We start from the raw sequence: 55,672 nt of genomic DNA on the forward strand, positions 1-55,672 counted from the left end.
TCATCATCCAGCCCGCGATGAGGTCCTTGGTCTCGGCGAACGGGCCGTCGACGACCGGCGGTCGTCCCTCGCCGTCGAAGCGCACCCAGGCGCCGCCCATCGCGAGCCCTTCGGACGAGACGAGCTCGCCCGAGTCGAGCAGCCGGCGCTCCATGTCCTGCATGTACTGCACGTGGGCGGCCCACTCGTCCTTGGTGAGCTCGTTCATGGGAACGGCGTTCAGCGACGGGCGCCCCCCGCGGTAGTGCTTGAGCATCAGATACTTGGCCATGACAGCCTCCCGTTCGGTGCGGCCCATTCTGGCCGCTTCACAGGGGAGACGGAACCGGCCGCGCGTTCTCGACATCGGCGGCGCGAGAAGTCCGGGATTCGGGATGCCGCGGCCCCCGGCATCCCGGATCGTCACTCCTCGTCGGGAAGCAGCGTGCCGGCGGCGTGGGCGTAGAACAGCTTGGCGGCGCTGTCGGGGTCGCCGCCGTCGAGCGCCTCGACCAGGCTCTTGTGCCAGTCGGCGGCGACATGCCAGTCGCCGGGATAATCGGGGTCGGCGAGCACGTGGAAGGAGCGGAGGCTCGGCTCGATGATGTCCCACATGCGGGGGAGGTACACGTTGCCGCTCGCCTCGACGACCGAGCGGTGGAACGCGAAGTCGAGTTCGCGGAAGGCGCCCAGGTCCTTCTCGTCTGCGGCCTCGTGCATCTGCGCGATGAGCTCGTCCAGCCGCGACCGCGTGTCGGCCGACAGCGTGCCGCACGTGAGACGGCCGACGATCGACTCCAGCTCGGCGCGCGCCTGGCGGGCCTGCGCGACCTCTTCGTCGGTGTAGCTGGTGACGAAACTGCCCTGGTGGCGGACGTGCGTGACCAGACCCTCGTGCACGAGCTGCTTGAGCGCGTCGCGCACCGGCGCCTGGCTGACCTGCAGGCGGCGGGCCAGCTGCGACTCGACGAGCTGCTCGCCGGGTTCGAGCGAGCCGTCCTTGATCATCGTCTTGACGAGCTCGTAGATCTGGTCCGACAGCAGACCGCGCTTGAGCTCGGTGACGGATTCGAGGGCATCGGTCATGCGGAGCCCACCTTCTGGGCGTCGGCGGTCGCCGCGTATGCGGCAAGCCAGGCGTCGGCGATGATCTCGGAACCCCGCGGTGTCGGGTGCACGCCGTCGGGAACGATCGCCGCCGCGCCGTGCTCCGCGGCCGCGGCGGTGACGGCGTCGTGCAGCTCGACCAGTGTCGCGTCGAAGCGCTCGGCCAGGCGCCGCACGGCGTCGCGCTTGGGGTTCAGGTCGTCGAGCCACGCGACCTGGTCGTCGCGCACCGGCACGAAGTACGGCTCGATGAGGTAGATGCGCTCGACGCCGGCGGCTCGGGATGCCTCCAGCAGGCCCGCCACGGTCGCCTCGAAGTCCTCGGACGACGTGGGGTCGTCGCTGTCGAAGCGGCGCCACATGTCGTTGACGCCGATGTACACGGTGAGCACGTCGGGGCCGGCGGCGAGGATGTCATCCCAGCGGGCTTCGAGATCGACGGCGCGGTTGCCCGAGATGCCCTTGTTGACGACGGTCTCGCCGCCTTCCGCCACCGCACGCGCGATCAGGCTGACGTACCCGTCCCCCAGCGAGGCGACGTCGTCGCGGTCGCGCCCGGAGTCTGTGATCGAGTCGCCGGCGAAGACGAGAGTGGTCGTGCGAGGCATCCGTTCGGTCCCATCGTTGGAGCGTGTTCGGCCAGCATAATCGATAATCGCTTGCACGGCCCCATGATCCCGCAGCACTGCGGCTGCCGCGAACATATCGTCTCGCACGCCGTCGACGCGACATTCGGCCGGCGTCGGGCGGCCGAGGAGCGACTACTCGCCGATGATCCGGCGCATGACGTCGAGCGTGATCTCTTCGCGCTCGCCGTCGGCCCATTCATGCACGACGAACGGCACGCCCAGACCCTCGAGGTACGCGACGGTCTTCTCCAGACGCGGCACGACATGGATGTGGTCGCTGCCGAACAGCTCCGCCGTGTACACCGGCTCGCCGGCCAGGATCGCGGTGCGCAGCTCGACGGTCGATCGGCCCGTGATGCGGTACAGCGCCTTCAGCACCTCGCTGCCGAAGTCCGGCGTCCCGACGAGGGTCAGCGAGAGGGCGGTCTCGGCGGTCGGGTGCGGCATCCGTTCGGTCCCCTCGTCAGCGCGTGCGCGCGCGACCCTCATCGTCGCACACATGAGAGGAGCAGAATCGATGCCATGACCGACGGCGCGCATGACCCCGACGACCTCGACGCGCTGCGCGCGGCATCCGACGTCCTCGGCATCGACGCGCTGGTGAGCCCGGCCGAGCGCGAGACCCGCGACACGGTGCGGGCGTTCGTCGACGCCGAGATCCGCCCCCACATCGCGGGCTGGTTCGACCGCGGTGTCTTCCCCGCCGAGCTGGCCCCCGCGCTGGGACGCCTGGGCGTGCTCGGCATGACGCTCGAGGGCTATGGATGCCGTCGCGCCGGTGCGGTCGAGTACGGTCTGGCCGCGCTGGAGCTCGAGGCCGGCGACTCGGGCATCCGCACCTTCGTGTCGGTGCAGGGCTCCCTCGCGATGGGCTCCATCCACCGCTGGGGCTCGGAGGAGCAGAAGCAGGAATGGCTGCCGCGCATGGCCGCCGGCGAGGCCATCGGCAGCTTCGCGCTCACCGAGCCGGGCGCAGGGTCGGACCCGGCGAGCATGACGACCTTCGCGCGGCGCGACGGGTCGGACTGGATCATCGAGGGCGCCAAGCGCTGGATCGGTCTCGCGTCGATCGCGCACGTCGTGGTGGTGTGGGCGCAGACCGACGAGGGCGTGCGCGGCTTCCTCGTGCCGACCGGCACTCCGGGTCTCGACATCGCGGTGCTCGGGCCGAAGGGCTCGATGCGGGCGTCGGTGCAGACCCACCTGACCTTCGATCGGGTGCGGGTGGCGGCATCCGCTCTTCTTCCGGGCGCGCGCGGACTGCGCGGGCCCTTCTCGGCGCTGAACGAGGCGCGCTACGGCATCGTGTGGGGCGCGCTGGGCGCCGCGCGCGACAGCTACGAGGCGGCCCTGCGGCACGCGCTGCGGCGTGAGCAGTTCGGGCGGCCCATCGCCGGGTTCCAGCTGACGCAGCGCAAGCTCGTCGACATGGTGGTCGAGCTGCAGAAGGGCGCGCTGCTCGCGCTGCAGATCGGAAGAGCGAAGGATGCCGGAACCCTGACCCCGGCGATGGTCTCGCTCGGCAAGCTCAACAATGTGCGCCAGGCCATCGCGATCGCCCGCGAGGCCCGCACGATCCTCGGCGGCGAGGGCGTGCTGCTGGAGAACTCCCCGATCCGCCACGCCGCCAACCTGGAGTCGGTGCGCACGTACGAGGGCACCGACGAGGTCCACACCCTGATCCTCGGCCAGCACCTGACGGGCCTGAACGCCTTCCGCTAGCCAGCGCCTGCCGTGCGGTCGGCGCGTTTCGTCGCGGAGGGCGCTCTGGCGCCCGCAGACGAAACGGGGTGTGGCACGAGGTCGCCCGTGCGGTCGGGGCGTTTCGTCTCGCTCGTTCCTCGCTCGCTCAACGACCGGTGGTCGGGGCGGGGGCGTCTGGTCTCGCTCGCTCAACGGCCGGTGGTCCCGGTCGTTGAGCGGAGGGCGCTCTGGCGCCCGCAGACGAAACGCGGTCCTGGCACGACGTCGTCCGTGCGATCGGGGCGTTTCGTCTCGCTCGTTCCTCGCTCGCTCAACGACCGTTTGGTCTCGCTCGCTCAACGGCCGGTGGTCCCGGTTGTTGAGCGGAGGGCGCTCTGGCGCCCGCAGACGAAACGCCCGCGTGTCCTCCCCAGACCGGGGGGAGCAACGCCCGCTCACAGATGCCGGTCGAACGCACCTCGGCGCCGCCAATGGCAGACAGCATCGAGAAATGGGCTACGTCTATATCCTTCGCTGTGCCGACGGCACGTACTACGTCGGCAGCACGATCGACCTCGACCGGCGTCTGGATCAGCACAACGCCGGCGAAGGCGCCGCGTACACCCGGCGTCGGCGGCCCGTCGAGCTCGTATGGACGAATGAGTTCGCGCGCATCGAGGAGGCGTTCGCGTGGGAGAAACGCATACAGGGCTGGAGCCACGCCAAGCGCGAGGCGTTCATCATAGGAGGCATAGACGCAGTGCGCGGATGGCACAAGCGAGGCGGACGCGGGCGATAGGCCCTTCGTGCGGTCGGGGCGTTTCGTCTCGCGAGTCGGTCGCTGAGCGAGCGCCAGCGAGACGAAGCGTCCTCGCTCGCTCTGCGACCCCGATTGGGCGCGGGTTGCGGCATCCGGTACCATAGGAGGGTTGTCCGTGTGAGTGCGCACCCGCGCGCCGATCGGACGACGTGCAAACACACCCTCCTGCTGCCGGGAAATGCCCGACAGCCGTTCTAGTCCGAAGGAGGTGGGTTAGTGACGCACCAGTACGAACTCATGGTCATCCTGAACCCTGAGATCGACGAGCGCCAGGTCGGCGCCAACCTCGACAAGTTCCTGAAGGTCATCACGACCGACGGCGGCACCATCGAGAACATCGACATCTGGGGCAAGCGCCGTCTTGCGTACGAGATCCAGAAGAAGACCGAGGGCATCTACGCCGTCGTCAACTTCACGGCCACCGCTGCGACCACGCAGGAGCTGGACCGTCAGCTGAACCTCGACGAGCGCATCATGCGCACCAAGGTGCTCCGCGCCGAGGAGGCGATCGCCATGATCGCGTCCGAGAAGCAGCGTGCCGACGAGCGTGCCGCCCGCAAGACCGCCAAGGCTGCGAAGGCGTAAGGCAGATGGCCGGCGAGACGATCATCACCGTCGTGGGCAACCTCACGGCTGATCCCGAACTGCGGTACACGCAGAACGGCCTCCCCGTCGCGAACTTCACGATCGCGTCGACCCCTCGCAACTTCGACCGTCAGAGCAACGAGTGGAAGGACGGCGAGGCGCTGTTCCTCCGCGCGAGCGTGTGGCGCGAGTTCGCCGAGCACGTGGCCGGCTCGCTGACCAAGGGCATGCGGGTCATCGCGACCGGCCGCCTCAAGCAGCGCAGCTACCAGGACCGCGAAGGCAACAACCGCACCGCGATCGAGCTCGAGGTCGACGAGATCGGCCCGTCGCTGCGCTACGCGACCGCTTCGGTCACCCGCGCCGCGGGCGGCTCCGGCGGTGGCGGAGGCAACTTCGGCGGCGGCGGTCAGTCGCGTCCGGCACAGGTCGCCGACGAGCCGTGGTCGACGCCCGGCTCCTCGAACAGCGGCGGCGGCGACGCGTGGGCGGCTCCGGGCGCCTACGGCGACGACACCCCGTTCTGATCTCAGATACAGATTCCGGATGCCTCCTGGCGAGGCATCCGATCGAAGAAAACTAAGGAAGCACCATGGCTGGAAAGGCAACCGGCGACCGCCGGAAGCCGCGGAAGGGCGCGAAGAACGCCGCCCCCGCGAAGGCGATCCGTGTCGGCGTCATCGACTACAAGGACGTCGCCACCCTCCGCAAGTTCATCTCGGAGCGCGGCAAGATCCGCGCCCGTCGTATCACCGGTGTCTCGGTGCAGGAGCAGCGTCTGATCGCCAAGGCGATCAAGAACGCGCGCGAAATGGCGCTCCTGCCTTACGCCGGCGCTGGCCGCTAAGGAGTACCCACATGGCAAAGCTCATTCTCACGAACGAGGTCGCCGGGCTCGGTAGCGCCGGTGATGTTGTCGAGGTCAAGAACGGGTACGCCCGCAACTACCTCATCCCCCAGGGCTTCGCGGTCGCGTGGACCCGCGGTGGCGAGAAGCAGGTGGCGTCGATCCGCGCCGCCCGCGAGGCGCGCGCGATCCACGACCACGAAGAGGCCGTGGCTCTCAAGAACAACCTCGAGACCAACAAGGTCCGCCTGGCCGTCAAGGCCGGCGCCGAGGGTCGTCTGTTCGGCGCGGTCAAGACCGTCGACGTGGCCGACGCCGTCAAGGCCGCCGGTCTCGGCGACCTCGACAAGCGCAAGATCCACATCACCTCCCCGATCAAGTCGGTGGGCGAGCACGAGGCGACCGTTCGCCTCCGCGACGACCTCACCGCCGTGATCACGCTGCAGGTGGTCGCCGCCAAGTAATCCTGGCGCACACGTACGGATGCCGCAGACCTTCGGGTCTGCGGCATCCGTCGTTCTCGGGCCGTCCTCGGCCGCTTCCGGGTCGGGCGCCGCCGTCAGAAGATCCAGTTCGCGCCCGCGGCCACGGGCCACGACCAGGCCGCGGACGCCTGACGCAGCGCCTCGGGGGTGCGTGCGGTGACCAGACCCGCCTGGGCGAGCGAAGACAGGGTGACCGAGCCGAGGTGCGCGGCGCCGAGCTCCCGGATGTCGAGCACGAGGTCGGGCTCGGCCTCGGTGCGCTCCACCGCGGCGTGGCCCCATGCCTCCGCGTGGACGCGCCACCGCCCGGCGTTGGCCGGGAGCATCGCGTCGGTCACCTCGATCACGACATCGACGTCGCCGGCGTACGCGCGCTGCGACAGCGCCGCGGGCAGGTCGACGATGCGGATCCAGCTGTTGTCCTGGTAGTCGGGCACAGCCGCGCGGATGTCGACCAGCAGCGACACGATCGGGTCGTCGACGGGAAGGTTCGCGATCTGCACCTTGCTGGTGAGGTCGAGGTCCAGCAGCACCGACCACATCCGGTGCGCGGCGGGAGCCGTCAGAGCGACCGCCTCGCGCACGTGCACGGTGCCCTCGGCGCCCGCGCGCCCCCACGAGCTCGACCGGCGGAAGGTCGCGTACGCCACCGGCGTGCCGTCGCCGGCGCGCACCAGCAGTACGCGCAGCGCCTCCTTGCCGCCCCGGTGGATCGGGGCGTCGGTCTCGCGCGCGGTGCGCTGCTCCGGCGTCTCGCGGGTCGCCCAGCCCGGACGGCCGAGACCCTCGGGCACGCGCGCGTAGTCCCGGTGGATGCTCGCGACGATCGGGCCGTGGGTGGCGGCATCCCATTCCTCCAGCGCGACCTCCAGCTCGGACGAACCCGGCACGGGCCGCAGGGCCGCACCCCGGGGAATCGTGAGGCTCACCTGCGTGGATGCCATGCCGTAGCCGAAGCGCCCGTAGATCGGGGTCTCGGCGGCCATGAGCCCAGAGATCGGCTCGCCGTGTGCGAGGCAGTCGGCGAAGTGGTGCTCGATCATGCCGCGAAGGATGCCGCGCCGCCGGTGCCCCGGATGCACACCCACCCACGTCAGCCATCCGCACGACACCTCGGCGCCGGGGACCGGATATGCCCGCAGGGGATAGGCGCCGTGGAAGCCCGCGAGCGGCTCTTCGTCGCTGCCGCGGACGACGCCGTAGGTGCGGTCCCAGCTGAGGGGGCTCGGGAGTTCGCGCAGGGCCTGGACGGTGTCGCTCGTCGGGAACGCCCACACGTCGAGCAGCAGCACGTCGTCGAGGCGCTCGGAGGGGACCGGGATCAGTCGGTAGGGCTCAGGGAAGGGCATCCCTCCACTCTGGCGAGCGCCTGCCTGCCGCGCAACGCGACGCGGGGAGACGGCCCGACGCGAGGTGGCCGGGTGCATGAAGAAGTGGATGCCGCGAGCCCCCCGGGTCGCGGCATCCACTTCATTCCCCTCGAGCCGCGGCGTCCGGTCCAGGCAGAGACGGACGCCGCGGTCGAGGCGTTGAGGCCCCCGACCCCGCCGGTCCAGGCGAGAACGTCGGCGAGGTCGGGGGCGGTTCGGGGGCGGGAGGACCGGCTGGATCGGTCCTCCCGCCTGCTCACGCGGAGTCGGGGCGAGGGCGTCTGGGGAACGTCGACTTGCCCCGTCGACTCACGCGGAGCGGCGCCGCGACGCGCGCGCGAACGCGCCCGCCACCAGGAGCATCAGTCCCAGCAGCAGGAACGGGAGTGCGCCCGCCCCTCCTGTCGCGGCGAGTGTGGAGGCAGCGCCGGCGTCAGCCGTCGAGCCCGTGATCCCGTCGCCGCCGTTCGAGCCGCCGTTCGAGCCGCCGTCACCGGGGTTGGTGGGGTCGGTCGGGTCCGTCGGGTCCGTCGGGTCCGTCGGGTCCGTCGGGTCCGTCGGGTCGGTCGGGTCGGTCGGGTCGGTCGGGTCCGTGGGATCCGTGGGATCCGTCGGGTCCGTCGGGTCCGTGTCGCCGAGCAGGTCGGTGAGCAGGTCATCGACCAGCCCGGTGTTGTCCACCGCGTCCGTCAGGTTGTCGCCCACGTTCTGCACCGTGTCGGAGACGGCCCCAAGGACGTCGCCGCCGCTGAGCAGCTCGTCGACGATGGTGCCGGCGTCGCCGACCGCGTCGTTGACGAGACCGTCGAGCACCTGGTCGGCGGTGTTGCCGGTCGCGTGGGTCACCGTGGTGCCGAGGTCCGAGCCGAGGTCGGAGACCGTCGTGCCCAGGTCTTCGACCACGCCGTCGACGTCGCCGTCCAGCAGGTCGCCGACGGTGTTGTCGAGATTGTCGACCGCGTTGCCCACGAGACCGCCCTCGACCAGGATGCCGTCGCCCACCACGTCGTTCAGACCGGAGTCCTCACCGAGCAGGCCGTCGAGCAGGTCGCTGCCGGCAGTGGTGTCGGTGAGACCGTCGAGCAGGTCGCCCACGGCGTCCGTGACGGGCTCGAGCGCGCCGTCCTCGCCCAGGATCGGATCGAGGATGCTGTCGCCGACGAGTCCGTCGACCAGGCCGTTGTCCTCGGTGAGACCGGTGAGCAGGCCGTCAGCGTCGTCCGTCGGGGTGTTCGGCGTCGCCGTCGGACCGCCCTCGAGCGTCTGCTGCAGCGCGTCCTGCGCGAGGCCGGACGTGTCGGTGGCGTCGGCGGTGTTGTCGCCGAGGTCCTGCACCAGGTTCTGCAGGCCGGCAGCCGGGTCGTCGCCGTTCAGGATGCCGCCCACATCGGTGAGCGCGTCGGCCACGATCCCGTCGATCACCTGGTCGTCGGTGTTCTGCGCGGCGGCCGTCACCGTCTGGCCGACGTCGGAGCCGAGGTCTTCGACCGTGGTGCCGAGGTTCGTGACAGCACCCTGCACGTCGCCCGCGGCGAGGTCGTTGAGCACGGCGTCGCCGTTCTCGGCGAGGTTGCCGACGGTGCCGCCCTCGACGAGCGCGCCGTCGCCCACGACGTCGTTGAGTGCGCTGTCGTCGCCGGTCAGCGCTTCGGTGACGACGGTTCCGGCGGTGGTGCCGGTCACACCGTCGACCACCGCGGCCACCGCGCCGGTGACGGGCGCGACCGCGCCGTCATCGCCCAGCAGCGGGTCGACGATGCCGTCGCCCACGAGAGCGTCGACCGGGCCGTTGTCCGCGACGACCGACGTCAGCAGATTCGGATCAGAGGGCGTCTCGGCCGCATTTGCGACCGTCGCGCCGAGCAGCGTGATGCCGCCCGCGATGAGCGTGCCCAAGAGGGCGCGCTTGTAGAAAGTACGCATGGTGTTCCCCTTTGTGTGTTGATCGGTTCGCAGCGGCGCGATGTGCGTCAGCGCTGCATGGCGCGTGAGGGCGCGCCGAAGCTCTGCCGTCATGGCCGGCTCGGATGAGCACAGGCGACGGCTGCGAGCCGATCAGTCGGGGGAGACGTCGGTGGAAGCGAGAGGCGCCGGCGGCGCGAGCTCGTCCTCGGGCCCTGCTCGACGCACCCAGGCACGGTCTGCATCGAGAGGATCGAGGGCGACGAACGCCCAGGCGCCGGGACCCGCACCGCCGGATCCCGCAGAAGAAGATGCGGGGAGGCAGAGCCCGCCCCCGCTGCTGGTGGCTCCGCCCCCGCTGGACGCGGGCCCGGAGGAAGAGACGACAGCCTCGGCGGTATCCGTGACAGCGGCCGCGGCAGCGGCGCTCCAGGTACCGCGGGCGACCGCGGCCGACGGGGACGTCGGGCCGGCGGCATCCGTCGGTCCCGCCAGGGCGGCGTCGACGACGCCGGCGTCCGTGGCGGGCACATCGGAGGGAACCGAGGGGTCGAACGACCCGGGAAGACCGGGAAGGCCCGGAAGCGTCGGCACGTCGATGCCGGGCGCGGGCTGGCCGATGGTCGTGCCGGTCTCGTCGACCGCGTCGACCACGCCGCCCACGACGCCGCCGAGCGTGTCGTCGACCGTTCCGCCGAGGTCGGTGACGGCGTCGTCCAGGCCGATGCCCGACACGATGCCGCCGACCACGGGAACCTGCGTCACGACGTCCACGACGGGCTGCGTCACGCCGCTGACCACGCCGCCCGACACCACCTGGGTGACGGGAGCGGTGACTGTGGTGACGGTGTTCGTGACGACGGAGCCGACCGACTGGACAACCTGGCTGACCGGGCGCTGCACCGGCGCCGGCGCGACCGAGACGACCGTGTTCACGACGCCGGTGACGGCGGTGGTGGTGGTCGAGACCGTGCCGGTGACGGTGCTCGTGAGCGTCGACGCGGTCGAATCGACCGCGGAGGTCACGGCGCCGAGGACACCCCCGAGCAGTCCGTCGTGGTCTCCGTCGTCGGCGTGCGCGTTCCCGAGGCCGAGGCCCAGGACGAGCGAGACGACGATCCAGGCGAACGCGGCACCCGTCCCGATCAGGGCCAGTCGCACGATCCTCGGCAGCTGCCGGACTGTGGTCTCCACGTTCACCTCCCACGACGAATAAGCCCGCACATCCGGATTCGGATCGTGGAACGGCCGAACGGATCGTGCGTGAGGGTGCCTGGACCTCCGAGAGTACCGCCTCGTCCGACGTGATGTCCAGAGCTTCTTCCCGTTCGGACCGACATCGCGCTCGCGCACGCGGGAAGAGCCCTGTGTTCCCGGGAATTGTGCACAGCCCACAGCGGCGCGCCCAACCTTCAACCTCTGCTTCAACCACGTATCCCTCCACAGGGTGTGGATTCGTGGATGCCCGGTCAGAGGCTGTTTCGGCGATATATCCCCCAGATATCCCGGTAGTTCTCCACAGAGGTTCTTCACAGGCGTGTCGGCGTTTCTCTCAGGCTTTCCACACAGTTATCCACAGGTCGTGTTGCGAGTGTCGGAGGCCGTCCTTAGCGTGGTCAACGGCCAACCGGGGGCGCGGCAATACGCGCGCGATCGGACGATGCAGCGAGCGAGAAGGGGACGCGCAGCCTATGTCGATCGCCGACATCTCCGAAGAGCGCATGGGGGGCCCTCGCGACGGCGGCCGCAGCGACTACGAGCGCACTCCCCCGCATGACCTCCTCGCCGAGCAGAGCGCGCTCGGCGGCATGCTGCTCTCGAAGGATGCGGTGGCCGACGTCATCGAGACGCTCCGGGGCACGGACTTCTACATCCCGAAGCACGAGCTGATCTTCGAGGCGATCCTCACCCTGTACTCGCACGGCGAGCCGACCGACGTCGTCGCCGTCACCGACGAGCTGATCAAGACCGGCGACCTGCAGCGCGCCGGCGGTGCGGACTATCTGCACACGCTCACCTCGATCGTCCCGACCGCCGCCAACGCCGGCTACTACGCGTCGATCGTGTCGGAGCGCGCACTGCTGCGCCGCCTCGTCGAGGCCGGCACGCGCATCGTGCAGATGGGCTACTCGGGCCAGGGTGAGGCGCTCGACCTCGTCAACAACGCGCAGGCCGAGATCTACTCCGTCACGGGCGCCGAGCAGGCCGAGGACTACGTGCCGCTGACGATCGCGGTGGATGCCGCGGTCGAAGAGATCGAGGCCGCTCGTGGCCGCGACGGTCAGATGACCGGCATCCCGACCGGCTTCTCGGGTCTCGACCAGCTCACCAACGGTCTGCACCCCGGCCAGATGATCATCATCGCGGCGCGACCCGCGATGGGTAAGTCGACGCTCGCGCTCGACTTCGCGCGGTCCGCCGCCGTCAAGCACGGCATGCCCACGATCTTCTTCTCACTCGAGATGGGGCGCAGCGAGATCGCCATGCGCCTGCTCAGCGCCGAAGGTGCGATCCCGCTGCAGTCGATGCGCAAGGGCACGCTCGACTCGCGCGACTGGACGACGGTCGCCGCCACCCGCGGACGCATCAACGACGCGCCGCTGTACATCGACGACAGCCCCAACATGACGCTCGTCGAGATCCGCGCGAAGTGCCGCCGGCTCAAGCAGCGCGCCGGCCTCAAGCTCGTCGTGATCGACTACCTGCAGCTCATGACCTCGGGCAAGCGAGTGGAGTCGCGTCAGCAGGAGGTCTCGGAGTTCTCGCGTGCCCTCAAGCTGCTGGCGAAGGAGCTCGGCGTTCCCGTGATCGCCCTGTCGCAGCTGAACCGAGGTGCCGAGCAGCGCGCCGACAAGAAGCCGGCGCTGAGCGACCTGCGTGAGTCGGGCTCGATCGAGCAGGACGCCGACATGGTGGTGCTGCTGCACCGCGAGGCGGCGTACGAGAAGGATTCACCGCGCGCCGGCGAGGCCGACCTCATTGTGGCGAAGCACCGCAACGGCCCGACCGACACCATCACGGTCGCGTTCCAGGGTCACTTCTCGCGCTTCACCGATATGGCGCCCGGCGACTTCGGGTGACGGGCGACTGTCGCGCGTTCCCCCGCAGGCGCGGGACAGCGATCAGGGCGCACGCTCAGTACGCAGGCTGAGCGAAGTTCAGGAGGAGCAGCTGCGGACGGCCGGAGATCGCGCGCGTCGCCTCGGGCACGTATGCCATCAGAGACCATGGCCACGCCGACCAGTCGCCGATCTCGGTGCTCGGCTCGGGCATCGGCGAGCCGTCCACGTGGAGGGCCGGCTCCTCGCAGCCGCGCAACTCGAGTCCCGCGCCGAGCGCGGCCCGAAGATAGTCGCCGAGGGGATGCCGGAATGCCGGGGCGAGGCGGCGCTCGCCGTCAGTTCCTACACCCTTGATGCCCGAGCCGATCGTCGTGAGCTCGCGATGCACGTCCGAGATGAGGAGCGCGCCGCCGGGGCGCAGCACGCGGGCGAACTCGGCGAACACCGGGCCGAGATCGCTCACGTGGACGAGCGCGAGCGCGCACACGACCACATCGACCGATCGGTCGGCGAGAGGCAGCCGATCGACTGAGCCCAGCTGGAACTGGCCCTGCGGAACGCGCTCTCGGGCGAGCTCGAGCATGTCCGGTGATCCGTCGACGCCGATCACGGTGTGGCCGAGGTCGGCGAGGATCCGCGCGAATCGCCCTGTGCCGCACGCGGCGTCCAGGGCGACGCCGACCGCGCGGTGCGCCAGCCATTCGGTGATGACCGGCTCGTCGATCGCGAAGAGGCCACCGCCCGCATTCGCGTCGTAGCCGGGCGCCTCCTGCTGATAGGCGACATCAGCGGTCACGCGCTCCGCGAGCACCCCGCGGTTCTGGAGCTTCTCGTCGGCGAGCAGCCGGCGGATCTCGGCGATCCGGTCTTCGACGAAGGCTCGATCGTGGTCACCGGCCCATGCGTCGAGCAGTGCGGACCCTTCGATGCCGAGCAGATACGCAAGAGGATCCTGGTAGATCACGATCGAGGAGCCTAGCCAGCGCCACGGGCGCACATCAAGGCACGACTGCCTCCTGCCGGCGGGCCTTCTCTCGCATGCGTCGCTGACGACCCGCGAACCTCCATAAGATGTGCGGATGGTCCTGGATGTCGACCGGGCGCGTGCTGACACTCCTGGGGTGCGCAACGTCGCTCATTTCAACAACGCCGGTTCCGCGTTGCCGCCTCGCCAGGTGACCGAGGCTGTCATCGATCATCTGCGGCTCGAGAGCGAACGCGGTGGGTACGAAGCGGCAGCGGCAGCCGAGGAGCGGATCGAGGCAACCTACGACAGTGTCGCTGCGCTGATCGGCGCGGACCGGGACGAGATCGCGATCGTCGAGAACGCGACACGCGCGTGGGACATGGTGTTCTACGCCTTGGCGGCTTCGTTCCGACCGGGGGATCGGATCCTGACGTCGCGCGCGGAGTACGCGAGCAACATGATCGCGTTCCTGCAGATCGCGGCGCGTTCCGGGGTGATCGTCGAAGCGGTCGACAACGATGCCTCCGGGCAGATCAGCGTCGACGACCTCCGCGATCGGCTCACTGCGCGAGGTGTCGGACCGGTGAGGCTGATCGCGCTCACGCACGTCCCCACCCAAGGCGGTCTTGTGAACCCGGCTGCCGACGTCGGGCGAGCAGCCCGCGAGTTCGGTGTGCCGTACCTCCTGGATGCCTGTCAGTCGATCGGGCAGATGCCGATCGATGTCTCCACGATCGGATGCGACTTCCTCACCGCCACCGGACGCAAGTTCCTCCGAGCGCCGCGAGGGACGGGGTTCGCCTACGTCCGCCGCGACCTGATCCGCTCCTTGGAGCCGCCCTTCCTGGACCTGCACGCCGCGACCTGGACCGCGGCAGATCGCTTCGAGATCAGGCCCGACGCGCGACGCTTCGAGAACTGGGAGACCAACGTCGCCGGCAAGATCGGGCTCGGCGTCGCTGCCTCCTATGCCCAGAGCTGGGGGTTGACCGAGATTCAGCAGCGGGTCCAATCACTCGCCGACACGCTCCGCCAGCGGCTCCGAGATCGCGCGGGCGTACGTGTGCACGACCAGGGCGAGCGCACGTGCGGGATCGTCACCTTCACCGTCGACGGAACTGCCCCGCACGAGGTTCAGCGCCGGCTCGCGGCGAACGGCATCAACACGAGCGTCTCGGTGGTGGACTACGCCCGACTCGACCTGGAGGCCCGGCACCTGACCGGGCTGGTCCGTGCGTCCGTGCATTACTACAACACCGACGAGGAGATCGACCGCCTCATCGCGGCGCTCCCATAGACCGCCTAGCCGAAGCCGGTTTCAGGAGCCGTCGGCTAGTCTTCCCGCCGCTCTGACACGTCCCCGCCGGTGCCCGCGCTCACGAGGACGCCGCGCCGCGCCGCTCCGTCAGCCGCGGCAGGTGCGAGCAGCCGCTCGTTGGCGGGAGACACCGGCAATGCGATTCGCGCGCGGTCGGTCTCGTCCAGCGGCCGATGCACTTCGACGTACTCCCCACCGGCAAGGCGGAGGATGCGCCCTGTCTCGTACCCGTGCTCCAGCAGCATCCGGTCCTTCTGCTGCAGGCCGAGAGCGACTCGGCGCGCCACGCTGAAGCCGACGAGCGGTCCGAGGACGAGCGCGGCCTGCAGGGTGAGGATGACGTGCTCGATGCTCACCGAGAACGTCGTTGCGATGATGTCGGCGCCGCCGGCAGCCCACAGCACTCCCACGAAGACGAGCCCCGCGACGCCGATGCCGGTCCGTGTCGGCGCGGTGCGCGGGCGATCGAGCAGGTCGTGGTCGCGCCGGTCGCCGGTGACGCGCTCCTCGATGTACGGGTACAGGACGAGCACCGCGAAGAACGCGCCGACGACGGCGAGCGGCGCGAGCACCGCGAGCGTCCAGGTGCGACCGAGCCATTCGATCTCCCACCCCGGCGGCACCAGACGCAGAGCGCCGTCGAGGAAGCCGGTGTACCAGTCCGGCTGGCTTCCAGCACCCGCGTTCCCGGGATCGGCAGGACCGTAGAGCCAGATGGGGCTCACCGTGACCGTCGCCGAGACGAGGAGCAGCACGGCGGTGACCACCGCGAACAGCCCGCCGGCGCGTACCGCGGCCGTCGGGACGAGCGGCTCGCCGACGATGTTGTGCGGCGTGCGACCCAGGCCGGGGAACTGTACGGGGCCGTGGCGCCATGCCGCGATGCCACGGAGCGTGAGGAACGCGATGAGGGCCAGCGGGAACACGACGACGTGGAGCGGGTACAGATTCTCGATGATGCGTCCGGGGAAGGAGCCTCCGAACAGCGCCGAGGCCAGCCACGTGCCGACGACGGGGATGCCGAGGAGGATGCCCTCGACGATGCGCAGCCCGGTGCTCGACAGCATGTCGTCGGGAAGCGCGTAGCCGCTCCACCCGGTGGCGACGGCCGCCAGGAACGCGAGCACCAGCAGGACCCACATCGCCCGGCGCGGTCGCCGATGGGCGCCGGTGAAGAAGGCGACCACGAGCTGCACCACGATCGAGGCCGGCAGCAGCAGCGCCGACCAGTGGTGCGCCTGGCGCAGGAGCCGGCCGCCGGGCACCTCGAAGCTGACACGCATCGTCGAGGCGAACGCCTTGGAGACGGCGGCATCGTGAAGGGGCGCATACGAACCCGCGTAGCTGATCGTGTCGCTCGAGGGCGTGTAGAAGAACATCAGGACGACGCCGGTCACCATGACGACCACGAGTGACGCGACGGTGACGACGCCGAACAGGTTCGTCCAATGCCGCGGCACTGCCCGCGCCCGCAGGCCCAGCCACACGTCCTCGATGCGCCGCCCGAGCACCCGCGTGTCGGCGAGCCGTACGCTCAGCCGATCGGTGAGCGTACGACCGCGGCGCTCCTCCTTCGCGCGAGAGTTCCCGGTCCCGTCGGCGATGCTGCGCACGTCCGCCCTCCTCGTTTGGCTTCACACATGAGACACCGCAGCGCTCCAGCGTGTGACAGGCCAGGACGCCTGAGCGTCAGGCCGGTCGTCGTCGGCGTCGGCGTCGTGCGCGGGAGAATGCACCCGTCATCGGGCCCACCGCGCCACATCGAGGATCGCCCAGGCGAAGGCGTCCGGCGCCTCCTGGGGGAGGTTGTGTCCGATGCCCCCGGCGACCACGCGGTGCTCGTAGCGACCGGCGAACTTCGGCGCGTAGGCCGCGGCATCCGGATGCGGTGCCCCGTTCGCGTCCCCCTCGAGCGTGATGGTCGGCACGTCGATCGACGGCGCGTGCGCGAGCAGCGCCTCGGTCTCATCGAGTCGCGGATCTCCCTCGGCGAGACCGAGGCGCCACCGATAGTTGTGGATCACGATGTCAACGTGGTCGGGGTTGTCCAGAGCGACGGCGCTCGCGCCGAACACGTCGTCGTCGAAGGCCCACTGCGGAGACGCGAGGCGCCAGATCAGCTTCGCGAAGTCGTGGCGGTACCGGTCGTAGCCCTCCCGCCCTCGCTCGGTCGCGAAGTAGTACTGGTACCACCACTGCAGCTCGGCCGCGGGCGGAAGCGGCGCCGCCCCGGCAGCCTGGCTGCCGATGAGGTAGCCGCTCACCGAGACCAGCCCGAGGGTGCGATCGGGGTGCAGGGTTGCCACGATGTCGGCGGTGCGGGCGCCCCAGTCGAAGCCCGCGACGATCGCACGATCGACGCCCAGCGCGTCCAACAGCGTGAGCGCATCGCCGGCCAGCGCCGACTGCTGCGCGTTGCGCAGCGTCTCGGCCGAGCGGAAGACGGTCTCGCCGTGGCCGCGCAGATACGGCACCAGCACCCGATAGCCGGCATCGACCAGTCGGGGAACGACCTCGCCGAAGCTGCGGATGTCGTAGGGCCAGCCGTGCAGCAGCAGGACGACCGTGCCGTCGCGTGGTCCTTCGTCCACGTACGCGACGTTCAGCTCGCCAGCGTCGATGTGGTTCAGCCTCGCGAACGGATCGGAGATCATGACGTCTTGGATGGGCATGGATGCTCCTTGTCTGTCATGAGCGAATGACCGCCGGGCCACCCGTTCTGTGACATCGAGCGTGATCGCCGCGACATGATTCGACGATCCCGCCGGAGGGATTCGCGTCACCGCGGCCGCCGGCATCCACTCGGTCTGATGTCGGGGGCGATTCTCATCGCGAGCGACGGTTTCGTACCCTTGTGCGATGCGCGAGTTCTTTCGAGGGGCGGGGATGCTGCTCCGAGGCTTCGCGTACTGGCGACGTCGCCCGGGACTGATGCTGCTCGGGCTGGTGCCGGCGGTCATCGTCGGACTGCTGCTGTTCGGCGGCCTGATCACGCTGGCGGCGTTCCTTCCCGGCCTCACCGAGGCGCTCACGCCGTTCGCCGACGGGTGGCCGTCGGTGTGGGCGGCTGTCATCCGCATCACGATCGGCACGGCGCTCGTCGGGGCGGCGCTCGTGCTGGTGGCGATCTCGTTCACCGCCCTGACGCTGCTGATCGGCGAGCCGTTCTACGAGCGCATCTGGCGGGCGGTCGAGGCCGATCACGGCGACGAGCGGTTCGATGCGTCTTACGGCTTCTGGCGGTCGGTCGGCGACGCGCTCTCACTCGTCGGTCGAGGAATCCTGATCGCCGTGCTCGCCCTCGCACTCGGGTTCATCCCGGTGGTCGGCGGTGTCGTGAGCGCGGTCGTCGGCGTGATCCTCACCGGGTGGGTCGTCGCCGACGAGCTCAGCTCGCGCGCCCTCAGCGCCCGTGGCCTCACCGCGGCGGAGCGCAAGCGGCTGCGCCGCGGCCACCGAGCCCGCGTGCTCGGCTTCGGCGTGGCGACGCAGCTGTGCTTCCTCGTCCCGCTCGGTGCCGTCGCGTCGATGCCCGCGGCGGTCGCCGGATCCACGCTGCTCGCGCGTTCCTTGCTCGACGAGCAGAACGGGCCCGGCCGCGCGTCAGCCTAACTGCGCTCGCAGCCACGTCCTCGCGCGCGCCTGCAGCGCGCGGGCCGGCTCGGTGTCGGGCGCCCAGGCCTCGAAGCCGTGGGCGGCGCCCGACACGACGTCGAGGGTCACCGGCACGCCGGCGGCCTCGAGCGCGCGGGCGTACGCGACGTCCTCGTCGAAGAACAGCTCCGCGTCCGATGTGTAGATCCACGTCGGGGGCAGACCGCTGAGGTCTTCGCGCCGCGTGGCGGCGGCATAGGCCGGAAGGGATTCGCCCCCGACCCGGTCGCCGAGGTACGAGCGCCAGCCCACGAGGTTCGCGCGGTTGTTCCACACGAAGTGGTCGACGTCGTCGCGCGATCGGTCGGCGGCTGTGCGGTCGTCCAGCATCGGGCAGAACAGCCACTGCGCGACCGGCGGGGTCTGCGCGTCGACGAGGCGCTGGACGAGCGCGGCGGCCAGGCCGCCTCCGGCGCTCTGGCCGCCGACGGCGATGCGGCCGGGGTCGACGCCGAGCTCGGCCGCGTGCGTGACGAACCACGCGAAGGCGGCGGCACTGTCGTCGATCGCGGCGGGAAAGGGATGCCGCGGTGCGAGGCGGTAGTCGACCGAGACCACGATGACCCCGGTGTCGCGGGCGACCTCGCTGCATGTGCGATCGTCCATCGCGGCGGCGCCGAGCACGAGTCCGCCGCCGTGGATCCACAGCAGCCCTGCCCCGCTCGTCTGAGCAGGCACGTAGACCCGCACGCGCACGGCGCCGTCGCGGACGACGCGCCGCTCGACGCCGTCGACCTTGGTGCCGGGCATGAAGCGCGACAGCGACGTGATCGTCCACAGCGTCACCGGATTCTCCAGGTTGATCCGCGGGGCCTTTCGGGTGACCTCGCGCAGCGCAGGGTCGATCTGTGTGATGTCCACGCGTGTGTCCTTCGTCCGGGGGGTGACTGACAACAGGATGTCGTGCTCACGCTACTGCCGGCACGCGGAGTCGGGCGCTCCCGGACGCGCACCGACGGGGACTGCCGGGCCGCCGGCATCCACGCATACTCTGTGGTCATGGCCCTCGCGCATCTGCCGATCCTGACGGTCACGCCCAATCCCGCACTCGACGTGTCGACGTCGACGCCGCGGGTGATGCCCGAGAGCAAGATGCGCTGCGGGCCGACGCGACTGGATCCGGGCGGCGGGGGTGTCAACGTGTCGCGGGTGGTCCGCAACCTCGGCGGGCATTCGCTGGCCGTGTACGCGGCCGGCGGGCCGACCGGGCAGGCCTACCGGCAGCTGCTCGACCGCGAGGGCATCGCCAGTCGCATGGTGGGGATCGCGGATGCCACACGCGAGAGCTTCACCGTCGACGAGACGTCGACGGGCGAGCAGTTCCGGTTCGTGCTCCAGGGCCCCGAGCTGTCGGAGCCGGAGTGGCGGGCGCTGCTGTCGGCGGTCGCGGACGACTTTCCCGTCGGCGGGTTCGTCGTGACCAGCGGCAGTCTGCCGCCGGGAGCGCCGGACGACCTGTACGCGCAGATCGCGCGCATCGCCCGCGAGCATGGCTCGCGCTGCGTCGTCGACACTTCCGGCGACGCGCTGGCCGCCGCGCTGGAGGAGGGCGTGTTCCTCATCAAACCCAGCAAGCGCGAGCTGCGCGAGCTGGTGGGAGCAGCCGAGACCGACGAGATCGGCCTGATCGAGGCGGCCCGGGAGCTCGTGGGGCGGGGCTCGTGCGAGGTCGTCGCACTCACGCTCGGCGGGTCGGGTGCGGTGCTCGTCACCGCCGACGAAGCCTTGCGCCTGCCCACGCCGCACGTCGAGGTGCAGAGCGCGGTGGGCGCGGGCGACAGCTTTCTCGGCGCCCTCGTGCTGCGCCTGGCGCAGGGTCGCTCGCTCGGCGAGGCGTTCCGCTCCGGTGTCGCGGCCGGGTCGGCCACGGCGGCGCTCCCCGCGACGGACCTGTGCCGCGCCGAGGACGTCGAGCGTCTGGAGCAGGGGCTCGAGCCGGTCACCGTCTGATGCCGGGAGGCCGACGGCGACGCCCCGGCCGGATCGCGGCCGGGGCGTCGCGGCGTCTCACTGAGCGGTCGCGCCCACGGTCTCGGAGCGGCTCTCGACGTACGCGCGACCCGCGGCGGCGATCGTCGCCACCACGGCGTCGGGCTGCGACACGCTGATCGCGTGCGAGGCGCCTGCCACCTCGGTGGTGCCGCGGGCTCCGGCGCGCTCGGCCCCGGCGCGGAACACCGCGACGGGGATGTTGTGGTCCTGGTCGCCGAACACGTGCCAGGACGGGATGTCCTTCCACGCGGGCTGATCGGTCGTCAGGCCGTCGGTCAGCGCCTTCTCGGTCACGGGGCGCTGCGTGGCGGCCATCAGTGCGGCCTGCGCGTCGGGCACATCCGCGGCGAACTGCTCGTGGAACGCGTCGACGCGGATGGCGAACTCGTTGCCGCCAGTGGCGACCGGGTACGCCGCGAGCGCTTCGCCGAGCGTGCTGCCGGGGGCCGTGGCCGACAGCGAGAACGCGCTCTCGCCGGTCTCGGGCGCGAACGCCGACGCGTACACGAGTCCGACGACCTGCTCGTTGCGCGAGGCCGCCTCGGTGATGACGAGGCCGCCGTACGAGTGCCCGACGAGCACGACCGGCCCGTCGATCGACGCGATGACGTTGCGCACGTACTGGGCGTCGCCGGCGAGGCTGCGCAGCGGGTTGGCGACGGCGACGGCGTTGACGCCCTTCGCCTGCAGGCGTTCGATGACGCCGTTCCACGAGGCGGACTCGGCGAAGGCGCCGTGGACGAGCACGATGGTGGGCTTGCGGATTTCCATTGTCTGCTTCTCTTTCTCTCTTGACTCGTTCGGGGTCGGTGGTGGATCAGCCCTGCGCGAAGGCCTTGCGCAGGACGTGGATGGCCTGCTCGACCGCGGCGGTGGTCGCCGCCGACGGACGGAGCGGGTTGAGCATCATGAAGTCGTGGATCGTGGCGTCGTAGCGCACCAGGGTGGTGCGCACGCCCGCCTGGATGAGGTGGCGCCCGTACTGCTCGCCCTCGTCGCGCAGCACGTCGTTCTCGTCGACGATCAGCAGCGTCTCGGGAAGACCTCGCAGTTCGTCGATCGGCGCGCGCAGCGGCGAGGCCGTCTGGTCGTGGCGCGCGGCGACATCGGGCAGGTAGTTGTCCCAGAACCAGGCCATGGCGTCGGCGCGCAGGTGGAACCCCTCCGCGAACTCGCGGTAGCTCTCGGTGTCCATCGCGGCATCGGTGACCGGGTAGTACAGCGACTGGTGGATGAACGACACGTCCCCGCGCTTGGTGGCCAGCAGCGCCACGACGGCCGCCATGTTGCCGCCGACCGAGTCGCCGGCGATCGCGAGGCGCGAGGCATCCAGCCCTCGCTTGTCACCCTCGTCCATGATCCAGCGGGCGGTCGCGTACGCCTGCTCGATGGCGACGGGATGCCGCGCCTCGGGCGATCGCGTGTACTCGACGAACACCACCGCGGCGTCCGCGCCGACGGCCAGCTCGCGTACCAGCCGGTCGTGGGTGCCGGCGTTGCCGAGCACCCAGCCCCCGCCGTGGATGTACAGAACGACGGGCAGCGTGCCGGACGCGCCGACGGGCCTGACGATGCGGACGGGCACGTCGCCGACGGCGGCGGAGACGGTGATCCACTCCTCGTCGACGTCGGGCTTGTCGACGGGCGCGGCCTGCACCTCGTCGAGGAGGGCGCGGGCGCCGTCGACCCCGCGCTCGACGAGCGTGGGCGGCTGAGCGGCGGCGTCGGCGAAGGCCTGCGCCTCGGGCTGGAGAGTGTGGTCGGTCATGGCGTTCCTTCCGTGAGCGGGCTGACGACCCGGTGTGCCAGCGAAGACCGGAGTGGTCGTCCGGCTGTGACCGATTCGGCGATCTCGGTCGTGATTCCGCGTCGGTGTCACATACCGAGTGGCTGTCTTGTCGAAGCTCGTGTAGACCGTCGAGGGTGGGTGCGTCGCGCGCGCGACGCGGACGGCAGCGAGCCGCGGCATCCCTTCGTCGCCCGGTGAAGAAAGGCGTGACATGACCGACCAGCGCATGGACTCGGCGACGGAGCAGTTCGAGCAATCCCGGCGGCGCCTGTTCGGCATCGCGTACCGGATGCTCGGCACGGTCTCGGACGCGGAGGACATCGTGCAGGACGTCTGGATCCGGTGGCAGCAGACCGACCGCGCCGACGTGCGCGAGCCGGCGGCGTTCCTCGCGACGATCACGACGCGGCTGTCGATCAACGCCATGCAGTCTGCACACGCGCGGCGTGAGACGTACATCGGGCCGTGGCTTCCCGAGCCGGTGAACACCGAGGACGACCCCTCGCTGGGCGCCGAGCGCGGCGAGGCGCTGGAGTACGCGGTGCTGCTCCTGCTCGAGAAGCTCACGCCCACCGAGCGCGCCGCGTACGTGCTGCGCGAGGCGCTGGACTACCCCTATGACCGCATCGCCGAGATCGTGCAGAGCTCCGAGGCGTCTGCGCGGCAGCTGGTGAGCCGTGCGCGCAAGCACCTCGCGTCCGAGAAGCGCGCGCAGGTCGCCGCGACCGAGCAGCGCCGGCTGCTGGAGGCGTTCCTCACGGCGGCGCAGCGGGGTGAGACCGAGCAGCTCGAGCGGCTGTTCACCGCCGACGTCGTCAGCTACACGGACGGCAACGGCGCCAAGCTGGCCGCGCGCATCCCGGTGCGCGGCCAGGCGCGCGTCGCGAAGTTCGTCGCGGCGTTCTCGAGCCACTTCTGGACCGGCAAGCAGGTCGACTGGGTCGAGATCAACGGGCGCCCGGGCATCGCGCTGTCGGAGGACGGCGTCGTCACGACCGCCCTCACCATCACCGCGACCGACGACGGGATCGACCACCTGCTGTGGATCATGAGCCCCGACAAGCTGGCCCACGTCACGATGGCGCCTGCCGCATGAGCGCATGGCGGTTCTCAGGAAAGCGCGCGGATGCCGCAGCCCTGCGCCTGGCGGTGCACCGCCGTCAGGCCGACGTCGTGCACGACGTCCGCACGGCCTGGCAGGCGCAGGACGCCGCAGCGCTCGCCGCGCTGCTCACACCGGACGTGCAGCTGCTGGTCGACAGCGGCGGCCGGACGCGCCTGTCGGTGCGTGACCTGGCGGGCGACGTACCGGTGGCGACCACGATGGCGTCGGTGCTGTCGACCTACCCCGATGTGGTGATCACCGACGCGGAGGTGAACGGGATGCCGGGCCTCAAGGTGTGCACCGAGGGCACCGTGCTGGGCGTCGTGAGCTTCCGCCTGCGCGGCCGCGCCGTCTCGGACGTCTGGGTGGTCGTCAACCCCGACAAGCTCCGCAGCTGGAGCGCGTGACCCTGTCACAACCGCCGGGCCGTCGCTGTCGTAGCTGGTGAGTGCGCCCCGCGCTCGCGAACCCAGAAAGGCACGAACATGGCAAAGATCGTCGTCATCGGCGGAACCGGGCTGATCGGCTCGAAGGTCGTCTCGAAGCTGCAGGCGCACGGGCACGAGGCGATCGCCGCGTCGCCCAACACGGGTGTGAACAGCGTCACCGGCGAGGGCGTCGCCGAGGCTCTCGCCGGCGCCGACGTCGTGGTCGACGTGTCGAACTCGCCGTCGTTCGCCGAGCAGGACGTGCTGGACTTCTTCACGGCCTCGACCACGAACCTCCTGGCCGCCGAGAAGGCCGCCGGCGTGGGTCACCACGTCGCGCTCACGATCGTCGGCACGAACCGCCCGCACGACATCCCCTACTTCCGCGCCAAGACCGCGCAGGAGAAGCTGATCCGCGAGTCGGGCGTGCCGTTCTCGCTCGTGCACGCGACGCAGTTCTTCGAGTTCGTGGGCAGCATCGCCGACATCTCGACCGACGGCGACACCGTCCGCCTGCCGGGTGCGCTCGTGCAGCCGATCGCCGCCGAGGACGTCTCGACCGCCGTCGCCCGCACGGCCGCCGGCACCCCGGTCAACGGCGACCTCGAGATCGCCGGCCCGGAGCAGTTCGGCCTGGACGAGTGGGTGCGCCGCGCGCTGGAGTTCCGCGGCGACGCGCGGACGGTCGTCCGCGACGACACCGCTCCGTACTACGGCGCCGTCGTCGAGGAGCGCACGCTCGTCCCCGTCGAGGGCGCGCTGCTGTTCGAGACCACCCTCGACGAGTGGCTTCCGGCGAACCCGCCGCGCGTGAACGCCTGACGCAGGGCGATGGATGCCGCCACCCCGGGCCTCACGAAGGCTCGGGGTGGCGGCATCCGCCACTCGAGCGGGTGCCGCCACCGGGGTTCCGCCCGTCCGGTCACCGGCCTAGGCTCGGGCACGAGGCGCTCATGCGGAGCGAGCGCCGGCGAGACGAAGCGCCGCTCGGCCGGTGTTCCTGCGCGAGAAGCCGGGAACCGCACGCGAAGGAGGCTCGGATGCAGACGCTGACGATCGACTTCATCATGTCGCTCGATGGCTACGGCGCGGCAGAGGGATGGCCGGGGTGGTGGGGGCTGGAAGGCCCCGAGTACCTGAAATGGCTCGAAGACCTGTCGGAGCAGGACCACCCGATCCTGATGGGCGCGGCCACGTACCGCGTCATGTCGGAGCTGACCGCGAGCGGCGAAGAGGGCACCGACGTGCTCAACGGTGTGCAGAAGTACGTCTTCTCATCGACACTCGACGAGCCCCTCACGTGGCAGAACTCCACGCTCGTGCGCGAGGACGCCGTCGAGTTCGTGCGGCGGCTCAAGGAGGAGTCCGACCGGCCGCTGCGCACCCTCGGCAGTGTGTCGCTGTGCCGCTCGCTGCTCATGGCCGGGCTCGTGGACCGCTATCGCGTCGTCGTGTTCCCCGTGATCACGGGGGCGACCGGGCAGGAGCGCATCTTCGACGGCTACCCCGACGTGCGGCTCGACCTGGTCGAGGCTCGTACGTTCGACCAGCGCAGCCAGCTGCTCGAGTACGTGCCGACGGTGCTCGACCGCCCGCCGCTCGGCTGATCCCTCAGGCACGGAGCGTAGGCTCGCCGCGTGCGTGCGATCGTCCATCACGAGTTCGGCGACCCGGCCCAGGTGCTCGGCGTCGAAGACCTGCCCCTGCCCGAGCCCGGCCCCCGCGAGGTGCGCCTGCGCGTCCTGCTCGCCCCCATCCACAACCACGACCTGTGGACGATCCGCGGCACCTACGGCTTCAAACCCGACCTGCCCGCGCGCGCCGGGACCGAGGCGGTCGGCATCGTCGACGCGATCGGCGACGAGGTCGAGGGCATCGCGGTGGGCCAGCGGGTCGCGACCGGCGGGACCTTCGGCGTGTGGTCGGAGTTCGCGCTCGCCAAGGCCGGCGCGGTCGTGCCGGTGCCGGACGCCATTCCCGACGAGGTCGCCGCGCAGCTGATCTCGATGCCGTTCAGCGCGATCTCACTCGTCGACTTCCTCGAGGTCGGCGAGGGCGACACGATCGTCCAGAACACCGCCAACGGCACGGTCGGCCGGCTGGTGGCGCAGATCGGCGCGAGTCGCGGCATCCACGTCATCGGCATCGTGCGAAGAGAAGCGGATGCCGCAGAGCTGGCCGCCGCCGGGATCCCCGATGTCGTCGCCACCGCCGACCCCGCGTGGCGGGAGCGGGTGCGCGAGCTCGCCGGCGGCCGGCCCATCCGCGCCGCGGTGGACTCGGTGGGCGGCTCGGCCTCCGGCGATCTGCTGCACCTGCTCGCCGACGGCGGCACGCTCGTGTCGTTCGGCGCGATGGCCTCGGATCGCATGGAGCTGTCGTCGGGCGACCTCATCTTCAAGCAGGTGGTCGTGAAGGGGTTCTGGGGCAGCAAGGTGTCGGCCGCGATGCCGTCCGAGACCCGGCGCGCGCTGTTCGGCGAGCTGTTCGGGCTGGTCGGCAGCGGGCGCCTCACGCTCCCGGTCGACAGCATCCACTCCTTCGACGACGTGCGCGCAGCCGTCGAGGCGAGCGGACGCCCCGGCCGCGTGGGCAAGGTGCTGCTGCGCCCCTGACGCGACCGGCGTCGGGCCGGCGGCATCCCCCATGCGTGTGACGGCTCACCCGTCGCCGTGACCGCCGCCGCCGCCCCCGCCGTTGCCGGGGCCTCCGCCGCCGCCGGGGCCTCCGTCGCCGCCGGGAACGGGGCCGGGGTCAGGGGTGGTGTCGTCGGGCGGGGGTGCCGGCGTGCTCGGCGGTGGCGTCGTCGGCGGAGGTGCGGACGGTCGGCCCACGAGCTCGCCCGGAGGGGCGGGGAACGGGCCGCCCGGGTAGAGCTGGTCGGCGGTGAGCTGGATGTCGCGCACGATCGGAAGCCGCAGCGACGAGAGCAGCCGCCCGTTGTACGAGGTGTGGAACAGGTCGCCGAAGCCGTCGGTGTTGCCGACCCAGGCCGTCGTGGTCACGCGGGTGTTCGACTGCACGAACCAGGTCTGGTACTGCTCGTGCGTGCCGGTCTTGCCGATCGTCGGCGTGCCGTCGTTCGGGTTGCCTCCTGAGCCGGTGCCACCGCTGCGGGTGACGCCCTGCAGCGCGAGGGCCGTCGCAGCCGCCACCTGCGGACTGACGGCCTGGGTGCAGCGGTCTCCAGGCACGGCGATGTCGGTGCCGTCGGCATCCGTCACGCGCTCGATCACGCGGGGCACGCAGTACACGCCGTCGTTGGCGATCGCCGCGTACGCCGAGGCGAGCGCGACGGGCGCGATGTTGTTGGTGCCGATGATCGCGGCGGCGCCGTCGATGTCGACCGGGCTCCCGTCGCCGCGCGTCACGCCCAGTCGCGCCGTCACCTCCTCGATGTCGCACAGGTCGAGCTGCTCGGCCATGCCGAGGTACCCGCTGTTCAGCGACTGCGCGGTGAACTGCAGGGGCGTGCCGGTGTAGCCGCGCACGCCGCCGAAGTTGCGGACGATGTGGTTCTCGCGGTTGATCCACGGGCCCTCGCACCGATCGGCCAGACGCGGGATCATCCGCAGATTGCCGTTGACGCTCTGGGTGAGCGTATGCCCTTTCTCGAGCCAGTCGACGAGCGTGAACAGCTTGAACGTCGAACCCGTCGGAAAGCCCTTCGAGGCGCCGTGCACGAGATCGCCCGCGTAGACGAGCGACGTGTACGCCGGGTCGGTCGCGGCGAGGTCGCGGTCCTCGGTGAAGACGTTGTTCTGGCTGATCGCGAGGATGCGCCCGGTCGCCGCCTCGATGCTCACGGTCGCCGCACCGAACGCCATGCCCGCCACGGCCCGTGGCGCGTACTGCTGCATCGCGGCCTGCGACGACAGCTGCAGCCGCCAGTCCAGCGTCGTGTAGATGTTCAGGCCGTCGCGCGTGAGCGAGCGCTGGCGGTCCTGCGGCGTCTCGCCGAACGCGCTCGCGTAGTCGGGGTCGGAGCGCACCGTGTTCACGACGTACTGGCAGAAGAACGGCGCGGCGGTCGCCGCGCATCCGGTCAGCGCGGGCTGCAGCACCGGCACGATGGGCTCGATCGCCGCGGCCACGAACTGCTGCTCGGTGATGCGCCCGTCCTCCCGCATCCGGTCGAGCACGTAGAGCTGGCGGCCCTTGGTCGCGCTGTACGCATCGCCCGCGGCGAGGTACTGCTCCGGCGTGATCGAGCCGTCGGCGAGGAGCGTGTCGAGAGCTGCCAGCGTGCCCGGGGTGACGTCGTCGACCGAACCGTCGGCTGCCTTGTTGAACGCCGCCCCGTCGGGGCCCGGGATCGAGCCCCCGGGCCGGTCGATGCGGAACGTGTTCGGGTTCTGCACGATGCCCGCGAGCGTCGCCGCCTGCCCGAGCGTGAGCTGCGCGGCCGTGGTGCTGAAGTAGTAGCGCGCCGCCGCCTCGATGCCGTACGTCGTACCGCCGAAGTTGGCGATGTTCAGGTAGCCGAGCAGGATGTCGTTCTTGGAGTACTCCTGCTCGACCGCGACGGCGTAGCGGATCTCCTGCAGCTTGCGCTGGTAGCCGTCGACACCGCTGGCGTCCGTCGCATCGAGCCAGCACGCGCGCAGCACCTGGTCGCGCGTCTCGGTGTCGGTGGCCGCGGCATCCCGTTCGCAGCGCTGCACGAGCACGTTCTTCACGTACTGCTGACTGATCGAGGAGCCGCCCTGCGTCACATTGCCCTGGACATTGCTGATGAGCGCACGCGTCGTGCCCAGGATGTCGATGCCGCCGTGCTCGTAGAACCGCGGGTCCTCGGACGCCAGGATCGCGTCGTACATGACGACCGCGACCTCGTCGAACGAGACCGGAACGCGGTTCTGGTCGTAGAACGACGTCAGCTCGGCATCCTCGCCCGTCTGAGGATCGCGCGCGTAGATGGTCGTCGGCAGCATGAGCCGGTCGATCTCGAGATAGCTCGGCATGCTGTCGAACAGCGAGACGGCAGTGCTCGCCGCGGTGCCCGAGATCGCGATCGCCGGAGCCAGCGGTGCCACGATCAGCACGCCCGCGATCGCGCTGAGCGCCAGCAGGCCGACGATGCCGCCGAGCACCCCGGCGACCGTGCGCCGGGTCCGCGGTATCGACGCGACCGGCGAAGGGACCTCTGTTGGTGGCTTCACGGCGGCTACCTACCTGCTGAGCCCAAGGATGACAGACACCGCGGCGAACCGCGAGGGGTTGCACGGTGGCGGCGAACGGGGCAGGCGTAGGTTGGAAGGCATGGCTCGCATCCTCGCCGTCACCGGCGGCTACGTCGTCCCTGTCAGCTCCGACCCCATCGAGAACGGCACCGTGATCGTCACCGATGGCCGGATCACCGCCGTCGGCGGATCCGACACCCCGGTGCCCGAGGGAGCCGAGGTGGTCGACGCGGCCGGAAGCTGGGTCGTGCCCGGCTTCGTCGAGTCGCATGGCCACGTCGGCGTGCATGAGGAGGGCGAGGGCTGGTCGGGCAACGACACGAACGAGATGACCGACCCGAACGGCTCCGCGTTCCGCGCGCTGGACGGCATCGACATCGAGGAGGAGGGCTTCCGCGACGCCCTCCGCGGCGGCGTCACGACCGCCGTCATCAAGCCCGGGTCGGGCAACCCCATCGGCGGCCGCACCGTGGCCATCAAGACGTGGGGCGGCCGCACCGTCGACGAGCAGATCCTCGCCGCCGACGTGTCGGTCAAGTCGGCGCTCGGCGAGAACCCGAAGCGCGTGTGGGGCGACAAGGGCAAGACGCCGCAGACGCGCCTGGGTGTGGCATCCGTTCTTCGCGAAGCGTTCGCTGCGGCACAGGCGTACGCCGAGAAGCGTGACGCCGCGGCCGAGAAGGGCGAGCCGTTCGAGCGTGACCTCGGCAAAGAGACGCTGGCGGCAGTGCTCGCCGGCGATCTGCTGTGGGACCAGCACTGCCACCGCCACGACGACATCGCGACCGCGATCCGCATCGCCGAGGAGTTCGGCTACACGCTCGTCGTGAACCACGGCACCGAGGCGCACAAGATCGCCGACGTGCTGGCCGAGAAGCAGATTCCGGTGATCTTCGGGCCGCTGCTGACCTCGCGCTCGAAGGTCGAGCTGCGCGACCGCGCCATCGGCAACCTGGCGCTCATCGCCGAGGCCGGCGTCAAGGTCGCCATCACGACGGATCACCCGGTCGTGCCGATCGACCAGATCCGCCTGCAGGCCATCCTCGCCGTGCGCGACGGGCTGCCCGCGACGACCGCCCTCGAGGCGCTCACCGCGAACCCGGCCGACATCCTCCGCCTGAACGAGCGCGTCGGCGCCCTCGAAGTCGGCCGCGACGGCGACGTCGTCGTGTGGTCGGGTGATCCGCTCGCCGTCGACTCGCGCGTGCAGCGCGTCTTCATCGAGGGCCGTTCCGTCTACGAGCCCGCCGCCGACGGCTCGGGTCCGCGCACGGTCGAGCGCTGGGAGCGCTTCGGACGCACCGCCTGGAACTGAGGCCCGTTCGGAACACCGCGGAGGGAGTGGATGCCGGGCGCCCGGCATCCACTCCCTCACTCGTGCGGGGTCACATGTCGCGCGCGTGATCCACGAACGTGTCGAGCGCGGCGCGCAGCGCGGGGGAATCGCCTTGTGACCGGCGGTGCACGGCGAGCACGTCGCGGGTCGAGGCCGGGCCGGCCGTCGGGATCGCGACCATGTCGGGCCCGAGCTCGCCGCGACCGAGGCGCGGCACGAGCGCGACGGCCAGTCCGGCGCGGGCGAGCTCGAGGTGGTTCTGGAACTCCATCGACTCGTGCACGACACGCGGCGCGTTGGGCACGCCGTCGAAGAGCCGCCGCAGCCACTGGCGGCAGATCGTGGCCTCGAAAGTGGCGACCCACCGTTCGCCCGCCAGTTCTTCCGGGTGCAGCTCGGTGCGATGGGCGAGCGGGTGGTCGCGCGGCAGGATGACGTCGGCGACGTCGGTGAACAGCGGGGTCGACACGAGGTCGTCGGGCATCGCGAGGGCGACGCCGCCCCAGCGATGCACGATGCCGAGGTCGCGCTGACCGGAGGCGACGAGGGCGATGGTCTCCCACGGCTCACTCTCACGCAGCGGCAGCGCGAGCTGCGGGTGGCGCTCGGCGAGGTCGCCCAGCACCGGGATGACGAGCCCGCGCACGACGGTCGAGAAGGCCGCCAGCCGGATCTCGCCGACCACCCGGTCGTCGGGGCCGCCGGCGAGCTGAAGGTCGGCGCGCAGGCGCTCGAGGTCGGCGAGGATCGGTGTCGAGGCGACGACGAGGCGTGTGCCGGCCTCGGTGAGGATGACGCCCCGGCCGGCTCGTTCGAGCAGCGCGACGCCGGTCTCGCGCTCGAGGCGCTTGACCTGCTGCGAGACGGCGGATGGCGTGTACCCGAGGCTCGTCGCGGCGGCGACGACGCTGCCCTGCGTCGCGACCGCGCGGAGCGACATCACGGCTTCGAGATCGATCATGAAGCAAAGCTACAAGATTTGATCACGAAAGGGTTGCTTGTGCTTCATCGATGGACGCGATGAAGTGGAGCCATGACTCGACGCGACATGGTGCTGGCGGCGATCGTCGCCTCGTTCTGGGGCTTCAACTTCGTCGTCATCGACTGGGGCATGGACGGGATCCCGCCGTTGCTGTTCGTGGCCATCCGCTTCGCGGTGGTGGCCCTGGCGGCGTTCGTCGTGCCGCGGCCGCGCACCTCGTGGCGCACGGTGGTCGGCGTGGGGCTGTTCATGAGCCTCGGGCAGTTCGGGCTGCTGTACACGTCGATGGCGCTCGGTCTGCAGCCGGGGCTTGCGGCGCTCGTGCTGCAGGCGCAGGCGGTCTTCACGATCCTCATCGCCGCGGCGGTGCTGCGCGAGCGGCCGACGGTGCCCCAGATCATCGGCGTCGGTCTCGGCATCATCGGGCTCGCGATCGTTGCGGCCGGTCGCGGCGGCGACGCCCCGGCGCTCGCCGTGGCGCTGGCACTCGCCGCGGCGTTCTCGTGGGGCATCGGCAACGTCATCTCGCGTCGTGCCGGCGCGGTGAGCGGTCGCGGACGCCTCGGCTCGCTGTCGCTCACCGTGTGGTCGGCGATCGTCGTGCCCGTCCCCGCCCTCGCGCTGTCGTTCGCTGTCGAGGGGCCGGAGGCGATCGTCGTCGGCCTTGCCGCGTTCGGGTGGCAGTCGGCGCTGTCGACGCTGTACACCGCGGGCCTGTGCACGATCGCCGGCTACTCGATCTGGAACGCGCTCCTGGCCCGCAACCCGTCGGCCGCCGTGGTGCCGTGGGTGCTGCTCGCCCCCGTCATCGCGATGGCGTCTGCGGCCCTGCTGCTCGGCCAGCTGCCGACGGCGGGCGAGGTCATCGGCGGAATGCTCCTCGTCGGGGGCGTGCTCGTCACCGGCTTCCGTCGCCGGAGGAGGTCGTCCGGCGAGCCGGGATTCGCCGGCGTTCCGGAACCCGTGACGGCGGTGGCCATCTCGACGCCGGCCGCCGTCGGCGAGGGTGTGCCCGCCGTTCCGCCGGCGCCGCCCCGGGGTTGACCGGCCCGGGGCAGCCCGCCGGGCCTCGCTCAGACCGCCGAACGTTCGGGGCGCGTGGGTGTCGGGCGCCCGGCATCCCCCTGCTCCACCGTGTCGGCGACGGGCGTGAGGTCGTTCCGCTCGCGCAGGAACAGCGAGCACACCAGCGCGGCGGCGATGACCGCCGCGATCACGACGAACACGGCGCGGGGGTCGACCGCGTCGGCGAGCACACCCAGCAGGGGGGTGAGCAGGCCGCCGAGCGCGGTCGCCATGCCGAGGGTGACTCCGCTCGCGGTGCCGAGGTGACGCGGCAGGTACGCGTGCGACAGCGTGACATGCAGGGCGAACGGCAGGAACAGCGCCCATCCGAGCACCCCGGCCAGCACGATCGCCGCGATCTCGTCGGCGACCAGGACGTACCCGATCGCCGCAGCCGTCGCGAGCGCGTAGCCCAGCACGATGACGCGCGTGCGGCCGAACCGGTCGGCGAAGAAGCCGCCCACGAGCGTGCCGAGCGCCGCGGCCAGCGAGAACACCGTGAGCGCGACGTTGCCGACGTCGGTCGAGGCGTCGAACCGGTCGATCACGTCCAAGGCGACGAACGAGCGCGCACCGACGTATGCGACTGACCACAGACTCACGATGAGCAGCAGCCACGCGAACCTCCCCCACAGATCGCGAGGGACTCGAGTGGATGCCGCTCCGGCGGCCTCGTCGGCGCCCGCGGCCGGAGCAGCCGCTGCCGGACGCAGGGCCGCACGCCGGTTCAGCACGAGGTACACGGCCGCGATCGCGATGGTGGGGATCAGCAGCAGCGGCGTCGCCTGCAGACCGAGGATGCCGACGGTCAGGCCGACGCCGATGGGCGCGATCGCGGCGCCGACGTTGCCGCCGACCGAGAAGATGCTCATGGCGCGGTTGGTGCCCCCGCCCGCCTCCTTCGCGGCGACGGTGGCGGCCGGGTGATACGCGGCGACGCCAAGGCCCGACAGTGAGAAGGCGATCCACGTGAGCCAGTAGTCCGCCGAGATCAGGCCTGCGACCGCGATGCCGAGCGCGGCGACGGCGAGACCCACCACGATGAGCGGGCGGAGCGCGAAGCGGTCGGTGAGCCAGCCGAACACGGGCTGGAAGATGCTCGACAGCGAGGTGGCGGCGAGAGTGAGCCCGGCGACCGCGGCGTAGTCATAGCGCTGTTCGAGCACGAAGTACGGAAGCAGCGCGGCGGCGGCGCCGGTCTGGAAGTCGTTCATCACATGGGTGCCGACGAGCGACCAGAACAGGGGTCGGCGCGACGGGGCGGAGAGAGCTTCTGAAGACATGGCGGCGAGCTTACTCCTCAGACAAGCTGATAAGTCAAGTCGTCGTTCGGCTCGCTCCGGGTAAGCTGTGCGAGGTCAGCCCTGCTGCCGTCCGACAACCGGAGGTCGTGAATGCCGTCGATCGTCCACCGTGCCCCGCTCGCCGCGCAGGCCGCCGAGATCCTGCTCGGCCGCATCCGCGCCGGCGAGTTCGCGCTCGGTCAGCGGCTGCCGGGCGAGACGACGCTCGCCGCGCAGCTCGGCGTCGGCCGCTCGACGATCCGCGAGGCCGTGCGCGAGCTCGCGGGGCGCGGCGTGCTCGACTCGCGCCAGGGCGCGGGTGTGTTCGTGACCGCGCTCGACGTCGCCGACGACTGGGACACCGTGCTGCGACGCGCCTCGATCACCACCGTCATCGAGGCGCGCATCGCGATCGAGGCCGAGGCCGCGGCCCTCGCGGCCGAGCGGCGCACGCCGGCCCAGCTGCGTGGACTGCGCGCGGCGCTCGCCGCCCGGGCGGCCGCCGATCCCGCACCCGAACCCCACGTCGACGTCGACATGGCGCTGCACCGGCTCATCGTGGTCGCATCGGGCAACGAGGTGCTCGTCGAGCTGTTCGACGGCTTCGTGCCGCGCGTGCGCTCCGCGATGGTCGACATGCTGAAGATCCGGCCCACGGCGTCGCACGAGGCCGACCAGGCCGCGCACGCCGTCGTCGTCGACGCCATCGCCGATCGTGACGCGCGCCGCGCGGCCGAACTCAGCCGCGCGCACCTGAACACGCTGAAGTTCGCTCTGTCGTGACGGCCGGCGAGGGCGAGTGGATGCCTCGGCCCGCGGCATCCACTCGCCCTTCGGTCTACGCGACCGTGAGCCGCTCGCCGCGCACCGGCATGCGCAGTCGGTCGGCGAGGCCGGCGTAGCCGAACGTCCGCTCGAGCCGCTCCAGGGTCTCGCTGAAGTGCGCCCAGCCTTCGCCGTGCACCGGGACGATGAGTGCGTCGCCGAGCGCCTCGGCGGCCTGCACGGCGGTGTGGGCGTTGAGGGTCACATCGGTGTCGCCGAAGCGGCCGGGGTTCGCGGCGCCGACGAACAGGACGGCCACGTCGATCGGCGTGAACCGCGCGGCGATGTCGCGCACGAGGCCTACCGAGGCGTTGTCGCCCGAGACGTACACGGCGGGCTCTCCGTCCGCCCGCAGGACGAAGCCGGTCACCACGCCGCTCAGCGCCTCGGCTCCCTCGGGCCCGTGCAGCGCCGGCACCGCCGTGATCTCGACGGAGCCGACCGTCGTGGTCTGCCACGGTTCGAGGCCGACGATCCCGGGGATGCGGGCGGCGGCATCCGGAGTCGACAGGACCGTGGGAACGCGGTCGAGCAGCGCGCGCCCGGCATGGTCGAGGTTGTCGAAGTGCTGGTCGTGCGACAGCAGCACGACGTCGATGGCGCCCAGCGCCTCCACGCCGACAGCCGGTCCGGTGAGCTTGTGCAGCACGACGGGCCCGTCGTAGTCCTGCGGCTCGTCGAACGTCGGATCGGTCAGGAACGACAGCCCGGCGTAGTCGAACTGCAGCGTGGGGCCGCCGATGAGCAGCGCGGTCAGGGCGGTCGTGGTGGTCTCGGTCGTGGACTCGGTCATGACTCGATGCTCGCGCCGTTGACGGCCGGACGACAGTGGCCCGAAGGCACCATTTCGCTAAGATCGGGCCATGACTCGCGTTCGGTCCCTGCCGCGTGTCGCCGTGCTGGCGTTCGAGGGGATCAGCCCTTTCCATCTGTCGGTGCCGACGCTGGTGTTCGCCGCGGCCGGGCTCGACAGCGCCGAGCCGCTGTACGACGTGGTGGTGTGCGCGGAGGAGCCCGGCTCGCTCATGACCGGCTCCGGCTACCGCATCGCCGTCGATGCGGGGCTGGAGGCGTTCGCACGCGCCGACATGATCGTGCTGCCCAGCTGGCGGCAGGACCGTGCACCGTCGCCTGAGCTGCTCGACGCCGTGCGGGCCGCGCATGCCCGCGGCGCGCGCATCGTGGGGCTGTGCCTCGGCGGGTTCGTTGTGGCAGCGACCGGCATCGCCGATGACCGGGAGCTCGTCACGCACTGGGCCGCCGCCGACCGGCTGGCCGCGGAATACCCCGGCGTGGCCGTGCGTCGCGACGTGCTGTGGCTCGACCACGGCGATGTCATCACGTCCGCCGGTGTTGCCGCCGCACTCGACTGCTGCCTGCACATCGCCCGCCTCGACCACGGCGCCGCGGCGGCGAACACGCTCGCCCGCGCGCTGGTGCTTGCGCCGCATCGCAGCGGGTCGCAGGCCCAGTACATCCCGGTGCCGGTGGCGGACCCCGTCGGCGGCGAACCCATCGAAGAGGCGATGGCATGGGCTCGGGCACGGCTCGCCGAGCCGCTCGAGCTCGACACGTGGGCGGCGGCCGTGCACCTCTCGCGCCGCACGTTCACGCGCCGGTTCCGCGAGCGGACCGCGACGAGCCCGCAGCAGTGGCTGCTGACGCAGCGGCTCGACCACGCACGGCTGCTGCTCGAGACGGATGACACCCCGATCGAACTCGTCGCCGAGCAGTCCGGGTTCGGCAGCGCCGTGACGCTGCGCCACCACTTCTCACGGCGCCTCGGTGTGAGCCCGGCAGCGCATCGAGCGGAGTTCCGCGGGCGCGCGCACGGGTGACGTCCGCGCCGCGCGTGGCGTTCGCGCTGGGGGTGGCGTGGTGCGCCGCAGCGCGGCTGGCGTCAGAAGGGTGGTGCGCCTGGTGTGCCTGGTGGGTCTGCGGCGAACAGCCACGGCTCGTGGATGATGCGTCGGCGGAGTTCGAGGAGGGCGTCGTCGGGGATGAAGCGGACGACGGGTTCGGGTCTGTCGGTGTGTCGTCGGCCGGTGGGGCTCGTCCAGACCAGGACGCCGGGCGTGGTCTGTTCAACTGTCCAGGCTTCGATGGTCTTGAGGATGTGGTGGCGGCGGCAGAGGTGGGCGAGGTTGTCGTGGCGAGTGGGGCCGCCGTTGGCGGCGCCGATGGTGTGGTCCAGGTCGCAGCGCCAGACGGGGCGGCGGCAGCCGGGGAAGCGGCAGTGTTCGTCGCGGGCGGCGAGTAGGCGTTGGAGGGCGGGGCCGGGTCGGTATCGGTCGACGGCGAGGACGGCGCCGGTGACGGGGGAGGTCATGACGCGTTCCCAGCCGGGTGTGGTGCCGGCGAGGGTGCGGGCGGTGTCGGGGTCGATGGGTCCGTAGCCGGTCAGCAGGCACGGTTCGTCGGTGGCGCCGGTCATGGTGAGCACCGGGACGGTGATCTGCACGGTGGCGTGGATGGCGGCCAGTCCGGTGCCGGCGACGCAGTCTTGTGGTCCCGCGGTCAGCAGGATGTCGGTGGCGATGTCGGCGCGCAGCTGGTCCATCGTCCGCGCATCCACCGCGGCGTCGGAACCATCCGCGGTGTCGGAATCATCCGTGGTGTCAGTGCCGGCGTCGATGGCGGGTTCGCGGGCGGCGATCACGGAGCGTGCTTGCGCGGTGAGCCGGTCATGGATGCCGTGCACGAGGGTCGCGTCGGAGGTCAGGATGAGGGAGGCGAGGTTGTCGGGCAGGTCCACCACCTCGACGCAGCGCTTCGCCGCCGTGTCGGCGGCGCGCTCGTGAAGGGTGCGTTCGATGAAGCGGTCGGCGATCACCCGCAGCACGGGTGCCAGCCTGCCCGGGCTCAGCTGCCGGGCGCGGTCGATCGCGACCGAGAGGAACTCGGCGCGTGCGGTGTCGTCCTCGATCGCGTCCCCGATGTCGTGGATGACCGACACGTGCCGACGGGAGATCACCCCGGCCTGCAGCGCGTCCACGACGGCAGGGAACCGGGTGCACAGGTCGGTGGCCTCGCTGAGCAGCCGTGTCACCGTCCACTCCGAGGTCCGCGTCGACGTGGCCAGGTCCGAGATCAGCGCCCGCCTTGACAGTTCCGCCCGCCGCCGCTGCTCGGCCGACGCGCCGGCACGGCCGGCGACGGCGGCTGCCGCATCGGCGAGCAGCCGGATCTCGGCCGCCTCAGCCTCTGCCCGCACGACCCGCCCCGCCTCGAACGCATCCACGAACCGGCCCGTCGCCGCGAACGTCGCAGACGGATCGAACACGGGATCGGCGGACATCGAGACTCGCAGACAGTGGCAGGCGGAACCGGGATCGAGACTCCCCGCCGAAGCGGCACCAACCCTGTCAAACCCGCGGCAACCGCCGCACAAACCACCCCAACCCGACCGAAGCCGAGGCACCAACTCATCGAATCTCTGATCTATAGAGTATCAAGTGAACTAGCGCCCTGGCAAGAAGAAATGTACGATTCCTCTCCGGATGCGTAGGCTGTCGAACGTGGCCACGCCCGACCGACCCGAGATCGTCTGCCTCTGCGGCTCCACCCGTTTCGCCGACGAGATGCGCGAGGTCAACCGCCTCCTGACGTTCGCGGGCATCATCGTCGTCGCGCCCGGGGTCTTCGCCCATGCGACGGGTGAAGACATCACCGACGAGCAGAAGCGGGCGCTCGACGCCCTCCACCTGCGCAAGATCGACCTCGCCGACCGGGTCGTCGTCGTCAACCCCGGTGGTTACATCGGCGAGTCGACGAGCAGAGAGATCGCGTACGCGCGCGCAACGGGCAAGCCGGTGTCGTTCACGGCGCCTGCCTGATTCGGCCGGCCTCAGCACCTCCGGCCGACGCATCCACAGGCTGCGATGCGCCCCATGACGCGAGCAGCCGCAGCCGCTCCGCCGATGCCGAGCCCGGCTCGGCGGTGTAGATGAGCATCACGTTGCCCGGCTCGGCGGTCAGCGCGAGCTCCTCGTACGCGAGGGTGAGCTCACCCACGACAGGGTGAACAAATCTCTTCGTGCCTGCGCCGTGGGTGCGCACGTTGTGAGCCGCCCATAGGGTGCGGAACGTCTCGCTGTGGGTCGAGAGCTCGCCCACGAGATCCTGCAGCCCCTTGTTGTGCGGGTCACGGCCCGCCTCGGCCCGCATGATGCCGACGCACATCTGCGCGAACAGCTCCCAGTCCGGGTAGAACTCGCGCGCGGCGGGGTCGAGGAACTGGAATCGAGCGAGGTTCGGGGTGCGCCCGCCGTCGCCGATCACCGGCGAATAGAATGCGCGGCCGAGGTCGTTCACCGCGACGATCTCCTGCCGCGGATTGCGCACGACGGCGATGCCGTCGGTGATCGCCGCGAGCGCCCACTCCAGACTCGGGCGCGGCGGGCCGGGCTTGGCGGTGCGGCGACGCGGACGACCGGAGGTCGGGATGCCGTCGGCCGCGCGCGCCAGGTCCAGCAGGTGCGCGCGCTCGGTGTCGTCGAGTTGGAGCGCCCGTGAGACAGCGTCGAGGACGGATGCCGACGCCCCCGAGATCGCCCCGCGCTCCAGCTTCGCGTAGTACTCGACGCTCACTCCCGCGAGCATCGCGACCTCGCTGCGTCGCAGCCCCGCCACACGCCGGTTCGAGCCCGCGGCGATGCCGGCGGCATCCGGCGACACGCGCGCGCGGCGCGTCATCAAGAACTCGCGCACCTCGGCCTTGTTGTCCATGCGGACAGGTTAGGCCGCTCCGGCGGGGCGAAGGGTGCCCTGACAGTACATCCCACGGCAGGAACTCCCGCGCCCGAGCGGTCGCCGCGACCATCGAAGACATGACTTCTCTCGCACCTTCTCCGGTCACCGTGCACCGGCGGCTGCTGCCGAGCCTGCTCCTGCTGCTGACGGTGTTCGGCCCGATCTCGATGGACCTGTATCTGCCCGCGCTGCCCGCTCTGACGAGCGAATTGGATGCCGCCACCTCTGTCGCGCAGCTGACCATCACGGCGTGCCTGCTCGGGCTCGCCGTGGGGCAGCTCGTCGCAGGGCCGCTGTCTGACCGTTACGGCCGGCGCGGTGTCCTGGTCATCGGCGTCGTCGCGTACGTGGGCGTCTCGCTGCTGTGCGCGATCAGCCCCTCGGTCGAGCTGCTGATCCTCGCTCGCCTCGTGCAGGGCCTCGCGGGCGGCGTCGGCATCGTCATCGCCCAGGCTGCCGGTCGCGACATCTACTCCGGCGGCGCTCTCATCCGCTTCTATGGCCGCGTCACCGTGGTCAGCGGGCTGGCGGCCGTCATCGGGCCGATGCTCGGCGGCGTGCTGAGCAGCGTCATCGACTGGCGAGGGCTCTTCGTCTTCCTCGCGGGGATCGGCGCCGGCATCCTGCTGGCCACGCTGTTCGCGTTCGACGAGACGCTTCCCGCCGACCGGCGCACGAGCGGCGGGTTCGCCAGGACCCTCGTCGACTACCGCGCGCTCCTGCGCGACCGGACCTTCGTGGGCGCCGTGCTCAACCAGGGCTTCATGTACGCGGCGACCTTCGCCTATCTCGCCGGCGCCACGTACGTGCTGCAGGAGATCTACGGCCTCACGCCGCTGCAGTACGCCGCCGCGTTCGGGCTGAACTCCGCGGGATTCATGGTATTCGGTTACCTCGCCGGGCGGACGTCGGAGCGCTGGAGCGTGCGCGGCACGCTGGCCGTCGGTGTCGCGCTCACCGGGCTTGGCTCGCTGGGGCTGCTGGCCGCGGGCCTCACGCCGATGTCCCTCTGGGTGGTCATCGTGTCGCTGTTCGCGCTCGCCGGCGGCGTAGCGGTCACCTCCCCGCCCGCGACGACCCTCGCCCTCGTCGGCTATCCGCAGATCGCCGGCACCGCCTCGTCGCTGCTCGGCACCGTGCGGTTCGGCTTCGGCGCCGTCTCGGCGCCGCTGGTCGGATTGGCCGGGGCCGCCAGCATCCTTCCGCTCGGTCTGGTCACCGTCGCCGCGACCGTCCTCGCCGCCGCCGCTTCGCTGCTCGTCATCGCGCCGCGTGGAACGCGCGGCCCGGCACCGGACCCGACACCCGCGGGAGAGCCTCGCACCCTCGAGAACGCACACTAAGGAGAGACCTCATGCGTGGAGTCATCATGTACGCGCCCGGCGACGTCCGGGTCGAAGACCGCGATCAGCCGGCCATCGTCGAGCCGACCGACGCCGTCATCCGCCTCGCGGCGACCTGCATCTGCGGGTCCGACCTGTGGCCCTACCGCGGCATCGAGCACGTCGACCACACTCCGATGGGCCACGAGTACGCCGGCGTCGTCACCGAGATCGGCGCCGACGTGAAGAACGTGAAGGTCGGCGATTTCGTCGTGGGCTCGTTCTTCGCGTCCGACAACACCTGCCAGATCTGCGAGGCCGGCTATCAGTCGCGGTGCGTCCACAGCGTGCCGATGGGCTCGATCGGCACGCAGGCCGAGTACGCCCGCATCCCGCTCGCCGATGGCACGCTCGTGGCGACGCCGGGCGAGCCCGACCCCGAGCTGATCCCCGCACTGCTCACGGCGTCGGACGTGCTCGGCACCGGGTGGTTCGCCGCGGTCGCCGCCGAGGCCGGGCCGGGCAAGACGGTGGCGGTCGTCGGCGACGGCGCGGTGGGACTTCTCGGTGTCCTCGCGGCCAAGCAGCTGGGCGCAGAGCGGATCATCGCGATGAGCCGGCACGCCGACCGCCAGGAGCTGGCCCGCCGATTCGGTGCCACCGATATCGTCGAGGAGCGCGGCGACGCCGGCGTGGCGCGCATCAAGGAGCTCACCGACGGCCTTGGCGCCCACTCGGTCATCGAGGCCGTCGGCACGCAGGAGTCGATGGAGCAGGCCATCCGCGCCACTCGCCCCGGCGGTCACGTCGGCTACGTGGGCGTCACTCACGGCGTCTCGCTCGACGGCATGGAGCTGTTCTTCTCGGGCGTGCACCTGCACGGCGGACCCGCCCCCGTGCGCCGCTTCCTCCCCGAACTCATCCGGCTCATCTGGGACCGCGAGATCGACCCCGGTGTCGTCTTCGACCTCACGCTGCCCCTCGAGGATGCGGCCGAGGGCTACCGCGCCATGGACGAGCGTCGCGCCACCAAGGTGCTGCTCACCCTCTGACACTCGGGCGTCACGACAAGGAGATCCGCATGAACATCGAGCCGACGGCATCCACGGTCAAGAACCCACCCGAGCAGTTCTGGGGCGACGTCTGGGTCGACACCATCGCCGCCCCGCACGAGCCCGACCAGCGCTTGACGGTCGCCCTTGTGTGCTTCGCGCCGGGCGCTCGGACCGCGTGGCATTCCCACGCGCGCGGCCAGTACGTGCGCGTGACGCAGGGGATCGCGCGGTTCGGCACGAGGGACGGCCAGGTCGTCGAGGTGCGCCCGGGGCAGACGCTGTACACGCCCCCTGGTCAGGACCACTGGCACGGCGCGTCACCGGACTGCTTCATGGAGCACCTCGCCATCCTCGAAGCCGGCGACGACCCCGCCACCACCACGATCTGGAAGGAGCACATCACCGACGCCGAGTACGAGGGCTCGGCCGGCTGAGTCCCCCGCGCCGCGCTTCGTCTCGCTGGCGCTCGCTCAGCGACCGGGTGGTCGGGCTGGGAGGGTGTGGCCCGGTTGTTGACGGCCGGCGATCGTGGGAGAGGGATGCCGGGCGCCCGGCATCCACTCCTCCGCTGTCTCTGCCGCTAGGCCTCGTGCACGGTGCGCCCGCCGACGACCGTGCGCACCACCCGTGTCTCGAGCAGCTCGTCGGGCGAGGCGGCGAAGATGTCGCGGTCGAGCACGATGAAATCGGCGCTCAGCCCCGCGGCTATGCGGCCGTATGTGCCGTCGGCGCGGCTCGCCCATGCGGCGTCGCGCGTCGCGTGCTCGATCGCCGTCAGGAGGGGCAGTGCGTAGCCCGGCACGTTCGCCGGCAGCGACGGGTCGAGCGCCGAGCGGCGCGTCGCGGCGATGAACATGTTCGGCAGGGGCGCGTACGGCGACGTCGGCGAGTCGGTGCCGAACACCAGCGGCGCCCCGGCGTCGGTCATCTCGGGCCACGGGAAGCCGCGGTCGACGCGCTCGTCGCCGAGCATGGCGCGCCAGTTGTCCTGGATCGCAGGGTCGGCGTGAACGGGCTGCATGCTCGCGGTGATGCCGAGCGCGGCGAGGCGGTCGATGTCGGCGCGCTCCACGACCTCGAGGTGCTCGATCCGGTGGCGACGCTCGCGCGGGCCGTTGACCGAGATCGCGTGCTCCACCGCCGAGATCGCGATGCGCACCGCTTCGTCGCCGATGGCGTGCATGGCGACCTGCAGGCCCGCGGCGTCGGCGGCTGCGACGACCGGAGCGAGCTCATCGAGGCTCCACACCGGATCGGGGTCGGCGCCGTTCGCGTACGGGTGCCCGACTGCGGCGGTGCAGCCGTCGACCGTGCCGTCGATCATGACCTTGATGCCCACGACCCGCAGCCACTGCGACGTGTGGACGGCGGCGAGTTCGGCAGCGCGGGCCACCTGCGCGAGGTTCTGCTCCTCGGCGCCCGTCGGCTGCACGCGCCAGTGCCCGGCGATGTGCGCCGTCAGGGCTCCGGCCTGCTCGGCGCGCACCATGGCGGCGAGGTCGGCCTCGTCGAGGCCCATGTCGGTGGCCGCCGTGACGCCCGTCTCGGCGTAGCCCCGGAGGGCTGCCGCCAGGGCGGCGTCGCGGTCGTCGTCGGTCGTGAAGCCGGCGAGCACCGGCTGCACGAGAAGGTGCATGGCGGTCTCGTCGACGAGGCCCGACGCGTGGCCGTCGGCGTCACGGTGCACCATCCCGCCGGCCGGATCGGCGGTGTCGTCGTCGATGCCGGCCTCGGCGAGGGCGGCGGTGTTGAGCCAGATCGAGTGGAAGTCGAACGCATCCGCGTAGACCGGTCGGTCGGCCACGACCGCGTCGAGCAGCTGCCGCGTCGGACGCCCGCCGACGGCGGCGTGCTGCCAGCCCTGCGCGCGGATGCGCGGGAGGTCGGGATGTGCCTCGGCGAACGTGCGGATGCGGCGCTGGATCTCGTCCAGGGTGGTGGCGCCCCACAGGTCCACCTGCGCGGCCGCCTCACCCGTGCCGACGATATGGGCGTGGCCGTCGACGAACCCCGGCAGCACCGTGGCGCCGGCGAGGTCGATGTCGTCGGCATCCGCGCCCGCGATGCGGCGCGCGGTGACGTCGTCGCCGACATAGGCCATCCGGCCGTCGCGGACGACGACGGCGGTGGCCCACCGCCGGGAGTCCGCCGTGAAGACGTGGGCGTTCGAGTACAGGGTCGTCATGGCCGACCGTCCTTTCCGAGCGGGGTGCGCAGGAGCACCGCGTAGACGAGCACCGAGACCAGCATCCCGGCAGGGACCGACAGGTCGACGTAGCCGAGGGCCTCCGAGGCAGGCCCGGTCCACACCGTCGTCGACAGGCACACCGCCGTGGCGATGCCGCCCAGGAGCGCGGCGGCGACACCCGGGATGCTCCAGCCTGCGCTGTACCAGAACCGGCCGCCGCGGCCCTCGTCGAAGAGGTCCGGGCCGTCGTACCGGTTGCGCCGCAGCACGACGTCCGCGACGAACACCGCCATCGTCGGCGCTGAGACGATGACCAGGAACTGCAGCATCAGGTTGACGGCATCCAGCAGGCTCGTCGACAGCGCGAGGTAGATGGTGAGCGCCGTGCCGATCACGCCGACGACGATGGCGGCGGGGATGCGGCGCAGCGGGATGCCGATCGCCTGCAGCGCCATGCTCGACGTGTAGGTCGTCATGCCGTTGAGCGCGACCGTGTTGACGATGACGCCGATGACCAGCACGGGGCCGAGCCAGCCGGGCAGGATGCCGAGCAGAGCGGATTCGATGCCGGCATCCATTCCGTTCATGACGACGGTCGCCAGCAGCACGCCGACGAACGTGAACACCATGCCGGGGATGGCGCCGCCGAGCGCGGTCGCGGCGACGATGTGCGAGGGCTTCGTCGACCGCGGCAGGTACCGGGCGATGTCGGGGCTGTTGATGTACGAGATCGGCCCCGACGCGACGAGCGTGAACCCGATCGTGATCGACGACCACAGCGCCACGCCCGAGAGCGGCTCGGCGGCCCGGTAGGCCCAGTCCACCTGCGGCAGGATGAACGCCGTCACCGTCACGAAGATGACGGCCAGCACGATCGCGAGCCACGAGTAGACGCGCAGGATCAGCGCATGCCCGTAGACGGCGACGAGCACCGTGAGTGCCGAGATCACGAGCGTGACCGCGATCGGCACGACGACGGGATCGGTGAGCCCCATGCCGGCGAGCAGATCGGCGCCGAGGAACGACGACGCCAGCCAGTTGAGGGCGAGGAACACGGCGCCGATGAGCCAGCCCGTGAACGCGACGACCGGCTTGTTGCCGATGACGCCGTAGATCGCGCGCGTGATGACCGAGCCCGACGTGCCCGCGGCCGGACCGCTGATCGCGATGAGGCCGGGGAAGACCCACATGAGCGAGCCCGCGATGACGACGAGCATCGCCTGCCACAGCTCCAGCCCCAGCAGCACGAGCGTCGCGCCGACGGTGAAGTTCAGGATGCTGACGCTCGGCGCCGCCCAGACGAAGAAGAGGTCGCGGGCCCGGCCGTGGCGCTCCTCGGCCCCGATCAGCTCGATGCCCCGGGTCTCGGGCTGGGTCGCGGCATCCACGAATCCGTCTGTCGCAGTCGGGGGTGCCTTGGTGGTCTGTGCTTCGTGTGACACGGAGGTCCTCTCGGGGCGGCTGGACGTCGTCGTCGTTCGCCGGCGGCTTCGTTGCTTCGGGAAGGGATGAGTGGATGCCAGTCCTATTGGCCGCAAGGCCAATAGACTATTGGTCACACATCCAATAACATGGCGGCCATGGTGTCAAGCGGTTCGGAGCGGCGGATCCGCAAGCGCCCCGAGGAGCGGCGCGAAGAGATCCTCGGGGCCGCCGCAGCCATCGCGCTCGCCGAAGGGCTCGAGCGCGTCACCCTCCGGGCCGTCGCGGACCGGCTCGGCGTGCGGCCCGGGCTCATCACGCACTACTTCCCGGCCGCCGAGGACCTCGTGGCCGCCGCGTTCGCGCGTGCCGCCGCCGGCGAGCGCGAGCAGCTGTTCGCCCGGGACGGCGATCCGCTGTCGCGCCTGCAGAGATTCGTCGACGTGATCGGCGGTGACCAGTCGCGCGATCTGTCGAGGCTCTGGCTGAACGCTCGCCACCTGTCGCGCTTCAGCCCCGTGCTCGACGCGGCGGTGGTCGAGCAGGAGGCGCTCAACGACGAGGGCATCGTGGCGCTCATCGAGGACGGCGTCGCGGCCGGCGTCTTCACCGCGGACGATCCGCTCCGCGCCGGCGTGCGGATCCTGATGGCGGTCGACGGGCAGAGCGCGTACGTCAACAACACCCGCGAGTCCGGAGGGGCGGTCTACCGTGACTTCGTGGCAGAGACGGCGGAGTGGTCGCTCGGCCTGCCGCCGGGCACGCTCACCTCAGCCCGGCTCGATTGAGCTCGCGGCCCGGCACGGGGGTTGCTCGTGCGGTCGGGGCGTTTCGTCTCGCTCGTGCCTCGCTCGCTCAACGGCCGGGGGTGGGTGTGCCGGTCGTTGCGCGGAGCGCGCTCTGGCGCGCGCAGACGAAGCGCGTTCTGGTAGGGGGTTGCTCGTGCGGTCGGGGCGTTTCGTCTCGGGAGTCGGTCGCTGAGCGAGGAGCGCCAGCGACGAGACGAAGCGTCCTCGCTCGCTCAACGGCCGGGGGGGTGTGCCGGTCGTTGAGCGGAGCGCGCTCTGGCGCGCGCAGACGAAACGCGGACTGGCACGAGGCCGACCGTGCGGGCGGGGCGTTTCGTCTCGCTCGTGCCTCGCTCGCTCAACGGCCGGGGGGGGGTGTGCCGGTCGTTGAGCGGAGCGCGCTCTGGCGCGCGCGGACGAAACGCGGTCTCGCACGAGGTTGCTCGTGCGGTCGGGGCGTTTCGTCTCGCTCGTTCCTCGCTCGCTCAACGACCGGGGGGGGTGTCGCTCAACGAGTGGAGGCGGCATCCCACCAGTCGAGCACGCGGGTGCCGAACAGCGTGAGCCAGCGGGATGCCTCACCCTCGCCGGCATCGACGTCGAACCACGTGCGGCCGGGGAGCGGTGTCGTCTGCAGCCACGTGCCGTCGGGCTGACGGGCGGCGCGGACCGCCTCCACGGCGTCGGCGAGACGCGGATCGGGCGGAGTGCCCTCGAACAGCGACGCGTCGCGGAAGTGATCGAGCGCGAACAGGGCGCTGTAGCGGTGGCGGTTCGGGTACACGAAGCGCGTGACGAAGTCGCCCACGACCTCGCCGGTGCTGGCGCGGACCATCAGGCGCCGCGACAGCAGATACTCCTCGCCGCCGTGGCGGGCCTCGCGCATGCTGGTGTCGCCGGTGAACCGCTCGTACGCGAGGATGCCGCGCGCCGCGTTGAGCGTCGAGTGGAACGACGACCGCACCGAGTCGCCCTCTTCGGCCTCGCAGTTCCAGCCGCCGTCCGCCAGCCGGTGCGCGGGGAACCACTCGACGAGCCGCGACACGTCGGCGCCGAGCCAGGCGCCGCTGGCGAGCGTGTAGGAGTTGATGCAGACGTCGACCTCGCCGCCCCAGTACGGCAGGTCGTCGTACTCCCATCGGCTGTTCGCGGCGATGCGGTCGGCGGTGTCGCCGAGCACCGCCGCGTCGACGCCCCACTCGCGCAGGTCACGCAGCGCCCACGTGGTCGCCACCCATGGCTGCCCCGGCTCCTTCGCCTCAGGCGTGTCGAAGAACGCCGTGCCCCCTGGGAAGAACGCGCCGCCCGCCCATTGCCCGTCGGGATCTTGCCGCGCGAGGAGTGCCGCGCCGAATCCCTCGACGGGCACACGCGCTCGCGTGGCCTGCCACACCTCCGGAGGCGCGCCGGCCAGGTCGCGCTCGACCTGCCAGCGCAGCGCGGGATCGGAGTCGAGCAGCCATTCCAGCACCTGCGGTTCGACGGACATGCGGGCACGCTACGCCGCGCCACCGACACGGGGAACCCGGACGGACGATCGCGTCGCGCCGGTGGCATCCCTCGCCCTCGTTTTGCGCAAAGCACAAGATTCGTCCAGACAATCCCGAATCGATTCGATATCATATTCGGCAGCCGCTTTCCGGCCCCTCCGTCTTCGCCTTCTCCCTCGAGAGCTCGCCTTCATGTCCACCGCCCTGACGACGGGCCGCCCCTGGCGCGTCATCGTCCTGTTCGCCGTGCCCCTGCTCATCGGCAACGTCGTGCAGCAGCTGTACCAGTTCGTCGACGCCGTCGTCGTCGGACGCCATCTCGGCGTCGACGCGCTCGCCGCCGTGGGCGCGACCGGCAGCATGCTGTTCCTGCTGCTGGGCTTCGCATGGGGTCTGACGTCGGGTTTCGCGATCCCGACGGCGCAGGCGTTCGGCGCGCGCGACTATGCGGCCGTCCGCCGTTCTGTCGCGGCCGGCACGATCCTGACCGCACTGTGCACCGTCCTGATCACGGTGGGTGCGCCGCTGCTGGCCGGTCCGCTGCTCGCGCTGCTGCAGACGCCCGCCGAGCTCATGGACGACGCGATCGTCTTCGCGCAGATCAGCTTCCTCGGCGCGGGCGCCATGATGTTCTTCAACTACCTGTCGGCGATCATCCGCGCGATCGGCGACTCGCGCACGCCGCTGGTGTTCCTGACGCTGGCGTGCGGCCTCAACGTCGTGCTCGTGATCCTCATGGTCGGCACCTTCGGCTGGGGCGTCGGCGGCGCGGCCCTCGCGACCGTCGTGTCGCAGGCGATCTCGGTGCTGCTGTGCCTCGAGTTCGTGCGCCGCCGCGTTCCGGTGCTGCACCTTCACCGCGAGGACTGGCGCGTCAGCCGCGCCGACCTCGCCGAGCACCTGCGTCTCGGTCTGCCCATGGGCTTCCAGGCCTCGATCATCGCTATCGGCACGCTGTCGGTGCAGGTGGCCCTCAACGAGCTCGGCGCCGACGCGGTGGCTGCGTACACCTCGGCCTCGCGCGTGGACGGCCTGGCCGTCGCGCTGCTGCAGTCTCTGGGCCTCGCGGTGTCGATGTTCGTCGCGCAGAACCACGGCGGAGGCCGCCCCGACCGCATCCGCAAGGGCGTGACGCAGGCGACCTGGATCTCGCTGGCCGCGGCCCTCGTGCTGGGCGCGCTGCTCATCGCGTTCGGCGCGCACCTCGTGCAGCTGTTCGTCGGCGACGCGGAGGCCGAGGTCGTCGGCCTCGCCGCGCAGATGCTCGCGATCAACGGCGCGACCTACTGGATCCTCGCGGTGCTGTTCGTGCTGCGCGGCGCGCTGCAGGGCCTCGGGCACACGCTCATCCCCACCGTCACCGGCGTCATCGAACTGGTCATGCGCGTGGCCGCCGCCGTCGTGCTGGGGGCGATCTTCGGCTTCATCGGCGTCGCGGCCAGCAACCCGCTCGCGTGGCTCGGCGCGGTGGTGGTGCTCGTGCCGGCGTACGTGCACGCGCACCGCAAGCTCGCGCACGAGCCGATCACGCCCGCCGTCGCCACCCCGACCACCCCGATTCCCATCGTCGGTCCGACGGACGGCTCGATGGTGGTGGATGCCGTCGTCACGGCGCCGATCGTCCTGCCGACCGCCGCGCAGACGGCCTCGCCGACGGCTCCCCGTCGTCGCCGCCGCTTCCCGGTGCGCCGTCCGCGCGACCGCAGCCCTCGCGGCTGACGCGGGAGCGCGCTCGGTCCCGGCGCAGCGCTGCGGCGCCGGCATCCACTCACCCGTCGAAGACGTTCCAGCAGATCGCGCTGCGCAGGCGCTGGTCGTCGAGCACGAGGTCGCGGATCGCGCCGGGAAGCTGGGCGCGCTGCCAGTCACGTTCGCGGACCCGTGCCGCTTCGGCTCCGTCCGCCGCGGCCATCGCCGCCCTGATCGCGTAGGCCGCCGCCCCGAGCTCGTGCGCGGGAACGTGGGCGACCGCCACAGCCTGGCCCGCGGCCAGCGCCGTGAATCGCGCGGGGTCGGGCAGCCCCTTGCCGGCGGCGTTCGCGACGAACGCGCGCTGGTGCGCCTCGCGCATCGGCACCTCGCCGCGGATCCACGCGCGGGTGAGGTCCAGGGTGTCGACGAGGACCGGATCGTCCGGCCGCTCCGCGGCGAACAACGGCAGCACATGCTCCACACACGCGATCGCCCACTCCGCCAGCAGATGGTGCTCGCCGTCGGTCAGCGTGCCGCCGCGCCGGATGGTGATGAACCGGGGATCACGGACGGCGGGCAGGATCGGCATCCCCTCATCATGCCGTTCCGGGCCCCCGGCAAGGCATGCACCTTGCGCGACCCGCGCGGCGCTGATTCGCTGAAGGAGGACCCGAGGCGAGGAGCAGAGATGGCCGCCAGCATTGCGGATGTGTTCGTGCAGACGCTCGTGGACGCGGGAGTCACGAGGGTGTGGGGACTCCCCGGCGACTCGCTCAACGCGTTCACCGACGCGCTGCGACGGGACGGGCGCCTGCGCTGGTTGCACATGCGGCACGAAGAGGCGGCGGCGTTCGCGGCGGGAGCCGAGGCCGAGATCACCGGCCAGCTCGCGGTCGTGGCGGGCAGCTGCGGACCGGGCAACCTGCACTTCGTCAACGGCCTGTTCGACGCCCAGCGCTCGCGCGTGCCCGTGCTGGCGATCGCGTCGCACATCCCGTCGGCCGAGATCGGCAGCGGGTACTTCCAAGAGACGCATCCGCAGGAGCTGTTCCGCGAATGCAGCGTCTACTGCGAGATGATCTCGGACCCGTCGCAGATGCCGTGGGTGCTCGAGATCGCGATGCGCACCGCGGTCGAGAAGCGCGGTGTGGCGGTGGTCGTCGTGCCGGGTGATGTCTTCTTCGCGGATGCCCCCTCCCGGCGCCCGTCGGCACCCATCAGGGCCGCGCGGCCGTCGGTGGTGCCGAGCGAGGCCGAACTGCGGGCGGCCGCTGAGATCCTGGACGGCGCGGGACGCGTGACGATCCTCGCCGGAGCCGGAGTCGCGGGCGCGCACGATGAGGTGCTCGCGCTGGCCGAGCGGCTGCAGGCGCCGATCGTGCACGCCTTCCGCGGCAAGGAGCACATCGAGTACGACAACCCCTACGACGTCGGCATGACCGGGCTGCTGGGCTTCGCCTCGGGGTACCGCGCCATGGAGAAGTGCGACGCGCTGCTCATGCTCGGCACGGACTTCCCGTACCGGCAGTTCTACCCGTCGAAGGCGAAGATCGTGCAGGTCGACCTGCGCGGCGAGCAGCTCGGCCGGCGCACCCCGATCGACCTCGGGCTCGTCGGAGACGTCGGCGTGACGGCATCCGCTCTGCTGTCGCATCTGCGCGGCGACCGCGACGATGCGCATCTGCGCGATGCGGTCGCGCACTATCGCAAGACCCGCAAGGACCTCGACGACCTCGCCGTCGACGACGGCAGGGAGCCGCTGCACCCGCAGTTCGTGGCGCGGCTGCTCGACGAGCTCGCCGACGACGACGCGGTGTTCACGGCCGACGTCGGCGAACCCGTGGTGTGGGCGGCGCGGTACCTCACGATGACGAAGGAGCGCCGGCTGCTCGGATCGTTCACCCACGGGTCCATGGCGAACGCCATGCCGCAGGCGCTCGGAGCGCAGGCCGTCGACCGCGACCGTCAGGTCATCGCGTTGTCAGGCGACGGCGGCATCGCGATGCTGCTCGGCGACCTGCTGTCGATCCGCCAGAACGACCTGCCGATCAAGGTCATCGTGTTCAACAACTCCGCTCTGGGGTTCGTCGAGGTCGAGATGAAGGCGGCGGGCATCGTGAACTTCGGCACGACGCTCGACAACCCGGACTTCGCGGCGGTCGCCACCGCGATGGGGCTCACCGGCATCCGCGTCGACCGCGGCGACGAGCTCGAACCGGCGCTGCGACGTGCGCTGCAGGTGCCGGGACCGGTGCTCGTGGACGTCAAGGTGGCCCGGCAGGAGCTGTCGATCCCGCCCGCAATCACGGCGGCACAGGCCAAGGGCTTCACGCTGTGGGCCCTGCGGACGGTGCTGTCGGGCCGAGGCGACGAGCTGCTCGACCTCGCCGACACGAACCTGTGGCGGCGCATCTTCGGCTGACGTCGCGCACTCCTCTTTCGCGCTCTCGAGACGCGCTTGCTAACGTATCTGCGTATGAGTGCAGATAAGCAGGGATGCGGCTACACGGTCGAGAGCCCGTACGTCGAGCTGGCGGTCGAGGTCTTCGCGATGCTCGCCGACGCCACCCGGGTGCGCATCGTGATCGCGCTGCAGGATGCCGGAGAGCTCTCGGTCAACCATCTCGCCGACATCGTCGACAAGTCGCCGGCCGCCGTGTCTCAGCACCTCGCGAAGCTGCGCCTCGCGCGCATCGTGTCGACGCGGCAGGAGGGCCAGCGGGTGTTCTACCGCCTGGAGAACGAGCACGCGTCGCGCCTCGTCGCCGACGCGATCCACCAGGCGGAGCACTCGCTCGGCGGAACGCCGCGTCACCACCGCGCGACAGGCGTCGAGGCGTGACCGCCGCGACCGCCGGGCGTCACGATGAGGGCGACCACCGGCATCCCCACGATCACGGGCACGACCACCCGCACGACGATCACCACCACCACGGCGGGCTGCGCGGTGTGCTGCACGAGCTGTTCGTGCCGCACTCGCACGATGCGGCCGATGCCATCGACGACGCCATGGAGGCGAATGCGGCCGGCATCCGTGCCCTCAAGATCAGCCTCGTCATCCTGCTCGCCACGACGGTGCTGCAGGCGGTCGTGGTGGCGTTCAGCGGGTCGGTGGCACTGCTCGCCGACACGATCCACAACCTGTCGGATGCGCTGACGGCGGTGCCGCTGTGGATCGCCTTCGTGCTGGGTCGTCGCGCGGCATCCCGTCGCTACACGTACGGTCTCGGGCGTGCCGAGGACCTCGCGGGTCTGTTCATCGTGTTCGTCGTGGCGCTGTCGGCGGTCGTCGCCGCCTGGCAGGCGATCGACAGGATGCTGCACCCCCAGCCCCTCGACAACCTCGGCTGGGTGATCGCAGCGGGCGTCATCGGGTTCGCCGGCAACGAGGCGGTCGCGGTCTACCGCATCCGCGTCGGCAAGCGCATCGGCTCGGCGGCGCTCGTGGCGGACGGCGTCCACGCCCGCACCGACGGCTTCACGTCGCTCGCCGTGGTGCTCGGCGGCATCGGCGTGCTGCTCGGCTTTCCGCTCGCCGACCCGATCGTGGGGCTGCTCATCGCGGTGGCGATCTTCGTGCTGCTGATCGGCACCGTCCGCAGCGTGGGTCGGCGACTGCTCGACGGCGTCGAGCCCGAGCTCGTCGACCGCGCCGAGCATGCGCTCGAGCACGTCGACGGCATCGAGCGCATCGACAGGCTGCGGCTGCGCTGGGTGGGTCACCGCCTGCAGGGGGATGCGCTGGTCGCGGGTCGTCCCGGCGCCGACCCTGACGAGCTGGCGGCGACCGCCGAGGCCAGCGTGCGGGCGCATCTGCGCAACGTCGACGACTTCACCGTGACCGTGCGCTCCCGTCCCTGACCTCCGCGCAGCCTGACCCCGCGCCCCCGGGCGGCGAGCCCCGCGGCACGCCGGGCTGCGGATCGGGCGGTGCCGCCGGCATCCCGAATCAGGCGACGCGACGGAAGGCGCGTCGGAGCCACCCCGTAGGCTCGCACCATGTCCGTGACGACGCGCCGCCTGCAGGATCTGACCATCGACGATCACACGCTGACACTGCCGCTGGTGTGGGGCGATCCGGACGACGCCCGCACGATCGACGTCCACGCGGCGGTCGTCGCGCGCGAGGGCGGCGAAGACCTGCCGTACCTGCTGTTCCTGCAGGGCGGACCGGGGCACGAGGCGCCGCGGCCCTTCCACGCGCCCGCCGCGCCGTCGTGGCTCGACGCGGCGCTCGAGCACCACCGCGTCGTGCTGCTCGACCAGCGCGGCACGGGCCTGTCGACCCCAGTCGGCGACGCCGACCTCGAGCGCGGCACCGAGGCGCTCGCCGAGCACATCACGCATCTGCGGGCCGACAGCATCGTGCGCGACGCCGAGGCCTTCCGCCAGGAGCTCGGCGCCGGCACGTGGAGCGTCCTGGGTCAGTCGTTCGGCGGCTTCACGACGCTGTCGTACCTGTCGACGGATGCGTCGTCCCTCGAGCGCGTCTACCTGACCGGCGGGCTCAGCGCGGTGGGGCGGCATCCCGACGACGTCTACGCGCTCACGTACGAGAAGCTGCGGCAGGCGTCCGAGCGCTACTACCGCCGTTTCCCCGCCCACCGCGACGCGGTGCGGCGGCTCGTCGACCTCGCCGATGCCGGCCGGCTCGTGCTGCCCGACGGCGAGGTCGTCTCGCCGTCGCGAGTGCGTTCGATCGGGCATCTGCTCGGCTCGAACGACGGCTGGCAGACGCTGTGGGCGCTGCTGGAGCTGCCGCCGCACACCAACGCGTTCCGCTACGACCTCGCCGGTGCGATGCCCTTCGACGCCCGCAATCCGCTGTACTTCGTGTTCCACGAGTCCAGCTACGCCGACGGCCACGCGACGCGCTGGTCGGCCGAGCGCACCGAGCCCGAGGATTTCTGCGCCGACCCGACACTGCTCACCGGCGAGCACGTGCGCCGTGAATGGCTCGACACCGTGCCGGGCCTGCAGCCGTGGCGCGAGGTGACCGTGGCGCTCGCCGACCACGAGTGGCCGCGGGTGTACGACGAGGCGGCCCTGCGGGCGTCCGGCGCACGCGGCGCGGCCGCCGTCTACGTCAACGACCTGTACGTGCCGTTCGAGTACTCGATGCAGACGGCCACGCTGCTCGAGGGCGTCACGCCGTGGATCACGAGCGAGCACGAGCACAACGGCCTGCGCGCCGGCGACGTGCTGTCGCGCCTGATCGACATCGCGCACGGCCGCGCCGTGCGCTGACACGGCGAGGGGACGGGATGCCGCGGCCCGCGGCATCCCGTCCCCTCACTGCGGGAGCGGTCGGCGTCAGCCGTCCAGCCGCGTGATGGGCTGCGGGACATACGTGCCGTCGAGCACCGCGTCGCCCGGCATGTACATGCGCAGGATCGGCCGGAAGGCTCCCGCGGGCGCCGGCAGCCAGTTGGCGGCCGCCTCGTCATCCGACGGCCGTGTGCGACCGATGCGGATCGTGAGTCCCCCGTCGGGATCGGTCACGATGCCGGGGGTGCGGTCGCCGACCGAATAGCGGTCGATGTCGTTCTCGACGAGGTAGAAGTCCGGCAGCGAGTACATCGTGACCGACCAGAAGGCGCCGACCGGCGGAGGCGGCGAGAGCCGCAGCTCATACTCGTACTCGCCGGTCAGGGGCTGTCCGTCGCTGTCCTGGAACGTCACGACGTACGCGGCCTCGTACCCGTGGTTGCCCCACAGGCCCGCCCTGGCGGCGACGGCGCGCTCGCCGATGCGCCGCCTCGGGTCGGCGATCTTCCACGCCGGATCGTCCTTCGCGCCCACCTCGAAGAAGTCGAGGTTGTAGTCGAACGCGTGGAGCGACTGCGACCACGCGCCGGGCGTCGCCCCGACAGCGGCATCGGCCATCGCCTGCGTGATGACGCTCTCACCAGCACGCGCTCCGGCGCGCAGAGCGTCCTGCTGCGCGGGTGTGAGCCCGGTCACGGGGGTCTCGCCGGTCAGGCCCAGCGGCGCGAACGACGCCTGCAGCTCCTTGTCGCGCGCCGCGGGCGGGAACGCCTGCGACCACACGCGGTACTTCTCCCAGAAGTCGAGCGCGTCCTCGCCCTGCGGCGCGGTGACCGGGATGCCGGCGGCCGTCGCGTCCGGGTCAGCGGGTGCAAGCGTCGTGGCGTCCTGCAGCGCGTGCACGGCCGGGAGATCGTCGGTGCCGGCGCACGACCAGCGACCGACGATCGACACGATGCGGGTGGGGGCGTGGATGACGGTCAGGCCGCCGGCATCCCCTCCCCATCCCGGCGGGACGATCAGGAACTCGCCGGCCGCGTCGCCGGTGCCGCGGGTGCCGACGTAGGCGAAGTTGTCGGTCCACGCGTCGACGAACTGAAGCACGTAGTAGCGGTCGGAGGCCGGCACGGAGAGCCGAACCGGTCCGACGCCGAGGTCCAGCGAGGCCATCGAGTACACCGTGTCGTTGTTGATCGACACGAAGGTGTCGGCTGCCGAGGCCAGGGAGCGCGCGTGCGAGAAGGTGTTGAACGCCGCCGGCGGGTTGGCGCCCACTCCCGTGGTCGTGTAGCGCCCGGC

Annotated in this window: 53 protein-coding genes (2 of these 53 only partly in view); 29 read left to right on the forward strand and 24 right to left on the reverse strand. The window is 71.1% G+C overall.

The features are described from left to right. From JNB62_RS03255 to JNB62_RS03270, 4 genes are all read right to left on the reverse strand, one after another. Positions 1-271, reverse strand: partial view of a YciI family protein gene (locus JNB62_RS03255; RefSeq protein ID WP_220299437.1) — the 5' portion only. Its footprint begins 137 nt before the window's first position; the window shows 271 of its 408 coding nt (coding positions 1-271); its start codon is at positions 269-271; its stop codon lies off the left edge, out of view. A 131-nt stretch (positions 272-402) separates the two neighbouring features. Next, positions 403-1,065, reverse strand: a complete 663-nt coding sequence (locus JNB62_RS03260) for a GntR family transcriptional regulator (protein WP_220299438.1) — start codon at positions 1,063-1,065, stop codon at positions 403-405. Further along, entirely contained in the window at positions 1,062-1,694 is a 633-nt protein-coding gene (locus JNB62_RS03265; protein WP_220299439.1) for an SGNH/GDSL hydrolase family protein, read from the reverse strand. Before JNB62_RS03265 ends, JNB62_RS03260 begins: the two co-directional genes overlap by 4 nt. A 153-nt stretch (positions 1,695-1,847) precedes the next feature. After that, the gene (locus tag JNB62_RS03270; RefSeq protein WP_220299440.1) at positions 1,848-2,162 is read right to left on the reverse strand and encodes a hypothetical protein; all 315 of its coding nucleotides are present in this window, start codon (positions 2,160-2,162) and stop codon (positions 1,848-1,850) included. A gap of 75 nt (positions 2,163-2,237) precedes the next feature. Here JNB62_RS03270 and JNB62_RS03275 point away from each other — a divergent pair, with 75 nt between their 5' ends. From JNB62_RS03275 to rplI, 6 genes are all read left to right on the forward strand, one after another. Next, positions 2,238-3,437: an acyl-CoA dehydrogenase family protein gene (locus tag JNB62_RS03275; protein WP_220299441.1), complete on the forward strand. Its 1,200-nt coding sequence runs from the start codon at positions 2,238-2,240 to the stop codon at positions 3,435-3,437. A 472-nt stretch (positions 3,438-3,909) separates the two neighbouring features. Continuing rightward, positions 3,910-4,197, forward strand: coding sequence for a GIY-YIG nuclease family protein (locus tag JNB62_RS03280; protein ID WP_220299442.1), 288 nt, complete (start codon positions 3,910-3,912; stop codon positions 4,195-4,197). A gap of 237 nt (positions 4,198-4,434) precedes the next feature. Next, positions 4,435-4,803 carry a 30S ribosomal protein S6 gene (gene rpsF, locus JNB62_RS03285; RefSeq protein WP_141896288.1) on the forward strand — a complete coding sequence of 123 codons (369 nt, stop codon included), beginning with the start codon at positions 4,435-4,437 and terminating at the stop codon, positions 4,801-4,803. Between the two features lie 5 nt (positions 4,804-4,808). Then, positions 4,809-5,330 carry a single-stranded DNA-binding protein gene (locus JNB62_RS03290; protein WP_220299443.1) on the forward strand — a complete coding sequence of 174 codons (522 nt, stop codon included), beginning with the start codon at positions 4,809-4,811 and terminating at the stop codon, positions 5,328-5,330. 65 nt (positions 5,331-5,395) lie between these two features. Continuing rightward, complete coding sequence (gene rpsR, locus JNB62_RS03295) at positions 5,396-5,650, forward strand: 30S ribosomal protein S18 (RefSeq protein ID WP_005054609.1); 255 nt, start codon at positions 5,396-5,398, stop codon at positions 5,648-5,650. Between the two features lie 11 nt (positions 5,651-5,661). Continuing rightward, positions 5,662-6,114, forward strand: coding sequence for a 50S ribosomal protein L9 (gene rplI, locus JNB62_RS03300; RefSeq protein ID WP_220299444.1), 453 nt, complete (start codon positions 5,662-5,664; stop codon positions 6,112-6,114). A 95-nt stretch (positions 6,115-6,209) separates the two neighbouring features. Here rplI and JNB62_RS03305 read toward each other — a convergent pair whose 3' ends face one another. From JNB62_RS03305 to JNB62_RS03315, 3 genes are all read right to left on the reverse strand, one after another. Beyond that, positions 6,210-7,484: a GNAT family N-acetyltransferase gene (locus tag JNB62_RS03305; RefSeq protein ID WP_220299445.1), complete on the reverse strand. Its 1,275-nt coding sequence runs from the start codon at positions 7,482-7,484 to the stop codon at positions 6,210-6,212. A 330-nt stretch (positions 7,485-7,814) separates the two neighbouring features. Continuing rightward, positions 7,815-9,428, reverse strand: a complete 1,614-nt coding sequence (locus tag JNB62_RS03310) for a hypothetical protein (protein WP_220299446.1) — start codon at positions 9,426-9,428, stop codon at positions 7,815-7,817. 132 nt (positions 9,429-9,560) lie between these two features. Next, positions 9,561-10,601, reverse strand: a complete 1,041-nt coding sequence (locus tag JNB62_RS03315; RefSeq protein ID WP_308291708.1) for a hypothetical protein — start codon at positions 10,599-10,601, stop codon at positions 9,561-9,563. A gap of 497 nt (positions 10,602-11,098) precedes the next feature. Here JNB62_RS03315 and dnaB point away from each other — a divergent pair, with 497 nt between their 5' ends. Next, on the forward strand, positions 11,099-12,487 hold the full coding sequence (gene dnaB / locus JNB62_RS03320) for a replicative DNA helicase (protein ID WP_374450135.1): 1,389 nt from the start codon (positions 11,099-11,101) through the stop codon (positions 12,485-12,487). Between the two features lie 55 nt (positions 12,488-12,542). On the opposite strand, the gene JNB62_RS03325 is transcribed toward dnaB, so the two are convergent. Continuing rightward, positions 12,543-13,433, reverse strand: a complete 891-nt coding sequence (locus tag JNB62_RS03325; RefSeq protein WP_220299447.1) for a class I SAM-dependent methyltransferase — start codon at positions 13,431-13,433, stop codon at positions 12,543-12,545. 115 nt (positions 13,434-13,548) lie between these two features. On the opposite strand from JNB62_RS03325, the gene JNB62_RS03330 reads away from it, so the two are divergent. Next, on the forward strand, positions 13,549-14,733 hold the full coding sequence (locus JNB62_RS03330; protein ID WP_220299448.1) for an aminotransferase class V-fold PLP-dependent enzyme: 1,185 nt from the start codon (positions 13,549-13,551) through the stop codon (positions 14,731-14,733). A gap of 35 nt (positions 14,734-14,768) precedes the next feature. Here the strand turns inward: JNB62_RS03330 and qcrB are convergent, their stop codons facing one another. Further along, complete coding sequence (gene qcrB / locus JNB62_RS03335) at positions 14,769-16,367, reverse strand: cytochrome bc1 complex cytochrome b subunit (protein ID WP_220299449.1); 1,599 nt, start codon at positions 16,365-16,367, stop codon at positions 14,769-14,771. A gap of 126 nt (positions 16,368-16,493) precedes the next feature. Beyond that, on the reverse strand, positions 16,494-17,426 hold the full coding sequence (locus tag JNB62_RS03340; protein ID WP_223230895.1) for an alpha/beta fold hydrolase: 933 nt from the start codon (positions 17,424-17,426) through the stop codon (positions 16,494-16,496). Between the two features lie 187 nt (positions 17,427-17,613). Between JNB62_RS03340 and JNB62_RS03345 the strand changes: the two genes are divergently transcribed. Continuing rightward, entirely contained in the window at positions 17,614-18,366 is a 753-nt protein-coding gene (locus tag JNB62_RS03345) for an EI24 domain-containing protein (protein ID WP_223230896.1), read from the forward strand. Here the strand turns inward: JNB62_RS03345 and JNB62_RS03350 are convergent. Further along, the gene (locus JNB62_RS03350) at positions 18,358-19,269 is read right to left on the reverse strand and encodes an alpha/beta hydrolase (RefSeq protein WP_220299450.1); all 912 of its coding nucleotides are present in this window, start codon (positions 19,267-19,269) and stop codon (positions 18,358-18,360) included. The genes JNB62_RS03345 and JNB62_RS03350 overlap by 9 nt on opposite strands. A gap of 138 nt (positions 19,270-19,407) precedes the next feature. Here JNB62_RS03350 and JNB62_RS03355 point away from each other — a divergent pair, with 138 nt between their 5' ends. Next, positions 19,408-20,358 carry a 1-phosphofructokinase family hexose kinase gene (locus JNB62_RS03355; protein WP_220299451.1) on the forward strand — a complete coding sequence of 317 codons (951 nt, stop codon included), beginning with the start codon at positions 19,408-19,410 and terminating at the stop codon, positions 20,356-20,358. Positions 20,359-20,415: 57 nt separating this feature from the next. Here JNB62_RS03355 and JNB62_RS03360 read toward each other — a convergent pair whose 3' ends face one another. Both JNB62_RS03360 and JNB62_RS03365 read right to left on the reverse strand, forming a co-directional pair. Beyond that, positions 20,416-21,171 (reverse strand): alpha/beta fold hydrolase, encoded by a 756-nt coding sequence (locus JNB62_RS03360; protein ID WP_220299452.1) that lies wholly within the window; start codon positions 21,169-21,171, stop codon positions 20,416-20,418. 46 nt (positions 21,172-21,217) lie between these two features. Then, positions 21,218-22,168 carry an alpha/beta hydrolase gene (locus JNB62_RS03365; protein WP_220299453.1) on the reverse strand — a complete coding sequence of 317 codons (951 nt, stop codon included), beginning with the start codon at positions 22,166-22,168 and terminating at the stop codon, positions 21,218-21,220. A 232-nt stretch (positions 22,169-22,400) separates the two neighbouring features. Between JNB62_RS03365 and JNB62_RS03370 the strand changes: the two genes are divergently transcribed. The 5 genes from JNB62_RS03370 (at position 22,401) to JNB62_RS03390 (ending at position 26,337) form a co-directional block, all read left to right on the forward strand. Next, positions 22,401-23,285, forward strand: coding sequence for an RNA polymerase sigma-70 factor (locus tag JNB62_RS03370; RefSeq protein WP_220299454.1), 885 nt, complete (start codon positions 22,401-22,403; stop codon positions 23,283-23,285). Further along, positions 23,282-23,701 carry a hypothetical protein gene (locus JNB62_RS03375; RefSeq protein WP_220299455.1) on the forward strand — a complete coding sequence of 140 codons (420 nt, stop codon included), beginning with the start codon at positions 23,282-23,284 and terminating at the stop codon, positions 23,699-23,701. Before JNB62_RS03370 ends, JNB62_RS03375 begins: the two co-directional genes overlap by 4 nt. Positions 23,702-23,779: 78 nt before the next feature. Further along, positions 23,780-24,544, forward strand: coding sequence for an SDR family oxidoreductase (locus JNB62_RS03380; RefSeq protein ID WP_220299456.1), 765 nt, complete (start codon positions 23,780-23,782; stop codon positions 24,542-24,544). Positions 24,545-24,762: 218 nt separating this feature from the next. Then, positions 24,763-25,329, forward strand: coding sequence for a dihydrofolate reductase family protein (locus JNB62_RS03385; RefSeq protein WP_220299457.1), 567 nt, complete (start codon positions 24,763-24,765; stop codon positions 25,327-25,329). A gap of 30 nt (positions 25,330-25,359) precedes the next feature. After that, on the forward strand, positions 25,360-26,337 hold the full coding sequence (locus tag JNB62_RS03390) for a zinc-binding dehydrogenase (protein ID WP_220299458.1): 978 nt from the start codon (positions 25,360-25,362) through the stop codon (positions 26,335-26,337). 45 nt (positions 26,338-26,382) lie between these two features. On the opposite strand, the gene JNB62_RS03395 is transcribed toward JNB62_RS03390, so the two are convergent. Beyond that, a complete protein-coding gene (locus JNB62_RS03395; protein ID WP_308291709.1) occupies positions 26,383-28,884 on the reverse strand; it encodes a transglycosylase domain-containing protein in 2,502 nt (833 codons plus the stop codon). Between the two features lie 100 nt (positions 28,885-28,984). On the opposite strand from JNB62_RS03395, the gene JNB62_RS03400 reads away from it, so the two are divergent. Further along, a complete protein-coding gene (locus tag JNB62_RS03400) occupies positions 28,985-30,220 on the forward strand; it encodes an amidohydrolase (protein ID WP_220299459.1) in 1,236 nt (411 codons plus the stop codon). 70 nt (positions 30,221-30,290) lie between these two features. Here the strand turns inward: JNB62_RS03400 and JNB62_RS03405 are convergent, their stop codons facing one another. Beyond that, positions 30,291-31,202, reverse strand: coding sequence for a LysR family transcriptional regulator (locus JNB62_RS03405; RefSeq protein ID WP_220299460.1), 912 nt, complete (start codon positions 31,200-31,202; stop codon positions 30,291-30,293). A 72-nt stretch (positions 31,203-31,274) separates the two neighbouring features. On the opposite strand from JNB62_RS03405, the gene JNB62_RS03410 reads away from it, so the two are divergent. Next, positions 31,275-32,267, forward strand: coding sequence for an EamA family transporter (locus JNB62_RS03410; protein WP_223230898.1), 993 nt, complete (start codon positions 31,275-31,277; stop codon positions 32,265-32,267). A 29-nt stretch (positions 32,268-32,296) separates the two neighbouring features. Here the strand turns inward: JNB62_RS03410 and JNB62_RS03415 are convergent, their stop codons facing one another. Continuing rightward, positions 32,297-33,571, reverse strand: coding sequence for an MFS transporter (locus JNB62_RS03415; RefSeq protein WP_220299461.1), 1,275 nt, complete (start codon positions 33,569-33,571; stop codon positions 32,297-32,299). A 111-nt stretch (positions 33,572-33,682) separates the two neighbouring features. Here JNB62_RS03415 and JNB62_RS03420 point away from each other — a divergent pair, with 111 nt between their 5' ends. Then, complete coding sequence (locus JNB62_RS03420) at positions 33,683-34,354, forward strand: FadR/GntR family transcriptional regulator (protein WP_220299462.1); 672 nt, start codon at positions 33,683-33,685, stop codon at positions 34,352-34,354. A gap of 55 nt (positions 34,355-34,409) precedes the next feature. Here the strand turns inward: JNB62_RS03420 and JNB62_RS03425 are convergent, their stop codons facing one another. Next, positions 34,410-35,189: an MBL fold metallo-hydrolase gene (locus tag JNB62_RS03425; RefSeq protein ID WP_220299463.1), complete on the reverse strand. Its 780-nt coding sequence runs from the start codon at positions 35,187-35,189 to the stop codon at positions 34,410-34,412. A 70-nt stretch (positions 35,190-35,259) separates the two neighbouring features. Here JNB62_RS03425 and JNB62_RS03430 point away from each other — a divergent pair, with 70 nt between their 5' ends. Beyond that, positions 35,260-36,234: a GlxA family transcriptional regulator gene (locus JNB62_RS03430; RefSeq protein WP_220299464.1), complete on the forward strand. Its 975-nt coding sequence runs from the start codon at positions 35,260-35,262 to the stop codon at positions 36,232-36,234. Positions 36,235-36,296: 62 nt separating this feature from the next. Here JNB62_RS03430 and JNB62_RS03435 read toward each other — a convergent pair whose 3' ends face one another. After that, a complete protein-coding gene (locus tag JNB62_RS03435; protein ID WP_220299465.1) occupies positions 36,297-37,694 on the reverse strand; it encodes an HNH endonuclease signature motif containing protein in 1,398 nt (465 codons plus the stop codon). Between the two features lie 283 nt (positions 37,695-37,977). Between JNB62_RS03435 and JNB62_RS03440 the strand changes: the two genes are divergently transcribed. After that, positions 37,978-38,232, forward strand: coding sequence for a hypothetical protein (locus tag JNB62_RS03440; protein WP_220299552.1), 255 nt, complete (start codon positions 37,978-37,980; stop codon positions 38,230-38,232). Here JNB62_RS03440 and JNB62_RS03445 read toward each other — a convergent pair. Further along, positions 38,216-39,124, reverse strand: a complete 909-nt coding sequence (locus JNB62_RS03445) for a helix-turn-helix transcriptional regulator (RefSeq protein ID WP_220299466.1) — start codon at positions 39,122-39,124, stop codon at positions 38,216-38,218. The two genes, JNB62_RS03440 and JNB62_RS03445, sit on opposite strands and share 17 nt — an antisense overlap. A 101-nt stretch (positions 39,125-39,225) precedes the next feature. Between JNB62_RS03445 and JNB62_RS03450 the strand changes: the two genes are divergently transcribed. From JNB62_RS03450 to JNB62_RS03460, 3 genes are read left to right on the forward strand one after another with little or no spacing between them, the layout of a single operon-like run. After that, positions 39,226-40,491, forward strand: coding sequence for a multidrug effflux MFS transporter (locus tag JNB62_RS03450; protein ID WP_220299467.1), 1,266 nt, complete (start codon positions 39,226-39,228; stop codon positions 40,489-40,491). Positions 40,492-40,502: 11 nt separating this feature from the next. Beyond that, entirely contained in the window at positions 40,503-41,522 is a 1,020-nt protein-coding gene (locus JNB62_RS03455) for a zinc-dependent alcohol dehydrogenase family protein (protein WP_220299468.1), read from the forward strand. Between the two features lie 29 nt (positions 41,523-41,551). Further along, the gene (locus JNB62_RS03460) at positions 41,552-41,959 is read left to right on the forward strand and encodes a (R)-mandelonitrile lyase (protein WP_220299469.1); all 408 of its coding nucleotides are present in this window, start codon (positions 41,552-41,554) and stop codon (positions 41,957-41,959) included. Between the two features lie 146 nt (positions 41,960-42,105). Here the strand turns inward: JNB62_RS03460 and JNB62_RS03465 are convergent, their stop codons facing one another. Further along, the gene (locus JNB62_RS03465) at positions 42,106-43,710 is read right to left on the reverse strand and encodes an amidohydrolase (protein WP_220299470.1); all 1,605 of its coding nucleotides are present in this window, start codon (positions 43,708-43,710) and stop codon (positions 42,106-42,108) included. Further along, on the reverse strand, positions 43,707-45,155 hold the full coding sequence (locus tag JNB62_RS03470) for a purine-cytosine permease family protein (protein ID WP_220299471.1): 1,449 nt from the start codon (positions 45,153-45,155) through the stop codon (positions 43,707-43,709). The genes JNB62_RS03465 and JNB62_RS03470 overlap by 4 nt, the downstream gene beginning before the upstream one ends. Positions 45,156-45,293: 138 nt before the next feature. Between JNB62_RS03470 and JNB62_RS03475 the strand changes: the two genes are divergently transcribed. After that, positions 45,294-45,923, forward strand: coding sequence for a TetR/AcrR family transcriptional regulator (locus tag JNB62_RS03475; protein WP_308291710.1), 630 nt, complete (start codon positions 45,294-45,296; stop codon positions 45,921-45,923). Positions 45,924-46,431: 508 nt separating this feature from the next. On the opposite strand, the gene JNB62_RS03480 is transcribed toward JNB62_RS03475, so the two are convergent. After that, positions 46,432-47,412, reverse strand: a complete 981-nt coding sequence (locus JNB62_RS03480) for a squalene cyclase (protein ID WP_220299473.1) — start codon at positions 47,410-47,412, stop codon at positions 46,432-46,434. A 193-nt stretch (positions 47,413-47,605) separates the two neighbouring features. On the opposite strand from JNB62_RS03480, the gene JNB62_RS03485 reads away from it, so the two are divergent. Next, positions 47,606-49,132 carry an MATE family efflux transporter gene (locus JNB62_RS03485; RefSeq protein WP_220299474.1) on the forward strand — a complete coding sequence of 509 codons (1,527 nt, stop codon included), beginning with the start codon at positions 47,606-47,608 and terminating at the stop codon, positions 49,130-49,132. A gap of 49 nt (positions 49,133-49,181) precedes the next feature. Here JNB62_RS03485 and JNB62_RS03490 read toward each other — a convergent pair whose 3' ends face one another. Continuing rightward, entirely contained in the window at positions 49,182-49,694 is a 513-nt protein-coding gene (locus JNB62_RS03490; protein ID WP_220299475.1) for a putative immunity protein, read from the reverse strand. A 99-nt stretch (positions 49,695-49,793) separates the two neighbouring features. On the opposite strand from JNB62_RS03490, the gene poxB reads away from it, so the two are divergent. The 4 genes from poxB (at position 49,794) to JNB62_RS03510 (ending at position 54,352) form a co-directional block, all read left to right on the forward strand. Then, positions 49,794-51,527 carry a ubiquinone-dependent pyruvate dehydrogenase gene (gene poxB / locus JNB62_RS03495; protein WP_220299476.1) on the forward strand — a complete coding sequence of 578 codons (1,734 nt, stop codon included), beginning with the start codon at positions 49,794-49,796 and terminating at the stop codon, positions 51,525-51,527. 54 nt (positions 51,528-51,581) lie between these two features. Next, positions 51,582-51,947: an ArsR/SmtB family transcription factor gene (locus JNB62_RS03500; protein ID WP_220299477.1), complete on the forward strand. Its 366-nt coding sequence runs from the start codon at positions 51,582-51,584 to the stop codon at positions 51,945-51,947. A 167-nt stretch (positions 51,948-52,114) separates the two neighbouring features. Then, positions 52,115-52,966, forward strand: a complete 852-nt coding sequence (locus JNB62_RS03505; RefSeq protein ID WP_220299553.1) for a cation diffusion facilitator family transporter — start codon at positions 52,115-52,117, stop codon at positions 52,964-52,966. 138 nt (positions 52,967-53,104) lie between these two features. Then, entirely contained in the window at positions 53,105-54,352 is a 1,248-nt protein-coding gene (locus tag JNB62_RS03510) for an alpha/beta fold hydrolase (protein ID WP_220299478.1), read from the forward strand. Positions 54,353-54,418: 66 nt separating this feature from the next. On the opposite strand, the gene JNB62_RS03515 is transcribed toward JNB62_RS03510, so the two are convergent. Beyond that, a protein-coding gene (locus JNB62_RS03515; RefSeq protein ID WP_220299479.1) for a DUF1254 domain-containing protein crosses the window boundary here: on the reverse strand, positions 54,419-55,672 show its 3' portion. The gene runs 72 nt beyond the window's last position; the window shows 1,254 of its 1,326 coding nt (coding positions 73-1,326); its start codon lies off the right edge, out of view; the stop codon is at positions 54,419-54,421.

Origin of the sequence: Microbacterium jejuense (assembly GCF_019511665.1) — a bacterium.
GTDB classification, from domain to species: Bacteria; Actinomycetota; Actinomycetes; order Actinomycetales; family Microbacteriaceae; genus Microbacterium; species Microbacterium jejuense_A.

Bases quoted from the DNA above. Each gene is read 5' to 3' on its own strand.
- JNB62_RS03505 (WP_220299553.1), top strand. From the start codon at position 52,115: ATGGAGGCGAATGCGGCCGGCATCCGTGCCCTCAAGATCAGCCTCGTC.
- JNB62_RS03465 (WP_220299470.1), bottom strand. From the start codon at position 43,710: ATGACGACCCTGTACTCGAACGCCCACGTCTTCACGGCGGACTCCCGG.
- JNB62_RS03380 (WP_220299456.1), top strand. From the start codon at position 23,780: ATGGCAAAGATCGTCGTCATCGGCGGAACCGGGCTGATCGGCTCGAAG.
- JNB62_RS03490 (WP_220299475.1), bottom strand. From the start codon at position 49,694: ATGCCGATCCTGCCCGCCGTCCGTGATCCCCGGTTCATCACCATCCGG.
- JNB62_RS03260 (WP_220299438.1), bottom strand. From the start codon at position 1,065: ATGACCGATGCCCTCGAATCCGTCACCGAGCTCAAGCGCGGTCTGCTG.
- JNB62_RS03275 (WP_220299441.1), top strand. From the start codon at position 2,238: ATGACCGACGGCGCGCATGACCCCGACGACCTCGACGCGCTGCGCGCG.
- JNB62_RS03425 (WP_220299463.1), bottom strand. From the start codon at position 35,189: ATGACCGAGTCCACGACCGAGACCACCACGACCGCCCTGACCGCGCTG.
- JNB62_RS03310 (WP_220299446.1), bottom strand. From the start codon at position 9,428: ATGCGTACTTTCTACAAGCGCGCCCTCTTGGGCACGCTCATCGCGGGC.
- JNB62_RS03290 (WP_220299443.1), top strand. From the start codon at position 4,809: ATGGCCGGCGAGACGATCATCACCGTCGTGGGCAACCTCACGGCTGAT.
- JNB62_RS03405 (WP_220299460.1), bottom strand. From the start codon at position 31,202: ATGATCGATCTCGAAGCCGTGATGTCGCTCCGCGCGGTCGCGACGCAG.
- JNB62_RS03415 (WP_220299461.1), bottom strand. From the start codon at position 33,571: ATGTCTTCAGAAGCTCTCTCCGCCCCGTCGCGCCGACCCCTGTTCTGG.
- JNB62_RS03305 (WP_220299445.1), bottom strand. From the start codon at position 7,484: ATGCCCTTCCCTGAGCCCTACCGACTGATCCCGGTCCCCTCCGAGCGC.
- JNB62_RS03455 (WP_220299468.1), top strand. From the start codon at position 40,503: ATGCGTGGAGTCATCATGTACGCGCCCGGCGACGTCCGGGTCGAAGAC.
- JNB62_RS03345 (WP_223230896.1), top strand. From the start codon at position 17,614: ATGCGCGAGTTCTTTCGAGGGGCGGGGATGCTGCTCCGAGGCTTCGCG.
- JNB62_RS03370 (WP_220299454.1), top strand. From the start codon at position 22,401: ATGACCGACCAGCGCATGGACTCGGCGACGGAGCAGTTCGAGCAATCC.
- JNB62_RS03450 (WP_220299467.1), top strand. From the start codon at position 39,226: ATGACTTCTCTCGCACCTTCTCCGGTCACCGTGCACCGGCGGCTGCTG.
- JNB62_RS03360 (WP_220299452.1), bottom strand. From the start codon at position 21,171: ATGGAAATCCGCAAGCCCACCATCGTGCTCGTCCACGGCGCCTTCGCC.
- JNB62_RS03410 (WP_223230898.1), top strand. From the start codon at position 31,275: ATGACTCGACGCGACATGGTGCTGGCGGCGATCGTCGCCTCGTTCTGG.
- JNB62_RS03485 (WP_220299474.1), top strand. From the start codon at position 47,606: ATGTCCACCGCCCTGACGACGGGCCGCCCCTGGCGCGTCATCGTCCTG.
- dnaB (WP_374450135.1), top strand. From the start codon at position 11,099: ATGTCGATCGCCGACATCTCCGAAGAGCGCATGGGGGGCCCTCGCGAC.
- rpsR (WP_005054609.1), top strand. From the start codon at position 5,396: ATGGCTGGAAAGGCAACCGGCGACCGCCGGAAGCCGCGGAAGGGCGCG.
- JNB62_RS03385 (WP_220299457.1), top strand. From the start codon at position 24,763: ATGCAGACGCTGACGATCGACTTCATCATGTCGCTCGATGGCTACGGC.
- JNB62_RS03365 (WP_220299453.1), bottom strand. From the start codon at position 22,168: ATGACCGACCACACTCTCCAGCCCGAGGCGCAGGCCTTCGCCGACGCC.
- JNB62_RS03435 (WP_220299465.1), bottom strand. From the start codon at position 37,694: ATGTCCGCCGATCCCGTGTTCGATCCGTCTGCGACGTTCGCGGCGACG.
- JNB62_RS03475 (WP_308291710.1), top strand. From the start codon at position 45,294: ATGGTGTCAAGCGGTTCGGAGCGGCGGATCCGCAAGCGCCCCGAGGAG.
- rplI (WP_220299444.1), top strand. From the start codon at position 5,662: ATGGCAAAGCTCATTCTCACGAACGAGGTCGCCGGGCTCGGTAGCGCC.
- JNB62_RS03430 (WP_220299464.1), top strand. From the start codon at position 35,260: ATGACTCGCGTTCGGTCCCTGCCGCGTGTCGCCGTGCTGGCGTTCGAG.
- JNB62_RS03460 (WP_220299469.1), top strand. From the start codon at position 41,552: ATGAACATCGAGCCGACGGCATCCACGGTCAAGAACCCACCCGAGCAG.
- JNB62_RS03355 (WP_220299451.1), top strand. From the start codon at position 19,408: ATGGCCCTCGCGCATCTGCCGATCCTGACGGTCACGCCCAATCCCGCA.
- JNB62_RS03480 (WP_220299473.1), bottom strand. From the start codon at position 47,412: ATGTCCGTCGAACCGCAGGTGCTGGAATGGCTGCTCGACTCCGATCCC.
- JNB62_RS03265 (WP_220299439.1), bottom strand. From the start codon at position 1,694: ATGCCTCGCACGACCACTCTCGTCTTCGCCGGCGACTCGATCACAGAC.
- JNB62_RS03270 (WP_220299440.1), bottom strand. From the start codon at position 2,162: ATGCCGCACCCGACCGCCGAGACCGCCCTCTCGCTGACCCTCGTCGGG.
- JNB62_RS03340 (WP_223230895.1), bottom strand. From the start codon at position 17,426: ATGCCCATCCAAGACGTCATGATCTCCGATCCGTTCGCGAGGCTGAAC.
- JNB62_RS03280 (WP_220299442.1), top strand. From the start codon at position 3,910: ATGGGCTACGTCTATATCCTTCGCTGTGCCGACGGCACGTACTACGTC.
- JNB62_RS03330 (WP_220299448.1), top strand. From the start codon at position 13,549: ATGGTCCTGGATGTCGACCGGGCGCGTGCTGACACTCCTGGGGTGCGC.
- poxB (WP_220299476.1), top strand. From the start codon at position 49,794: ATGGCCGCCAGCATTGCGGATGTGTTCGTGCAGACGCTCGTGGACGCG.
- JNB62_RS03500 (WP_220299477.1), top strand. From the start codon at position 51,582: ATGAGTGCAGATAAGCAGGGATGCGGCTACACGGTCGAGAGCCCGTAC.
- JNB62_RS03440 (WP_220299552.1), top strand. From the start codon at position 37,978: ATGCGCGAGGTCAACCGCCTCCTGACGTTCGCGGGCATCATCGTCGTC.
- JNB62_RS03420 (WP_220299462.1), top strand. From the start codon at position 33,683: ATGCCGTCGATCGTCCACCGTGCCCCGCTCGCCGCGCAGGCCGCCGAG.
- JNB62_RS03400 (WP_220299459.1), top strand. From the start codon at position 28,985: ATGGCTCGCATCCTCGCCGTCACCGGCGGCTACGTCGTCCCTGTCAGC.
- JNB62_RS03510 (WP_220299478.1), top strand. From the start codon at position 53,105: ATGTCCGTGACGACGCGCCGCCTGCAGGATCTGACCATCGACGATCAC.
- JNB62_RS03445 (WP_220299466.1), bottom strand. From the start codon at position 39,124: ATGGACAACAAGGCCGAGGTGCGCGAGTTCTTGATGACGCGCCGCGCG.
- JNB62_RS03375 (WP_220299455.1), top strand. From the start codon at position 23,282: ATGAGCGCATGGCGGTTCTCAGGAAAGCGCGCGGATGCCGCAGCCCTG.